Source organism: Aeromonas sobria, from assembly GCF_006243315.1.
GTDB lineage: Bacteria > Pseudomonadota > Gammaproteobacteria > Enterobacterales > Aeromonadaceae > Aeromonas > Aeromonas sobria_A.
Genome location: NZ_NKWE01000026.1, coordinates 1 through 50081 on the forward strand (window position 1 = coordinate 1; position 50081 = coordinate 50081).

Sequence of the window (50081 nt, forward strand, 5' to 3'; positions counted from 1 at the left end):
GTGAGGGTGATCTGCCGGGAGCCCCCTTCGGGGCGGGCAACCGTAGCGCGTACCGCAATGGCGGGGATCTCGAACTGGCCAGATTGCTGGGGATAGAGGCTCAACTCCCAGCGCTGGTGCGACCAGGTCTCCCCGTCCTGGCGCTGGGTGAAGTTGGTGGCCATGTCACTGCGCTGCTTGACCATCACCCCGGGCAGTTCGAACTGGCTGATGCGGGTACCGGCGGTAAACCAGCGGTTGGTGGCCAGTTCCAGATAGAGGGTGATCTGCTGGTTGACCGCATAAGGGCCATGTTCCGCTGGCTGATCTTTCAGCCAGCTTTTCAGGGTGATCTGGGTCGCAGGTTGCGGCTCTGCCCCCAGAGTAACCGGGGCCAGCAGCAGGGTGCTCAGCACTGTGGTCGTGGCGAGCAGCCAGCGGCAAATATTATTGCGCCTGTTGCACATGGGCAGGCTCCTCGGTGGTGGCTGCGGGATGAGGGCGTGATAGCGCCTGAGTCTGCCGCGTGTGTAACTGCAGGCGGAATTTGGCTTGCAGAAAATCAGCGGGGTCGGATTCGACCCGGCGCAGCCACTTTTCGGCCTGGGCCGGATTGGCCAGGATCTGGTCCGCGGTCAGGGTCTCGCGCTCCATCAGGGCGGCGGCAACTTTCTCCTCGGCCCCTTCGGCGGTGCGTGGTTCATTTTCGGGCAACTCACGGGAGTGATCAGGCCCGTCCGGTGTCCCGGTCTGGCTCTGGCTGGCGCGGTTGATCTCGTCGACGATCCCGCTCATCACCTTATAGTTTTGGGCGGCGGCGTGACGCACGGCCGGGTCTTGCGCATCGTCAGCCAGTTGCTGGAACAGCCGGCGGGCCGCCAGATACTCCCGTTGTCTGGCAAGGGCATTGCCCGCATAGAGCAGCGCCTGTTCGGTATCGGCTTGCAAAAAGGCCGACTGGGCCAGCGCAAATTCGGCGCCATAGTAGTAGGCCACCCCCTTGTAGAGGGGATCTTCATAGCGTTTGGCCGCTTCCAGATAGTCGCCGCGCTGGAAGTACCACTGCCCCTGCTGATCCGGGGTGAGCCAGAGATCGAGCCACTGCTGTTTCAGCTCCTCTACCCAGTGATTGGTCGCAGGCTCGGTGGGCTCTGCGGGGGCCAGCGAAAAGGTGGTGGCGTGCGCCGGTGCCGCTTGCAGCAGGGAGAGGCTGACTGCCGCCACCAGACCCCACTGCACCAGCCACCCTTTGCGAAACCACAGCAGCAACAGGGCAACAACCGGAAACAGCAAGTTGTAGCCGATGTCATGCCAGGGCATCAGGGAGTCGCTGTGGATCAAGAAGTGGCGAGCAATCGCCCGGTTGATGCTATCTACATCGTCATTATCCACCGTCATGGTGAGCAGGGTGGCGTTGCTGTCGCTCGCCAGTCGCCGTAGTGAGGCCAGCTCCAGCGGGCGTTTGCCACTGAGCGCCGGATCACCGGCCGCCAGGATCAACAGTTGATGGGATTGCGCTTTGAAATAGTCCGCCAGTGGGGCAATGGCCGACGGGCTGATGCCGTCACTGACCAGCAAGACGGTGCTGCCAGCTTCATCGGCCAGCTGCTCGCTGAGCAGCGGGATCACCTGCTCGGTGTGCTTGCCTGCTTTGGGCATGATCGCCGGGCTGATGGCTGCGAGAAACGGGGTGAACACCGTATTGTCGCGGGTCAACGGCATGGCGGTATGGGCTGAGCCGGCAAATACCACTAGACTGGTGCGCCCACCGCTGCGGGTAGCCAGCAGATCACCGATCTTCTGTTTGGCACGGGCCAGCCGGTTGGGGGCGATATCCTCTTCCAGCATGGAGTCGCTGTTATCGAGCAGGATCAGCAACGCGCCCTGATCTTCGCCAAAGGGGGAGGGCTCACGGCTCCAGGTCGGGCCGGCGCAGATCAGGATGGCCAACCCCATGATCAGTGCCAGCATCTTGAGGGGCAGGTTCTTTTTCCAGCCCTCTTCCCCCAGGGTCAAGGCCTTGCGCAGATGAGATGGCAGTCGCTGTTGCCAGTTTCTCGCGTCGTCCATGCGCCAGCGCAGCAGTATGATGGCGACAAGGGGGATAAAGGCAAGCAGCCAGCAGGGGCGCAGAAAGTGGGCATTTAACCAGAGCTGTTGCCAGAACAGGGTATCAATCATGGGGTGTCTCCTTGGCGAGCAGGGCGCAGGCGGTAGCGCCTGAGGGTCAACAGGGAAAAGAGACCGAGATAGAGGCCGACGCTGGCGGCAATCAGGTAGTGGTGCAGGCTTTCGCGGGTCTGAAAATGGGTGCTCTCGTAGCGTTGCGGTTCCAGGGTATCGATCACCTGATAGGCCTGCGCCAGCGCGGCCTGGTCGAGGGCTTGAAACAGCTGGCCGCCAGTCAGGGTTGCCAGTTGCTGCAGGGTATCGAGATCGAGTGCCTGTTCGCCAACGGTCGCCGGATCTCCCATGGCGATGGTGTGCAGCCGCACCCCGTTGACCGCGGCCACCCGGGCCGCATCGCGGGGGCTGACGAAACTGCCGGTGTCGTTGCCATCGGTGAGAATGATGGCGACCTTCTCCCGTTTGCTGGCCATCTGGGCATTTGGCTCATTGCGATCACTTTGGTTGAATACCTTGATAGCCAGCCCGATGGCATCCCCCAGATGGGTGCTCTGGCCCGCCATGGCCACATCGGTCTCTTGCAGCAGGGTCTGCCAGGTGTCGAGATCGGCGGTAAACGGTGCCTGAATAAAAGCGGCATCACCAAACAGGATGAGCCCCAGCCGATCACCTTGGCGCTTGGCGGCAAATTGGGTCAGTACCCCTTTGGCCGCCTCCAGCCGATTGATGGGCTTGCCGGGATCCGGTGAGAAGTCGGTTTCGGCCATGGAGCCGGAGAGATCCAGCACTATCATCACATCCCGCCCGAACCGCTCCCGTACCTGGGGCGGTCCATAGATGGTCGGTTTGGCCAGCGCCACTACCGCCATCAGCCAGACCAGCAGCAGCGCGATCCGTTGCCACCAGCTGGCGGTGAGCTGGGTTGCCCCCTCTTGCGGCGGTTCGTCCAGCAGGGAGACCAGCAGCTCGAAGAAGGGCACCTTGATGGCACTTTGCCGGGTGCGATAGGCCGGAATGAGGCGAAACACCAGCAAGGGCAGGGGTAGCAGCCAGAAGCAGTGGGGGTGGGCAAACTCGAGACCGGCATCAAGCATGACGAGCCTCCACCGTCAGCGCAGCGCTGGGGCATGGCGTTTGATGATGTTGCAGCCAGTCGCTGCACAGGGAGACCAGACAGAGCTGATCGCTGACACTCAGCACCACCTGATCACACACCAGCGACACCAGCCAGCGCTCACCCAGTTCGGTGGCGAAGCGGGTTTGGCGATCAGGCATGGCGCTGTCGAGGGTCTGCAGCAGGGGAGTGCCGAACAGCTTGGCGTAGCCGGGTGAGAGATGGGTCAACACCTCTTTGATGATGTGAAACAGCGTCAGGCTGGTGCCGGTATTGGACCAGTTGAGGGTGCGCAGGGCGGCCAGCGCCTCACGGCGGTAGCGCTGTTGCCACCACAGTTGCACCCTGTGATAGATCCAGAGCAACGCCAGTGACCCGAGGATCATGGCCAGCAGTACCCAGCCAGCGGTTTGGGGTTGCCAACTGATGGTTGGCAGGACAGTCACATCCTGCAGTTCACGCAGCATATAGGTGCCGGGCAACTTGTGGATCATCGGTGATTTCCTCCCAATGCGGTGGTGAGATGGGCGAGGTGGTGGCCACTGGTGTCGAGGGTGATCAGGGGCAATCCTTTGCTGGCCATCAGCCGCACCAACTGATCTTTTTTCAGCTGCTGCTGGCACGCCAGACCCTGATCCAGCAGGGGCAGTTGATGCGGGGCGATATTGAGCTGGTATTGACCATTGCCGACCACCCAGCTGGCGTCAGAGGCGGTGCCAGACAGGGTGGATTCGAGGGGATCGGCGATGTGCAGTGCCAGCACATCGTTATGCTGCTGCAAATAGCCGAGGCGGGTCAGATCGGCGTCGGTGACGCCCGCCCAGTCGCTCAAAAAGATCAAGGTGGCATTTTTGAGCTTGAGGCGGCCCAGCATGGCCAGCAGCGGCGCCAGTCCCGTTGCCTCGTGGTCGTGGCTGCTGACCGAGAGGGCATGGTTGGCGGCACAGAGCTGGCGCAAGCGGGCCAGCCAGTGGCCGCGAGAGCGCTGTCCGCGCATCCACTCCACGCCGTCACTGCGCATGATGGCAAGCCCGACCCGATCGTTCTCTTTAAGCACCTGCCAGCCAAGCAGGGCCGCCACTTCCGCGGCCACCACTGACTTCATCACCTCGACCGAGGAGAAGAACATGCTGCTGCGCTGATCAACGCAGAGGATCACATGGCGATCCTTCTCTTCGCTGTAGCTACGAACATGGGGTCGGCCGGTGCGCAGGGTCACCTTCCAGTCCAGGGTGCGAATATCGTCCCCTTGCTGGTAGTGACGCAGCTCCTCGAAGTTGAGACCACGGCCACGAAAACGGGATTGATGGCGACCACACAACACGCTGCCGCTGTTCAGTCGTGGCAGCAGGGAAAACTGCCCGACCAGACTCTGCAGCCGGACCAGTCGCAAGTAGTCACAGTGGATCCGTGGATCTGGCTGGGGGGGCGTTGCGCCATGGGGCAAGGTACGGTGATCCATAGGATGGCTTACCCGATGACAACGTGATCGAGCAGCGCCATCACCACCTGCTGGTGATCAACCCCGTCTGCCAGTGCGTCGTAACTGAGGGTAAAACGGTGGCCCAGCACGCTGGGCACCATGGCCCGCACATCATCCGGCAGCACATGGTTGCGGCCCTGCAGCCAGGCGTAGGCACGGGCGCATTTGTCGAGCGAGATAGAGGCGCGGGGGCTGGCACCGACCGCAATCCACTGGGGCAACCCTGTGCCTGGGTAACGGTCGGGATGGCGAGTGGCCATCACCAACCCGATGATGTAGTGCTCCACCAGCGGCGATACCGTCATGGCCGAGAGCTCTGCTCTGGCCTGCAAAATCAGCTCGGGGGAGAGGGGGGCGAAATGGTCGCCTTGCTGGCGGTTACCCCGCTCTTCGGCTCGCACCAGCCGAATGATGGCAAGCTCGGCTTCATCATCGGGATAGGCGACCGAGACCTTGAGGGCAAAACGGTCCATCTGGGCTTCTGGCAGCGGGTAGGTGCCCTCCTGCTCGACGGGGTTCTGGGTGGCCAACACCATAAAGAGCTCGGGCAGGCGATGGCTCTTGTCACCCACGGTGACCGTGCCTTCGGCCATGGCTTCCAGCAGAGCTGCTTGCACCTTGGCCGGGGCGCGGTTCACTTCATCGGCCAGTACAATGCTGTTAAAGATGGGGCCGGGCTGGAAACGCAGCTGGTGGGCACCCTCATGCTCCTGATACATCTCGGTGCCGGTCACATCGGAGGGGAGCAGATCGGGGGTGAACTGAATGCGGCCGAAGCTGGCATTGAGGGCTTGGGCCAGCGCCTTGACCGAGCGGGTTTTGGCGGTACCGGGCAAGCCTTCGAGGAGTACATGGCTATTGGTCAGCAGACCAATCACCAGGGCGCGGATCACATGGGACTGGCCGACCACGCTTTGACCAACCTGTTCGATGAGTTGAGAGATCTGTTGTTGCAAGGGGTTCATAGGGATTTCCAGTGCAGATAACGAGGCGATGAGAGATGTTTGACAGACGAGTCAACGGGTTTTCAATTTTCACAGGGTTCGGGACGAGCCATGTGGAAATTGAAAACGCCCACCAGAGAGTGATGGGCGTTGGAGTCACCGTCTTACTTGATGGTGGCGACTTTCTGCTTCAGTGCTTCCAGCTCGGCGAGCTTGCCCTGCAGCATCAGGCTCTGGGAGCTGATGTTGGCTGGGTTCATCTGGAAACTCTGCTGCATCGGGTAACCTGGCAGGGTATCGAAGAACCCTTTCAGGATGCCTTGTACCGGTACGAACAGCCACATGTTGTCAGCCATCCAACGCATGTACAGACCTGACTCGTGCGGTGCTTTCTCGAACGGGTCGGCGCGCAGGTTGATGATTTGCGGCCAGTTCGGGATCACGCGGGTGGCATCGGTGATGTTGCCCTGCATGGTCGCGAAGTTCAGCTTGAAATCATTCCAGCGCACGGCGTTCAGCTCGCCGTTGGCAGAGAAGTAGAGCATGGAGTTACGGGGTGCAGTGTCAGTTTTACCTGACAGGTACGGCATGAAGTTGTAGCCGTCCAGGTGTACACGCCACTCTTTGCCGTTAGCCTTGTAGCCTTTGGCCAGCTTCTCTTTCACATCCGGTACACCGGCGGCGGCCAGCAGAGTTGGCATCCAGTCCTGGTGCGCCATCATGGCGTTGACCTTGGTGCCCGGCTTGATCACGCCCGGCCAGCGAACCAGCTGAGGTACGCGAGTACCGCCTTCCCAAGTGGTGCCCTTCTCGCCGTAGAACGGAGTGGTACCGCCATCCGGCCAGCTGCCGGTCTCGGCGCCGTTGTCGGTGGTGTAGATAACGATGGTGTTGTTAGCGACACCCAGCTCGTCCAGCTTGTTGAGCAGGATACCTACGTGGTCATCGTGCTCCAGCATGCCATCGGCATAGATGCTGATGCCGGATTTGCCCTGATACTTCTCTTGCAGGCGAGTCCAGACGTGCATACGGGTGGCGTTGTGCCAGATGAAGAAAGGCTTCTTGGCCTTGACCGCTTTCTCCATAAAGGCCAGTGAGGATTCGAGGAACTCCTCGTCAGCATGCTCCATGCGCTTGCGGGTCATGGGGCCGGTATCTTCAATCTTGCCGTCGGCAGAAGACTTGATTACGCCGCGCGGGCCGAACTTCTTCTTGAACTCCGGATCTTTCGGGTAGTAGTAAGTTTCCGGCTCTTCTTCCGCGTTCAGGTGGTAGAGGTTACCGAAGAACTCGTCAAAGCCGTGCTTGGTCGGCAGATGCTGGTCACGGTCACCCAGGTGGTTCTTGCCGAACTGACCTGTCATGTAACCCTGCTCTTTGAGCAGATCACCAATGGTGGGAGTCCATTCTGGAATACCGTGGGTAGAGCCAGGCATGCCGATAGTCAGCAGGCCGGTACGGAAAGGCTCTTCACCGGTAATAAAGGCGGCACGACCGGCGGTACAGGATTGCTGACCGTAGTGATCGGTAAAGATCGCGCCTTCATTGGCGATACGTTCCAGGTTCGGGGTCTGGTAGCCCATCATGCCCTGGTTGTAGGCGCTGATGTTCCAGTAGCCGATGTCATCACCCATGATGGCAAGAATGTTGGGTTTGGCGGCTGCTGCGGCACTACCAGCAGTGGCCATTAATGCAAGGCTCATTGCTATTTTGTTTAAATGAATGGCCATTATTGGCTCCCACTCCTAATTTGATGTGATTTAGTACACAAAAATGCTGTATGAAAGCAGATAAATAATGTGCTGTTACCTTTATTCCGAATCAGCGCAGACACCGAAACAGACACCGAAATAGCAATTTACTGTGCATATATTGTTACGGCGGTGGGCTATCCCATCGGGGAATTACACACAATAAGCTTTCAACCGTTTTACTCTATGCAGTTCGGGGTAGGTTGTCGCCTTATAGCGAATATAACTGGTGGTTATCCGAGGGGCATTTTAGCCGCTAAAATCGTGGCTGGCAGCGCAAAATGGTGGTCTGGGCACCGTCAGTGCCCTGGTCATGGCGCAATGTTCACGGACAGTGGTTATGGCAAAGTGTTGGCTGATATTTATCCATCGCTGTGCATTATCAAACCTCAAAATAAGCGGCCTGTTTTCTTATAAATAGACCACCATTAAATATCTTGTGTTTGATAATTAAGTGAAGCTTCACGGTTGATGTGATTCGGTGCAAAAAATATCTTTCAGCCGGCCTGAAACAGGCATCCATCATATCGATGCCCGCTTTTATCTGAGAATGTTTCAGGTCGGGAAAGACCGTATCGGATAAGGACAATGGTGAGCCGCTGCGATTGCTTTTTAGCCTGTCACGAAACCCTTGCGCCGGTGGTATGAACTCAATGGTATGAGCCGCTGGAACTTGACCACGACCAGCGGCCATATGGTCAGGGTCTCGTGGCCGCCAGTGGTTGTCGATGGCCATGGTTGGCGGGTTGGGATTTGCCAACTGTTGCGGTAGTCTGAACGCTCTGTTACTCACAGGAGTTCAAGATGATCCTCTCGACCACCCCCACGCTGGAAGGCAAAACCATTCGTGAATATCGCGGCATAGTGGTAGGCGAAGCCATTCTCGGCGCCAATATCTTCAAGGATCTCTTTGCCGGGATCCGCGACATCATCGGTGGCCGCTCCGGCGCCTACGAAAAAGAGCTGGCCCGTGCCCGCGAGATCGCCTTTGACGAGTTGAAAGAGCGTGCCGCCGCCCTCGGTGCTACTGCGGTGGTTGGCATCGATATCGACTACGAGGTAGTGGGGCAAAACGGCAGCATGCTGATGGTCAGTATCAGCGGCACCGCTGTGGTGGTCTGATATCCTGCCGCCAGCGGTACGGGCCAAAGCCGATAACCGGGTTATCGGCTTTTTTGCTGCCAAGCTGCGGGCAAAGAGGTGCGGCCGGGTCGTTGAAAAAATGCCATCAGTGATGGTAACGCCATGATTTTAAGCATTTATATTTTTTCATAACTCAATGGCGCGGTTTTTATTTTTTTTAACTGGGTCACCCTGAACCGCTGGACTAGATTAGGTGCCATCAGGACGACAGCTCTCACGGATGAACCCCACTTTGTTTGAGCCACTATGTTTGAACCACTATTATCTGGCTTGAACCACCATTTTTTGAAGGCGTATCAAGATGCACAAAAAATCTGCTCTGTTGACTGTTATCACCCTGGCCATCGCCGCTTATGCCGGTAGTGCCGCCGCGGCCGTTCCCAACTTTACCGCCAGCTGCCCGATGAATATTCAGGTCAAGTCGCAAGGGGGCAGTGTCTTTATCAATGGCAAGAAGGCCACCCTGAAAACCGATGCGCCGACCGCCTATAGTGCCCAGAGCGGCAAGATCATGATCGGCATTACCTCTGCATCCGCCGACAGCGAACCCAGCGTTGATTACGCCATCAAGCATGACAAGCGGGCCAACGGCATCTGTACGGTAAGCGCTTGGTCGGCGGGCAAGGAGGTTGCGCTGCCGATGGCCAAGGGGGACTCTCCCTATCAGGGCAAGTGGACCGCCAAAAATAGCGAGACCGGTGCCACCGTGGCCAATATTCAGATCGATGGCAAGGAGCAGGTGTGGGTCAACGGCGTCAAGGTGAAAGCCAAGCGCACCGACGGCGCCCTGCAATTTCGTCAGGGCACCATCCTCTACACCTTGCAGGGGGACCCGCGTATTCGTAATGAGAGCGACTGGAACGACAGCGATGCCCAGAACACCGGCCCCATCACGTTGGAGTAACGGGCGCGCGGTTTAACGCGTATCTTGCTGATGAAAAAAGCAGACACCGCTTGCCCGGTGTCTGCTTTTTGTCTCTGGAGGGCCAAGGGATTAGCCCGCCCCTTGGCGCGACGGCCGGATCAGACCCCGATGATGGTATTGGCCTCCCCATACCAATCCAGCTTGTCGGCCAGGGTCACCACTGAGCCGATGATGATCAGGCTCGGGCTCCTGACTCGCCGGGCCAGTTCGGCAAGCTGCTGCAGCTCGCCGCGCACCACCCGCTGGCTGAGCCGGGTGCCTTGCTCCACCAGTGCCACCGGGGTGTGGTCGGGCATGCCGTGGGTTTGCAGTGCATCCTGAATGCGGTCGGCATGGGCCAACCCCATGTAGAACACCAGGGTCTGGCGTGGGGCGGCCAGCGCCGACCACTCCTGGGCGATATTGCCCTCCTTGTCATGGCCGGTGATGAACTGCACCCGCTGGGCGTGATCGCGGTGGGTGAGGGGAATGCCGCTGTAGGCGGCGCAGCCCGAGGCCGCGGTGATGCCCGGTACCACCGAGAAGGGGATGCCTGCCTCGGCCAGGGTCTCCAGCTCCTCACCGCCCCGGCCAAAGATAAAGGGATCACCCCCCTTGAGCCTGACCACTTGTTTGCCGAGGCAGGCCTGCTCCAGCAACAGCTGGTTGATCGCCTGCTGGGGCACGCAGTGGCGGCCCGCCTCCTTGCCAACGAAGATCCGCTCGGCATCGCGGCGGATCAGCGCCAGCACCTCCTCCGAGACCAGTCGGTCATAGACCACCACATCGGCCTGTTGCAACTGCTGTAGGCCACTCAAGGTGAGCAGCCCGGCATCACCGGGGCCTGCGCCGACCAGGGTGACGCTGCCGTGACTTTGCTGTGGTTCCTCCAGCAGCTTGTTGACGCTCTGCTCGGCGGCCTGCTGCTGGCCACGGGCCAGTTGGCGGGCGAGGCGATCGTGGCGGAACAGCCGCTCCCATAAGTGGCGGCGGGCCAGCTTGTCCGGAATGAGTTTGACCCGCTCGCGCAGCTTGCCCGCCAGGGTAGCGAGCTGGCCGAGGTGTTGCGGCAGCATGGCTTCGATTTTCTCCCGCAACTGGCGGCTAAGTACCGGCGCCGAGCCGGCGCTGGAGATGGCCACCATCAGCGGTGAGCGGTCGATGATGGCGGGCATGATGGCACTGCAGTGGGCCGGGGAGTCCACCACATTGCAGAAGATCTGGCGCAGGCTCGCCTCGCTGAAAACCTGATGATTGACCTCTGGCTTGTTGGTGGCGGCGATCACCAGCCACTTGCCATCGAGCAGTTCGGGGTGAAAATCGGCGGCGCAGACGGTCAGGCGACCTTGCTCGGCCCAGCTCATCAGCTGGGGTTCAAGGTGCGGGGCATTGATGGTGATCTTCGCCTTGGCATCGAGCAGCAGGCGCGCCTTGCGCACCGCCACCTCACCGCCGCCGACGATAAGCACCGGCTTGTTTTGCAGCTGACAGAAGAGAGGGAGAAAGTCCATAACAGGCTCCGGATGCTGGCCCGCTCGCAATGCCGCGCCGGGCGAGATAGCAGGGCGCGCCGTGGCGCACCCTGGATGGTTGGGGGAAAGGCCCCCCAACGGGAATAAAAAAGGGGACGCGTGATCTACGCCCGGGCCAACGACAGATCCCCACCGGTGTCGGCCACTTGATCACGCTTCCCCAAACGAGGTTTGTCTATTGCACCGCTTTGACGTGCATGTTGGCGACGTACTGATCTTCGGCCCAGAAGATGCGGTCAGCGACCATGGCTTCCGGGTTGAGGGTGACGCCGCGCAGCACCCGCTCCTTGAACTTGTGATAACCGGCCCGGTCGATAAGGTGACCCATGTGCAGGTAGATGGGTTTGCCATCCAGCATCTCGGCCTCGAACTCGAACAGGTTCTTGATCACCGCATGCAGCACCTCTTCGGTGACCCAGTTGAGGAACAGCTTGCCGGTACGGGGGGTCTTCTTGCTGGTGCGTCCCCCCAGCTTGACCATATAGAGCTGCTTGGGATCCCGCTGCCAGGCCATGGTCGGGCAAGCCAGCACGCATTCGCCACAGCCGATGCACTTGCTCTCCTCCTTGACCGCTTTGCCATGTTTGATGGCGAGGCAATCCACCGCGTGGTGGCTGCACGCCTTGACGCAGGCGCCGCAGCCGATGCAGCGTTCGGCATTGAAGTTGATCTTGGCAATGCCGAGGATGCCGAAGTCGGCCATGTTGGCCTTGGCGCAGTCGTTGGGGCAGCCAGCGATCACCATCTTGAGGTGATAGGGGTTGGGGTAGAGGTGCTTCTCCATCCGCTGGGCCAGACCGGTACAGTCGATATTGCCCTTCTGGCAGATGGTGTTGCCCTGACAGGCGACGATGTTGCGCCCGCCGATAGTCTGGTAACCGGCAGTGGTGTCCGCCACCTCGATGCCGCAGGTCTCCACCTCGATCTCCTTGATAAAGGGTTCGAGGGCGGCGTTGACCTTGTCCATGTCCTGATACTTGATGCCGGGCATCGCCAGCTTCTGGCGGGTGGTGAGGTGGATCAAGCCGTTGCCGTACTGTTCGGCGATCTGCTGGGCCACCGCTAGCAGGTGGGCGGGCATGATCCCGCCGGGAATGCGTACGCTGATCATCGCCTCACCGCGCACCTTGGAGAGGCGGTATTCGTTCTTGGCGCGGGCCTTGATGATGTCGATATCGAGACTCATGGTGTTCTCCCTCAGTCGATCAGATGCTGGGCCTGGTCAAAACGAAAGACCGGTCCATCCACGCAGATATAGGTGTCGCCCATCCGGCAGTGGCCACACTTGCCCACGGCGCAGGCCATGCGGCGTTCGTAGTCGACCCAGATACGCTCCTTGGGGATGCCCCGCTCGAGGAAGGCGAGCACCACGAAACGGATCATGATGGGGGGGCCGACCACGATCACCTGGATATCCTCTTTGTCTGCGAGATCCAGCTGGTCGATGTAGTCGGTGACCCGACCGATGCGAAACTGATCGCTCTCCTTGCCCTCGTCCAGGGTGACGATGAGGTTCTGCTGCTCGGCCCACAGCGGCATCTCGTGGCGATAGAGCACCGCCTGCTCGTTCTTGAAGCCGAGGATCATGTCGAGGGATTTCACCTGTTCCGGGTGTTTGCTGAAGCGGCGCAGCAGCCCCTTGACCGGCGCGACACCGGTACCGCCCGCCACCACGATGAGATGCTGGTCGCGGTAGGTCTCCAGCGGGTAGCCGTTGCCGTGAACGCCGCGCATCCACACCTTGTCGCCCACATCGAGGGCAAACAGCGCATCGGTCACTTTGCCGACTTTGCGGATCAGCAGATCCACATAACCATCGCCATAGTCGGAGACCGAGATGGGCGCTTCGCCGACGGTGGGCAGGGAGATCTCCACAAACTGGCCGTAGTGGACATCAAAGTCGCGGGAGACCCGAAAGTTCCACTCCAGCTCGGTGTGGCGCTCGATCGCCAGAATGGTGTAGGCCTTGGGCAGCAGGCGGTTTTCGACCGCTTCCTGCTGCTGTTCTGCTGTTGCGGTTTGTTGGCACTGGCACATATCAGTTCGCCCCCTGCGCGTTGTCGGCTGCGATGGTCTGTTCGACCACATCGGTCATCTTGTTGATGATGTTGCTAAAGGAGATGTAGTGAGGGCAGCGATCGTCGCAGCGGCCACAGCCGACGCACATGTGCTCCTCCCCCTGACGGGCCTTGTAGTCGTTGACCTTGTGCAAGGCGCGATAGCGCAGGCGCTCGCCATGCTTGGCACGAAAACCGTGGCCACCGGCCATGTCGCTGAAGCCATCCACCATGCAGCTGGCCCACTGGCGACGACGCTCACCCTGCTTGGGATTCTCCGCATAGGTGAGGTCGTGCACGCTGTAGCAGCTGCAGGTCGGGCAGGAGGTGGTGCAGCGGCCGCAGCCGATGCAGCGGCTGTCGTACTCGGCCCAGACCGGATGGGCGGTGAGGATCTGGCGGATCCGCTGGGGGTCGTCACAGACGCTGTCCGGGGTGCGCACCTTGACCGGGTTGCTCTGGACAAATTCCGGGGTGAACTCGTCTTGCTCACCGAGCTCGGCAAAGTAGCCGAGCAGCTCGGGATCCTTCACATCTATACGGGCACCCTCATCGCTCAGGCGAATGGCGGCGGCGTAGTCCTGGGTCTCATTGCTGCCCATGGAGACGCAGAAGCAGTTCTCGAAGCTCTCGCGGCACTCCAGCAGCACCAACTTGAGCTTGCTGCGCAGTCTGGCGTAGTAGACGTCGCTGTTCTGGCCGTTGTTCAGGTAGACCTGATCCAGCCTGCGCAGAGCGTGGATATCGCAGCTGCGCAAGAACAGCAGGGTGGGTTTGGCCTCCACCTTGGATTCACGCAGCTCCAGATTGTCGAAGTGGAACAGGGTCTGGGTGATGGGGAGCACCACCTCTTTCGGGGAGAAGTGGGACTTCTCCTGCCACACCAGATCGGCCGGATGACGGATGCTGTGGTAGGTGACGTTGTCGGTGTCGGAGAAGCGACCGCCCCGATATTCGGCCGCGGGCGCCATGATCCGGTAATCGGGCAACAGCCGCTCGAACAGCTGCGCCAGCGCGGGATGGGTGAGAAGAAACGACATAAATAAACACCTTGTATGAGGGTGAGATGCCCTGGCATAGGGATGAGGAGCGGGCTGGTCAGGTGTCTGGCACCGGTGCTGGCCGCGCTTGCCTCGCCACGGTCTGTTTTTATGACTCATGTTGCTCAACTGACCCGATTGTTATTGTGTTGGCGGCGCGTGCGTCGCGGCAGGTCGGGTCATGCCTGTCATCAATTGAGCAGGGCGGCCTGATAGCCTGCGCACTTGCCCATCACGTATCCCATCTCCAGCTTGTTGATATCGCGGGTGAAACGGGAAACGGGGAAGTAGTCGGCCGGGGCGATCACCTCGATCTGGCAGTCATCCGGCGGATTGGCGATAAAATCGAGCGCCTCGTTGTAGCTGCGATCCCGCTGCTCCAGTGCATGGGCCAGTGCGGGGCGGGTCTTGAGCAGGGTGCGGATCATCCAGGGGAACGGCATCGGCTTGAGCCGGTAGCCGAGCGGCTCGGAGAGGATCACCGTCAGGTGACGAGCACCGCGGCGGTAGGCTTCGATCACCGGGATGGAATCAGCGACACCGCCATCTGTCATCGGCACCCCGTGCACCTCCGGGTATTCGCGGGAGGCGAGGGGAATGGCGCAGCTGGCGGGCAGCACCTCGTTCATGTTTTCCGGCTTGACCCGGATGTACTCCGCCTTGCCGGTCAGGGTATTGGTCACCACCGCATAGAAGGGGATGGCGGTCTCGCGATAGGTATGGATATCGAGGGGGTATTTGCGGCAACTGGTATTCCACAGCCAGTGGATATCCACCAGATTGCCCCCCTTGGCAAAGCGCAGGGGGTCCATGAACTCCTGAGCGCAGGCCAGTTGGGTCAGGATGTCGTGGCTGCGACCATGCTGGCTGGCAAGGTAGGCCAGCAAGTTGGTGGCCCCCGCCGAGACGCCGATGGCAAAGTCAAAGGGGCGATAGTCATGCTCAATAAACGCATCCAGCACGCCGCTGGCAAATATGCCGCGCATGGCGCCGCCTTCTACAACCAATGCGCTGGGGGATGCGGTTTTGTTCATGACAGGCACCTCATAAGTGAGAGAGAAAAGATAAGTGGGAGAAAAAACGTCCGGGCTGCCAGGCCGACCGTTTTGATAGCCAACCGGGGTTGGCCATCGCAATGAGGTCATTCTAAGAAGGTGATGGTGTTTAGAATATCTGTTAATAATGAATAAAGCGTTTTGTATTTCTAAACGCTAATGATAAAACTCGTTGTGATAAAAGGGGTTATGTAGGAGTCTCAAAGATTCTGTGATGGCTGGATATTGGCAAGGATGAGTGTGTCATGACGTTATTGGTTCCCCCGCTGCTCAAACGTGGCGATACCATCGCTTTTTTCTCCCCCTCCAGTGCGGCGACCGGCTGGGCCCCCAACCGCTTTGCCCGTGCCAGGGCGTTTCTGGAAGGGCAGGGCTTCCGGCTCAAGGCGGGCAGCCTCACTGGCCAGCAGGATCACTGGCGCTCCGGCTCCATTGCTGCGCGGGCCGAAGAGCTCAACGCCCTCATTCGCGACCCACAAGTGCGCTGCATCATGTCGGTGATTGGCGGCAGCAACTCCAACTCCCTGCTGCCGTACCTCGATGTTGATGCGCTGAGGCGTGATCCCAAGATCATCGTCGGCTACTCCGATGTGACGGCGCTGCTGCTCGGCATCCATGCCCAAACTGGCCTGGTTACCTTCTATGGCCCGGCGCTGGTGGCTTCTTTCGGTGAGCTGCCACCGCTGGTGGACGAGACGCTGGCCAGTTTTTTACAGATTGCATTGGCTGGTGAAGTGGAGCTGCCTCATCGGCTACCCACCCCGGTGCAGTGGACTGATGAGCGGCTGGATTGGGAAAACCAGACTCGCGCCAAGCTCTGCCAGCCCAATCGGCTGATATCGGTCGGCTCTGGCCGGGTAGAGGGGCGGCTGATTGGCGGCAACCTCAACACCATGGCGGGGATCTGGGGCTCGCCCTATATGCCGCCCATCGAACGTGGCGACATTTTGCTGCTGGAGGACAGCCTGAAATCTGCCGAGACGGTGGAGCGATCCTTTGCCCATCTCAAGCTGTGCGGGGTGTTTGATCGGATCGGCGGCCTTATTCTCGGCAAGCACGAGCTGTTTAACGATCAGGGCAGTGGCAAGCGACCGCTTGATATCCTGCTGGAGGTGGTGGGGGAGCCGGATTTCCCCATTCTGGCGGAGTTTGATTGCGCCCATACCCACCCCATGCTGACGTTGCCACTGGGGATTGAGGTGGCGCTCGATCTCGACCGCCAGCAACTCATCTTGCTGGAGCCCTGGTGGCAAGGCGGGTGAGCGCGCAACTGATGTGAACAAACATGAAGGTCAAAAAATGGCTGTCAAAAAACAAGGCCGCTGATGCGGCCTTGTCTGTTTTTGTGGGGAGGGATCAGGGCAGGGCATCGGGCTGGAAGCTGGCACGGATCTGCGGCACCAGGCTTGAAGGGTCGAATCCCTTCTCTTCCCCCAGTACCGGATGGAGCAGGGGCTTCTCTTCGATGGGGGTGATATCCCCCGCCAGCAGCTGGCGGGTGGCCTGACCCATCTGGTAGAGCTGGCGCACTGGCGCAAACTGGGTCGCCAGATTGAGGGGATCATCGGCGCGGGCAAAGGCCATCATGGGGATCTGGTAGGTGGCATCCCGCGCCGGTTTGTCACCGTGAATGCCCTTGCTGGCGGACATCAAAAACGGCTGGTGATCGCCAAAAGCCACCACCAGATAGCGTTTGCCCGACTGGTCTAGGGTTTTGAGCAACCGCTCCAGCGAGGCCATGGCATCCACCACCCCGGTGTAGTAGGTGTTGAGCAGCTGGGTGTCGCTCTCGCTCTGGTTCGGGCAGGCGCCGCTGCGCTCCTGCCCCTGATAGCGAGGGCCATCGAAGGGGCCGTGCCCCTGCATGGTGACCGCGTAGGCAAACAGCGGCTTGTCATCCTGATCGCTGCGCTTGAGCAGGTGGTCGATCAGCGCGTCGTCGGAGATATAGAGCCCCTTGTGCTCAAGGGTGGTGAAGCGGGTATCGAACCAGCGCTCCTGGTAGCCGAGCGCCGGGATCGCCTTGGCGCGGCCCCAGAATTTTTCCACATAAGGGTGGGCGAACAGGGTCTGGTAGCCGCTCTGTCTGGCGCTCTGGGCCAGCCCCGGCACCTGCTCCGAGAGGTAGTAGTAGGGCACCACCCCCTGCTTGAGCAAGCCCACCGGCAGGCCGGTGTTCATCTCGAACTCCGCCAGCACCGTCATGCCGCCGGTGGTGGGGGAGTGGATGGTCTTGTGCCACTGCTGCACGCTGGTGGGCAGGGAGAGGGTGGGGGCCGGCGCGCAGATCCTCCCCTGCCAGTCCAGCCAGAGCGACTCATATTGCAGCACGATCACCAGATCCCAGCGCGGCGCAATGCCTTGGGGCGGGTGGCTCAGCTGCGGGGTCAGCTCGTTGATCTGCAAGGGGTAGCGAAACACGCTGCCGCTTTGCAGCATCTCGTCCACCAGATTGAACAGATAGAGGCCGGGGCCGGAGCGGATGATGTCCCTGTGGTAGTTGACCGCGCGATCCACGTAGCGAATGTTGGCCCCCAGCAGCTTGTTGCCGGTCTGGGTGGCAAAGACGCACAGCGCAAAGAAGGCGACGGTGGCAGCGGCGGTGCGCAATACCCAGCGTGACAGGGCAAAGCGCCAGCAGAGAAACAGTGCCAGCAAAACGGTGAAGATGGGCAGGATGGGGTGCTGTTCGAGCAGGATCCGCAGCAGCGCCAGCAGGTTGCCAAAATCATCCCCGCCGAGCGGCACGCCGTAGATGGCGATCTTCATAAAGTTGGCCAGCAACCCGATGCCGGAAAGCGCGGTAAAGACCAGCCCCATATAGAGGTTGAAGCCCGCCAGCGCGCAGAGGCTCCAGCCCAGCACCATGCTGCCCCAGGCGAGGTAGTAGTGCTCCGGCCGAAAACCTGACCAGAGCAGAAACTCCCCCAGCTTGAACACCACGAAGCCGTGCAGCAGCACGAAGGTGAGGTTGCCGAGCAGCAGGCTGCCGATGATCCGCCAGCGCAGGCTGCGGCGCAGCTTTGGCAGCACCGTTTTGAGCACGGCGGCGCTCAGGGCCAGCACCAGAGTCAGGCTCACCACCAGATAGGTGAGGTTGAAGCCCTGCTCCGGCAGGGTTTGCAGGATCTGGCTGAAATCGCCGCTCTCGGGGCGATCTTTGAGCAGCAGGCCAATACGCAGTTGATAGCGGCTATCCAGCGCATCGTCCGGGGCACGCAGGGTGCTGTTGAGATCCAGGGTGCAGCGGTTGTTACGGCACACCTGACGTTTATCCACCCCCTGACTGAGCTGATCGATCCGCTCGCCCTTGTCGTTGAGCAGCTCCACCCGCACCTTGTCCCCCGCTTGCAGCGGCCCCCGCAACTGCCACTGGCTGCGCACCACCAGATAGAGGCCACGGCTGTCGCTTTTATAGAGCAGGGCGTGGCGGCTGAGGGTGGCCAGCGGATTGTCGGCAGGCCCCAACACCAGCGGTTGGGCGCGGCCCAGCCAGCTGCCGGGATTGACCAGCGGCAACAGCAGGGTCAGCAGCAGCAATCCGCCTAGCAGAGCGAGTACCACAGAGGGCAGACTCAGGACCGGTTGGCGGCCTGAGGAGGGACGATTCATATAAGCTCATCCTTTGAGCGAGTGAGGGAGAGATCGTTCATCCGTATAGGTTTTGACCCGATGGTGCGGGCCTTGTTCCAGCTTGTCAATTTAATGACCGTTTAATGAATATTTGGTTACTGTTCAACCCTGCAAATTGTGATCCCGATCGAGGGGTTGCACGGAATATGTGATGAAAGCGTCATCATGGGGTTTTGCCGCTGGCCTGGGAGGGGAGCGCTGTTTAGTCTCTCAATAGCGACAGGAGGTACATGTATGAATCCTAAAGTGATGGCGCGTCAGGCCAGATTGCTGCGCATGCTGGAGAGCAAGGAAGAGATCCGGATCGGACGCGAGCGTGACTGCCCGCTGCCGCTGGCCCAGCTGGTCAAACTGAAGGATACCCATCCGGCGGTGGTCAAGGTCTATCGCCACGGTCTCACCGCCGAGGTGTTTCACCTCAAGGTGGAGGGGCATCACTGGTGCCTCAAGCGGCGCCGTCAGGCTTCGCTGGTGGCCAACCTCGATGGCAAGACTGCCTTCCTGACCGAGCTGGAGCGGCGGCGCGAAATCGAGGCGCTGCGTGAGCTGCATCCCACCATCCTCTCCCATGTGGTCTGCACCAGCTTTGGCTCTGCTCGTGCCGGGGTGCTGGTCTCCCCCTGGCTGCGGGGCGTGCCGGTCCATCAGCTCAACGAGCGCAATCTGGCCCAGATGCTGGAGGTGCAGGGGGAGCTGGCTCGCTGGGGCTGGTTTGACTGGGACCCGAGCCCGGGCAACCTGCTCGACGACGGCGAACAGATCAGCGTGTTCGATTTTGGCTATATGTGGACCTTCGATCCCCGCCTTGAATACAACTCCAACGGCCTGGTCGATCCGCAGTTTCATGTGCCGGAGCGGCTGGAGACCCGCACTCTGTCAGGGCTCTGGCTCGACGAGGCCGATCCCTTGCCGCAGTTTCGCTACTGGCGCGAGCTTTGTCTTCAGTGGGTCAAGCGCGAGATCCATCACCTTACCCGTGAAGGGGCCAGTGCGCCGGTGCTGGCCAGACTGCATACCTTGCAGGGCGAGTGGAGTGCCGCGCTGGCGAGCGACCAGGCGCTGGTTGCCAACTGGTGGCGGGACATGTATCGCAGTCACCGGCTCGATGTGGCGGACGATCTGAGTGGCAAGAGCTGTGGCCCGCTGACCCTGCGCCGCCTCGACTGGCTATTGCAGGCGGTGACGGATCACTATCTGCTGCTGGTGGATAATCTCTCACCTCAAGAAACTGAGCTGGGTCAGACCGGACTGCGGGCCCGCTTGCAGCAGCTGCGCCGCGAAGCCGTGGCCTGCCAGCTGCCTGCCACGTCTCTCGCTTGAGTTGCACGGTTCAATACAGGGTGCAATAACAGATCTGGCTAAAAACCGGGTCTGCCAATAAACAGGGCGCCTTTTGCTGGTTTAGTAAAAGGCGCCCTGTTTTATGCCGCTCTGCGACCCTTATCTGGTCAGCTTGCTCAAGTGGTTAGTCCAGCAGCTCCTGATGGAGGCGGTTGACGATATTGCCCGCCTCACCCTCCTTGACCAGGAAGCAGAGGTTATGGGCGCTGGCGCCGTAGCAGATCATCCGGATGTTGTGCTCGCGCAGGGCGTCAAAGACCTGACTGCCCACCCCGTTCACCTCGCTCATCCGGTTTCCAATCAGCGCCACCAGTGCCAGACCGGTCTCCACCTCCACCTTGCAGAGTTGTCCCAGCTCGGCCAGTACCTTGTCGCTCAGGATCGGCTCGCCGTTGCTCTGGCTGCCGGTGTGATCCAGCGTCAGCGACACGCTCACCTCCGAGGTGGTGATGAGATCCACCGAGATGCGGTGACGGGCCAGAATGCCGAACACTTCGGCCAAAAAGCCGTAGGCGTGGAACATGTTGAGGCTGTGCAGGGTCACCAGCACCTGCTGGCGGCGCAAGGCGACGGCGCGAAACAGCGGGCTTGAATCTGTGCTGGCGCGGATCCAGGTACCACCGGCGGCGGGGTCTTTGGCGGAGCCGACAAACACCGGAATATTCTGGCGCACTGCCGGTTGCAGGGTGGCGGGGTGCAGCACCTTGGCGCCGAAGGTGGCCATCTCGGCCGCCTCGACAAAACTGATTTCGGGGATGGGGCGGGCACGGGCCACCAGGCGAGGATCCGTGGTGTAGATGCCGGGCACGTCGGTCCAGATCTCGATACTGGCGGCATCGAGCGCTTCGGCGAGCAGCGCCGCGCTGTAGTCAGAGCCGCCGCGGCCGAGCGTGGTGGTGCGGCCATCGCTGTCGGCGCCTATAAAGCCCTGTGTAATGATGAGGCTGTCGCCAAGCTGCGGGCCCAGGGTCTGCTGGCAGAGGGTGCGGGTAGTGGCCAGATCGACGGTGGCCTTGCCAAAGCGGCTGTCGGTGCGCATCAGTTGGCGCACATCCTGCCAGTGGGCCTTGACGCCACGCTGGCGCAGCAACTCGGTAAAGAGGCGGGTAGACATCAGCTCGCCGCAGGCGATGAGGCGATCCGCCAGCTCCGCATCGGTATGCTGGTGGGCTTGTTGGGCCATCAGGCGGATCTCGTCCAGCTGGCCATGAATGAGGGCGCTCACATCGCCGGGGTTGCCGAGGTCCGCCAGAATGGCCTGCTGGATCCCGGCCAGTTGGGCCAGCTGCTCGTCGCGGCCCGCTTCGTCCAGCTCCCCTTGTGCCAGCGCCACCAGCAGGTTGGTGACACCGGCGCTGGCGCTCAGCACCACCACCCGGGTGGCGGGATTGGCCAGCACGATATCGGCGCAGTTATTCATGGCCGCGGCGTTGGCGACACTGGTTCCGCCAAACTTGGCGACATTGATCGGGCTCATTGCTTACTCCTGTCTTAATTTAAGATTCCGGTTCCATCGGGCAAAAAAGAGAGGAGGAGGCTGAAAATGGCAGGAATGAACGAAGCTATCCCGGCCAGAAGCACTCCACCTGCAGAGCCCATCCCGTACCGCCCCTGACAGGGCGCGGTGGGGGATGATCACTACCGATGACAACCCGGGGGATTCAGCCCCCGCAGCCGACGTTGAGGTCACCAGTCTCCTCACTCGTCTCGGCGCTGCTCCCCATGACCCAAGTTCACCGGACGCTGGCGTCCTCCCTCGGGCTGCCTGGGCAGCGCTCCTCTTCTGGCTCCACCATGGCGGTGGAGTGCATTTAGAAATACCTTGCGTTGGATTGCACTGTCAATCGAGTTTGTGAAAAAGTTCAAATTGTCAGCTAACTCAACACAGAATCAACGGCTTAGACAATGGTCTTTGACAAAACCTTGGAGCGACGCTGCCAGTTGTAGAGGCATTGGCGCGCCACCGGCAGATCTTCCACTTCCAGCGGATCGAAGCCCCGCTCCCGGAACCAGTGGATGGAGCGGGTAGTGAGCACAAACAAGCGGCGAATGCCGAGTCGCTTGGCCCGCTCGGCCACCTTGGCCACCAGCTGATCCCCCCGGTTGGAGTTGCGATAATCGGGGTGGATGGCGACGCAGGCCATCTCCGCCATTGCCTCTTCCATAAAGCAGTAGAGCGCCGCGCAGCCGATGATCAGGCCATCGCGATCTATGATGGTGAACTTGTCGATCTCCATCTCCAGCTGCTCGCGGGAGCGGCGCACCAGAATCCCTTCCTCCTCCAGCGGGCGAATGAGATCCAGAATGCCGCCGATATCCTCGATGGTGGCGGCGCGGGCCTGCTCGGCACTTTCTCGCACGATCTGGGTGCCGAGGCCGTCGCGGCTGAACAGCTCCTGCAGCATGGCGCCATCATCCTGATAGCTCACCAGATGGGAGCGGGGCACGCCGCCGCGGCAGGAGGCAATGGCGGCGCGCAGATAGCGGGCGGTGCCGGACATCTCTTCTCCCGCCTGCTCCAACTCCACCAGCAGCTCTTCGGCCTGCTCGGGGAAGAGCTCGGAGATGGCTTCGCCGCGTCTGTCCATCACCCCCTGGGTGCTGCTGAAGCAGATCAGTTTGTCCGCTTTGAGATCGACCGCCACCCGGCGGGCCACCTCTTCCGAGCTGAGGTTGAAGCTCTCGCCGGTGACCGAGCAGCCGATGGGGGAGATCAGCACCAGACTCTTCTGATCGAGCTGGCGGGTGATCCCCTCCACATCGATGCGGCGCACCCGGCCGCTGTGGCAAAAGTCGATGCCATCATCCACCCCCAGTGGCTGGGCGGTGACGAAGTTACCACTCACCACGCTGATCCGTGCCCCCTGCATCGGAGTGTTGGCCAGCCCCATGGAGAGCTGGGCGGTGATGTCGTATTGCAGGCCGCCACACACCTGTTTGATGATGGCGAAGCTATCACCATCGGTAACGCGAGTGCGTCTGTGGTACTGAGCCTCGATGCCTGCATGGGCCAGCGCCTCGTCATTTTGCGGCCGTGAACCAAACACCAGTACCAGACGTATGCCCAGTGTCTGCAGCAGGGCGATATCGCTGACGATATTGGCAAAATTGGGGTGGCTGATGGCTTCTCCCCCCATCATCAGCACAAACGTGGCACCCCGATGCACATTGACATAGGGGGTGGATTGCCGAAAGGCATTGACCAGACTGGGTTCGCGTTCACGCACTTGATATTTCTTCCATAAAAAAACAGCGATTGGCTCAATATATGAAAATTAATTCACAAATCAAGACTAAATATTGATTTTGGCTGTTTCTGGTCTACCAGAGGCGGCTTGGCCGTGCGGATCGGGAAAGGGGGTAGGGAGGCGCAGATGGCATGATGGGGCGAGCGGGGAGGGGGCCCGCCGGTTGATCCGCCGCGATAAACTGCTATCTTCGATGCTCCTTTTCGTCAGCTGTGTGATTTCACAGGGTTTTATACAAGGACAGGATTCATGGAACAGATTATTTCACCGGCAGATGCCCTGCCGGGACGACGCGAAGTGATGGTGATTGGTCAGCAACATGGGGTGAACGGCAACCCGACCCAGGGCCCCTGGCCGGAGGGGATGGCGGTGGCCTGGTTTGGCATGGGCTGTTTCTGGGGTGTGGAGCGCCTGTTCTGGCAGCAACCGGGGGTCTACTCCACCGCGGCCGGTTATCAGGGCGGCGTCACCCAGAATCCCAGCTACAAAGAGGTGTGCAGCGGGCTGACCGGCCATGCCGAGACGGTGCAGGTGGTGTTTGACCCGGCTGTTATCAGCTACGGCGATCTGCTGAGACTGTTCTGGGAGCAGCACGATCCGGCGCAGGGGATGCGGCAGGGGGGCGATGTGGGCACCCAGTACCGCTCGGTGATCTTCTTCGATGACGAGAGCCAGCAGATCATCGCCCAGCAGAGCATGGCGGCCTATCAACAGGCGATGATGGCGAGCGGCGACAGCCGTGCCATTACCACCCGTATTTTGCCGCTGGCGCCCTTCTATTACGCCGAGGATTACCATCAGCAATATCTGGCGAAGAACCCGGACGGATACTGCGGATTGGGTGGCATTGGCGTCTGTTTGCCGCCAAGCCTGAACCGCTGAACCACGCTGTAGGGATTTTCTTAAAAAAAGTGAAAATAAATGATGTCTGGCGGGAACTTATTGCTACTGGGCAGGACTAACTAGTTAGCGTCCAGGGATCGGATGCAAAGTCCAGACACATTTCTTGCCTTGATAACCACCCAATGAATGAACGCATGGGGGGATTGAAAGTGATAGCAAGCAGGGCTGCCCACCAAGGCGGCCCTTTTCATATCTGCGTGTTTTAAAACCTTGCGTTGGACGGGAGAACCGGGCGGCAGATCAGGCGATCGCGCTGTCAAAGAGGTTCTTGATAAGGTCGATAAACTCGATGAGGAAGGCTTTTTGTTCCGGGGTCGGGGCGCGCAGCCAGACGGCGGAGAGCACCTCTTCCAGATCGGCGACCACGGCGTCGGCCTCCTGCATGATGGCAAAACGCACCTTGGGATCGATCTGCGGGTTTTGCTCGCAAATGGCCATCAGGTTGCTGGCAACACGGCCACTGACCAGATCTTCGATGGTCTCTTCACCGTTGCTCTGCTGTTGGGATTCAAACAATCCCAGACTCTCCACCAGATACTCGATCAGCGAGATATAGCCTTCACTTTCTACCACCATGGTTGCTGCCTCAATACAGTAACAATACGAAAATTAAGCGTATTTTAGTGACTTGACCTAGCTTGGCAAGCAGCAGTGCAGGCGATGGCGCGTAAAACTGACTCCGCCCCGCTCCACGCACTCCAGCCCGGTCAACACAAAGCCATGTCGTAAAAATAGCTCATAACTGAAGGCGCTGGCCTCGGTGGTGATGCGCTGCAGGCCCCGCGCCCGGGCGCCTGCCAACGCCGTGGTGAGCAGCAGATTGCCCAACCCCTGCCGCTGATAGTCGGCGCCCACATAGAGCAAGCTGAGGTGGCCATCCGCACTCAGGGTGACGAAACCCAGCGGCACATTTCCAAGCTCCGCCACCCAGCCGTGGTGCTCGCGCAACTGGCTGACAAAGCCGGGATGGCGCGCGCCGAGGGCCCACTGCGCCACCTGTTCGGCGCTGTAGTGCTCGGGGCCGCTGCGCCGCACCGCCTGCTCGAACAGGGTAACGAGGGCGGGGATATGTGGCTCGCTGAGCGGGACAATACGCAGTGCTGGGGTCATGGGGCCTTACCGTCAGTGGGGTGGAGGGGGCGCGGCGCCTGCGGCCGTTTGGCTTTGGGCAGACCCGCGACAACCCGGTCATAGGAGTGGTGCACCCAGCCTTGCCAGAGATCGGCCGGCAGTGCATCGCTTAAGGTCACCGTATTCCAGTGCTGCTTGTTCATATGCCAGCCTGGTTTGACCTCGGGGTGGATCTCGCGCAGCAGCAGGGCCAGTTCGGGCTCACATTTGAGGTTGATGGTGAGCGGATCGGCCTGCCAATCCACCAGCGCGAACATCTTGCCCGCGATGCGGTAGACCAGGATCTCCGGGCCAAACGGGGTATCTTCCTGCGTGCCAGGCAGGGTGAGCAGAAAGGTCCTCACACTCGTCAACTCCATCTTCACGCTCCTTGCCGGTTACCATGTAAACGTATTTTTTTGCTGAAATTATCTGCTAAGATGCGCGCCTACTATACCCCAATGCCGTCGATGAGGGAGTCGCAAGATGCTGTATCACAAGACCTTTGAGCTTGGCCCCGAACGGGATTGGGTAGTGTTTGTCCACGGTGCCGGTGGCAGCTCCTCCATCTGGTTCAAACAGCTGCGCGCCTATCGTGAACACTTCAACGTACTGCTACTGGACTTGCGCGGCCATGGCCAGTCCCACCAGCTGCAACAGGTGGTCAAGGGCCACTACAGCTTTCGGGAAGTGACCGAAGATATCGTGCGGCTGCTTGATCACCTCAATATCCGCCGCGCCCACTTTGTCGGCATCTCCCTTGGCACCATCCTTATTCGCCATCTGGCCGAGCTCTGCCCGGAGCGGGTCAAGAGCATGGTATTGGGGGGCGCCATCCTGCGGCTCGATATCCGCTCGCGGGTGCTGGTACAGCTGGGCCGACTCGGCCAGCATATCCTGCCTTATATGTGGCTCTACCGGCTGTTTGCCTTCATCATCATGCCGCGCCAGCGCCATCAGGAGTCGCGCAACCTGTTTGTGCGCGAGGCCCGCAAGCTGTGCCAGAAAGAGTTCAAACGCTGGTTCCGCCTCGCCACCGAGGTCAACCCGCTGATGCGCTACTTCCGCGAACGCTCCCTGCCCATTCCCACCCTCTATGTGATGGGGGAGGAGGATCATATGTTTCTGGCGCCGGTACGCGAACAGGTGGCCCGCGATGCCAGCTCCTCGCTGGCGGTGATCGAACAGTGCGGCCATGTCTGTAATGTGGAGCAGCCGGAGCAGTTTAATCGCCGCACCTTGGCATTTATTCAATCGCTGGGAGGGGGGAGGAAATAATCCTTTGCCTCAATCCCGACTCAAACAAAGCGGGGGCATATATCTGGGCCAGCGCATATCCAGTTTGTTCAGCGATGTCACAGGAATAGCCGTACCAGCGAATGGGGCTAAACCAGCACGCTGGCGTTCCCTATCACTTAATGTTTTTATAGTGTTCAATTACTTTTGCAATAGGGTCTAGAAGCACTTTTAATCCAGTGAAATCAATGCTTTTCTTTTTCTCCTTTACAATGTGAGTAGCAAAAGCATCCTTGCTAAGGTCATTTTTTGTATCTCTTTTTTCAACAGTATTAAAGAATTTTCCATTTGAATGTTTCATCAGCCTTGTTTTGTCATCGAAGAAGTACTCTATATCCGTTTCCTCACCAGAATTTCCTAAAGGTGTAAATATTACATATAGATTATCCATAACATGTATAAATTCTGATTTTCGTATGTCATCCTTCTTATCCAAATGTGACGGGATTAATGTAATCATTTTTTGAAATTTATTCCCCTGCAATAAATTGACTATATTACTTGGTCCGGTATCATTATCTAGGAAAATAATCACAGGGTTTTTGGGCTTTAAATTTTTATACGGAGCCATATTTTTATGGAAGTTTTCAATGAATCCTTTTAGATAGTCTGTGCCACCAAAAAGCTCCAATAAAAATCTAGTTCTCTTGGTATACTCAACAAAACGTATCAATAATTCGTATTTACCATCAGTCTTTATAGCTAAAGATGGATAATGTGCCATGAGTTCACTTATAGCTGACTTTAAATAAATGTTGTCAGTTTTACCCTCACATAGAATTGTTGGTTTCTCGTTGCCGTAAAATAATCTATAGTATAGAAATTGGCTGAATGTTTTTTCTCTTCCAGAAAGTAAAATATTTGTGCTTTTACCTATAGACTTCAAACTATATTCTGGTGACAATGGTGCTTTTTGTCTTAAACGATTATAATGGTCTACGTGGTCAATGAAATTTAGCTGGCCCTCTAATTCATCTAGATTACCTATAACAGATACACCATCTTCAATGGTAGTAAAAGTGCCAGTTTTGAATAGTGCATTGCATTTAGCTCTTGCTAAACGCCAATACTCTTTTTTTGTATTAGGTTTTTTGTTAACGACAAGTCCCGTTACATCTTGTCGAGAATTCTTATACTGAATCCTAGTTTTACCGTTATTAACAGAGAACCCAGAGCGTTTTATTTCATAAAGTAACTCGTTACCTAAAGTGTAATAACCCTCATTTTGCTCTGCAATTTTCTTAGGGAATTCAGATTTTCTAGTGGAAAAAGTTATATCATCGGCATATCTTGTGTATGTGCATTTATATTTTTTTGCTAAAGATGATAAATTAATATCCAAGCTGTGACATATTAGGTTTGATATAACAGGGGAGCAGGGACTCCCTTGAGGGAGTTTATTATCATAGCAAGCTATTTGTGCTATTACTGTTGCAATATGAGGATCCAGTTTGAAATCATTATTCTTTATAAAATAGCCTCTAACTCTACCAAAATTAAAGCTATCGAAAAAGTTCTCTATATCAATGTTTAGAATGTTTTTCTTTCCTATGTGCATCATTGCATTGGTAATAATAGAGCGATTTCTTGAAAAGCCATGTGATAAAGAAGGTTGTTTAGATTTTGAAGAGGGGATTTTAATTTTCAAAACTTCTGCTGCGTAGTCAATATCACCATTCTCTCTGACTTTGGGTGCGGCTAGCTGGGATGTTGGATATTTTATTTTGTTAATTTCATCGATGCAATCTAAGAGTAAATTGGACAAGTTCCTTTGTAGGCTTTTCAATTCTTCAGATGGAGCGTTAATCACTCTTTTACCGCCAGATTTTTTATCTATGCTAAATTGATGATATTGGTTTTCAGGCCTTATAATGTATAAGGTTCTAGTTAAGAATGCAGCATCAACACCTAACAATTTAGCTAATTCTGGCTTGGAGGATATAGACTTCAATGACTGGAGTTTTGACATATATATACCCGTATATGAGGAGGCTTATGGGCACTCTTACGCACTATACGCTCAGTGTGCACATCGACACACTACAATAGGGCAATCCAAGTGGACAATTTTTTCACTGCTCGCGAAGCGCGAGCTAATAATCTGCCCATAAGCCGATGCTTAGGTTAAATTAAATAAAAAGAGAGTTCAACAACAATAATGTGACAGTCATAACAGTATCTTCAATGTTGACCTTCCAAAAAGATGGGAAAGCTCGCAGCCTCTGGTGATTTTACTGTTATATTGACGAGTGTTTATTTCCACGATAGTAAAAGTCATGGAGAGGTAAATTCACTCAATACCCCGTCATCTCCAGATAGCCAACACCGCTTGCATCCCCCGAGACGGACACAGCACCCTCCCAGTAATCAAAGCGGCCTGTCATGGCCTGATTGGGTTGACGCGCCTTGATAACGAGGTTCAGATCCCCGGCCTTAAGCTGCCACTCGACAGGGTAGAGCTGCCCCTTGGGGCCGCGCCAGGTATTGCCCGGGGTAAGACGAATCGCGTCGGGGGCGAGCACCCGGCTGCTGCCATCTTGTTCAATCAGAATGCCGTAGCGGTTTTCTGGCTGGTTTTCGGGATTAGCGCGGCCCGCCTTGGTGCGCAGGCGAAACAGCATCAGCTCGCGGCCATCGGCCAGTTGCAGCGAAAACCAGTCCCAGCCTGATTGCCACTCGGCTAATACCGAGCTGCTCCACTCGTGATCAAACCAGCCTTGTCCGGTCACGGTGCGGATCTCGCCATCGCGGATCAGGGTGCCACTCAGCTGCAGGCGCGGGTAGGAGTAGTAAAAGGAGGCGTTGCCGGGGCTCTTCTCGCTGTAACCGGCCTTGCCTTGCAGCACCAGCGGCTTGGCGGCAGTGACGGTGAGGTTCAGCTCGCCAATCTTGCTCTGCACCTTGAGGGTGGCGGGGAACAGCGCTGCCCCTTGCGAGGCTAGTCGCCACTCCCTGAGCCAATATTCGCCGCCGCTGGCCCCCGCTAGCCCCGGCCCCTGCCGACTGGCCCGTTCATCTTGCTGGTGGGTGCCACGGTCGAGATCCGTGATGGCAAACTGCGCCAGCCAGAGCTGGGGAGTGAGCCAGGGGTTGGTGGTGCGGAGTTCTTGCTCGATAGCTTGGCGAAACAGGGTCCACTGCATGCCGTATTCGCGCCCCTGTTCATCCTTGAGGTTGCCGGTGAGATACCACCACTCGGAGCGGTAATCGGGGTGGGCGGCGTGATCCTCCGGCAGCTGGATGGTTTGCCCCAGCTGCACTTTTTTAAAGCTGTCGTTGCCGCCGCCGAGCAGGGCGCCCAGATCGCTGGCCTGCGCGCTGCCGCTCATGGCGATAAGCGGGAGCAAGAGGGCGGCGAGCCAGCGGGCGCGCAATGAGTTCAGCATTCCCCTCACCCTGATCCTCTCCCGAAGGGAGAGGGGATGGTTCGCGGCCGCGCTGCGATCTTCTCTGCGCTGGAGAACGGCCGGGGATACAGGACCGGTCAATGGGGTCGTCAAGGCATGGCTGAGCCAGCGCGGTAAACGAGGTTTCATACCACTCTCCTTGCGGCATACCAGGATGCCAATGCGCCACACACCGGCGCCAGTAGCAGGGCGGTGACGGCATGGAGGGGGGCGGCCTCGAAGGCGAGGCGCCAACCAAAGGCTCGGGGGTTAACCACTTCGATCAGCACCCAGGCGAGGCCATACCCCACCGGCAGCGCCAGCAGGGCGGTGAGCAGCCCCAATCCCGCCCCTTGCCACACCAGCAGACGGCGGCAGTGGCGGGGGCTCAAGCCCAGACTCTGCAAGGTCTGCAGTTCGCCACGGCGTGCCAGCCCCAGCACCATAAAAGCCGAGCCGATCCCGACAAAGGCGATCCCCAAGATCAGCAGTTTCAGCAGTTCGGTCACCACAAAGGTCTGATCAAACACCTTGAGGGCGGCGGCGTGGATGGCGGGGGCTGACAGCAGATTGAGCTGCTCGCCAAAGCGCTCGCGCAGACGGTCGGCCAGTTGCTCTGGATCATTGCTGAAGAGGGCAAGGGATTGCACCGCCCCCTCGCTAAAGGCATGGAGGATCTGCCCCTTGTCGCTGCCGTAATCCTGATAGACGCCGGTGACGGTGAACTGCCTTGGCCCCTGCTCGCCGCTGATCGCCAGCGTCTGGCCCACCTTGACCCCGAGGCGCACCGTCAGCGGTTCGCTCGCCAGTACTTCGTCGGGGCGGGTCGGCCAGCGTCCGGCCAGCAGCGGATAGGCCGCTTTAAGCTGCGGGATAAAGTCCATCTGCGCCCACTCGATGGGTTGCCCCTGCCAGCGGGCGGGGTGAACCGAGCGGCGCGAGGTGGCGCTCACCAGCGGATTGGCGAGCAGGGTCTCGAGGGTAGCTTCGCTCAAGGTGCCTTTGCTGCCCGCCACCCCCTTGGGGGCGGTGACATAGAGATCGGCGGCCAGACGCTGGCCGAGCCAGATCTCCACGCTTGAGCGAAAGCTCGACACCATGACCCCGATGCCGATGGCCGCCGCGATGGCCAGCTGCAACGCCATCACCGCGATGGCGGTGCGATCGAGATGATAGAGGGTCTCGGCCACCCCGAGCCGGGCGGTGAGGGGGCCGCCCGCGCGCCGTCGCAGCCAGCCAAGCAGGCCGCGCAGGGCATCGGGCAGCCAGAGCGCCATGGCCAGCAGCCAGCCGCCAGCGATAAAGAGAGCACCGGTCAAACCGGTTTGCGGCAACCACAGGCACAGAGCGCACAGCAGCAGGATGGCGATGGCCAGCAAGCGCCGTCGCCACGGGTGAGCGGGGGGGCGGCTGTTTCCTGCTCGCAGTTCGAGGGGGGATTGGCGCAGCAGTTGCCACCAGCCGGGCAGGTTGGCGGCCAGCGTACCGAGCAGCCCGATCAACAGCGCCTTGAACAGGCTCACAGGGGAGAGGCGCAACAGATCGATGGGGTTGGGCCCATAGAGATCGGCCAGCGCCTGGGTCAGTTGCCCCATCAGCGCCAGCGCCAACAGGCTCCCCAGCAGCACCCCGAGCAGGGTGCCGAGGGTGGCGAGAATAACCAGCTCCAGAATGAGCCAACGCAGTACCCGGCTCGGCCCCATCCCCAGAATGATCAACTGGGCCAGCTGGGGGCGGCGCCCGCTCTGCACAAATCGCTGGGCGTTGAACACCAGAAACAGTCCCACCGCCATGGCGAGCAATGAGAGCGCCGTCAGGTTCAGCGCCAACGCATCGCCAAGCTGGCTGGCATCGAGCGCCGGGCTGATGGGCTCAAGCCACAAGGGCTGGTTCGGGTAATCGGTTTGCAGGGTTGCCTGCAGGATACGAGCCTCGACGTCGCTTAGCTTGAAGACGATGCGATCGAGCCGACCCGCTTTATCCAGCAGCGGTTGGGCGAGGCCGATGTCGGTTATCAGCAGTCGCTCCATGGGCACGGCGCCCGGTTCAAACGTGCCCGCCAGCGTCAGGGTCAGGGGTTTGGCGCTGGCGCCATCGTTGCCGCCCAATACAAAGCGTCGGCTCTGGCCCGCTTGCCAGCCAAGGCGTTCTGCCTCGGGGGCCGCCAGCCAGATGCTGTCGGCACGGTTGAGGGAAAAGTCGGGCTCGCTTGCGGGTTGGGCGCCAAACAGCTGGCGCAGAGGGCCGGGGTTGAAGAGATCCATTCCCAGTAGTTGAAAGCTGCGCCCCTGCTCATCTTTGAGCCAGCCATGGAGCTGGGGCATGGCATCGAGGGCGGGCTGGCTGGTCACCAGTTGCACGTAAAGCTGCTCATCCAGCCCGCCAGCGGGGGCCAGCCGGTAGTTGGCTTCCCCTGCCAGCTGGCTGCGGGCGGCGACAAAGTTGGTGCGGGCACTGTGATTGAGCAGCTCGATGGCCACCACCAGCGACACTCCCAATACCAGCCCGGCCAGACTCATCAGCAGCAACCAGGGGTGACTGCGATAGAGGCGCAGCAGCGCTTTGAGTGGCAGCATCAGCGTGCTCCCGGCAGTTGCAGTCGCCGTTTAGCCATGACGGGAGCCCTTGAGTTCAATAAGTTGCCCCCCTTCGAGGCGCAGCACCCTGTCGGCCAGGGCGGCATAGGCGGGGTTGTGGCTCACCAGCAGCAAGCCTGCGCCGGTGCCCCGCACCGCCGTCACCATCAGCGCCATCACCTGTTCGGCATTGTGCTCATCGAGGCTGCCGGTGGGTTCGTCGGCGAGCAGCCAACTGGGTTGATGGATAAGGGCGCGGGCCAGCGCCACCCGCTGACGCTGACCGCCGGAGAGCTGCTCCGGCCAGGCTTGGCGCTTGTGGCTCATATCGAGCCGGTGCAGCAACTGGTCAATCTTTGTCTCATCCGGTGGCAGCCCGTTGATGGCCAGCGGCAGGGCCAGATTCTCGGCCACGTTCAGGGTCGGCAGCAGGTTGAAATCCTGATAGACGATGCCGAAATGGCGACCCCGCAGGCGCGCCCGCTCGTCGGGGGTGCGGGTGTCGATCCGGGTCTCCCCCAGCCAGATCTCCCCTTCGTCCGGTGCAATCAACCCGGCGATCAGATTGAGCAGGGTGGACTTGCCGCAGCCGCTTTGGCCCAGCAGCAGGGTGATCTCGCCAGCGGGGAGGGCGAGATCGAGATGGTGGAACAGCGGCAGTCGTTCACTGCCGTTATCGAAGCTCTTGCAGAGGTTGCGCAGGGTCAGCATGGGATAACCGTTTGATGGTCAATGGCTTTCATCATGCTTGGTACGCTAGCACGGCCAGCAATGATCAACACCCCTTACGGTTGATCAAGAGTGTCAGTTAGTGATCAAGGCGGCAAAAGAGCAGTGGATCCTCGCTGGATCCCGCTTGCCCGAGGTGGTTAGAATAGGGGCTTCCATGGGTCACAGGATGAGCAAGGATGTTACACAAGCAAGTCAGTTTTATCATCGATAGCAAGGGCAACAAGCAGGCTGCCGTCGTCCCCATCGAGATCTACAACGAGCTGATGACCCTGCAAAAGGCACTCTCCGACAACCGGCCGGGGGAGCGCGAGCTCTACCACTTCAACGGCAAAGGGGCCGAGGCCCACGGTTATCCGGTGGGCAAGCGGCAAAATCCGGGCTTTATGGTGCTAGCCGGTTCCACCGCCAATGGCGAGGATGCCGCCTCTTTGCGTGAAGCGGTGATCGAGCTGCGTCATGAACTGCTGGAGAAGGGGGTCATAGTGCCCCGCAGTCAGGGCGGCTTTGTCTTTACCGCCGATCAGCTGTTCAACAGCCCGAGTCTTGCGGCCAGTCTGGTGGCGGGCAATAACCGCAGTGGTCTGGATGCCTGGCAAAACAACGCCAGCTATACCCTCAAGCAGTCGGGTTTTGGCAAGAAGTAACCCGACGCTATCGATGTCACATCATTTGACCATCTCTTGACCCGGGTGAACTGGTGGGCGCCGCCCCCTGACGGCTGCCACCAGCCTGGCCAACCTAGTGCGAGGCATAGTGTGATGCATGGTGCGACGGATGGTGCGACGGATGTCGGGCGCCCTGTTGAGGGCAACCAGAGGCAAGCTGCCAGCGGCAAAATCACCAAAACAGAAGGGAGGCGGATGCCTCCCTTCTGTTTGAGCGGATTATCACCTGATCGAGGGATCAGGGGAGTGAGTGCGCATGTCTGGCCTTAACCGCCTGTTGGCGCTCAGTAACCCAGGGTAAAGCGCTGGCGCAGGTGAGCCGGTTTTTCCACCTCGTTCAGCACGCCATCGGCCAGATCACCGGCGGTGATCCCGGCAGGCTGCTCGCCACTGAACAGCACCTGATCGCCACCCAGTCGATAGCCGCCGCGCTTCTCGCCCGGTTCGAGGAACACTGGAGGAGAGACAAAGCGCCAGTCGAGGGCAGTTTCACCGCGCAGGGCAGTGAGACCGTCGCGGGCCGCCAGTGCGCCTTGTTTCCACTCGGCCGGAAATTCCGGGGTATCCACCAGTTGCACGCCGGGGGCAATCTCCAGACTGCCGGCACCACCCACTACCAGCAACCAGCTGTTGGCATGCACGGCGGCAGCCACGATGGCGTTGGCACCTTTGAGGTACTGCTCGTAGATATCCGGTGTGGTCCAGCCCGGGTTGTAGGCGCTGATCACCCGATCGTGCCCCTTGAGCACTTCGGCCAATGCCTGTGGGTTTTGGGCATCGACCGCCACGGCGGTGATCTGCGGATGGGCGGCCACCTTGCTGACATCGCGAACGATGGCGGTGACGTGATGGCCGCGGCTGACGGCCTCGTTCAAAATGGCTGAACCGACAAAACCGCTGGCACCGATCAGGGCAATCTTCATGGGGAACTCTCCTTCACTGTTGGAATGAGGCTATCCTACGCCGCCGGATGTGATTTAATAATCACCGCAAAAATGCATTCACTTATAAGCTGGATTTAATAATGGAACAGCTCAGACGTTACGCTATCTTCGCCGCCGTGGTGGAGGCGGGCAGCATGACAGGTGCGGCCAAATCCCTTGGCATGACCCCCTCTGCTGTCAGTCAGCATATCAGCCAGCTGGAGAGCCTGCTCGGGCTGACCCTGCTCCATCGCTCCACCCGCCGACTCAGCCTGACCGAGGCGGGGGAGGTGGTGTGGCAAGGGTGCCGGGCGTTGCAGCAGACCCTGAGCGAGACCGAGCTGCGCCTCTCCGAAGTGCGAGACTCCTTGCTTGGTGAAGTGCGGATCACCGCCCCGGTGGGGATGGCGGGCCAGCCGCTGGCACTGGCCCTCTCGCCGCTGTTGCAGGCCCACCCCGGCCTCACCATCCAGATCATCGCCGATGACGAGAAGCGGGATCTGATTGCCGAGCGGATCGACGTGGCGCTGCGGGTCGGCAGCCTGCCCGACTCGACTTTGGTGGCCCGCAAACTGGGGCAAACCCGGATGCTGCTCTGCGCCGCCCCCGCCTATCTGGCGCGCAAGGGGACACCGCGCACGCCCGCCGATCTGACGACTCACGATTGGCTCTGTGGCGACATGCTGGGCAACGGTTTGCTGCTACTCGATGAGAAGGGGGGAGAACACAGGGTCAGGTTCAAGCCCAAGGTGCTCTGCAACAACGTGTTGCCGCTGCGCCAGTTTGCGCTGGCAGGGCAGGGGATCTCGTTGCAACCGGAGGGGGAGATTGGTGAGGATCTGGCGTTGGGGCGGCTGCTCGAACTGCTGCCCGGTTTTCGGGTGGCGCCGATGGAGATCCACGCTATCACGCCGCAGCGGGAGATCCCGGAGAAGGTGCGGCGGGTGGTGGAGGCGCTGCGCAGCTATTTCGGTACCACGATGTCGGCATGAGCTGCGCCCCAATGGCTGGCAGAGCGCGCCCGATTATCCTGAGGACGATCGTCCATAAGAGCGCTTTTCCAGAAGATCGATAGCCCAGCTGAGTAGATGGGTGGGCTGGATTGTGAAGCAGGCTTAAAACGAGCAAACATTGCGCACTTGCTGTTTGAGCCAGTTCAGCCCCGCATCCTGATTGGAGCTTTTGTGCCAACTCATGTAAACCGGGCAATCTTCCGAGACCCAGGGGAGGGGGTAGCTGGCCAGCGCCAGGGTATCGCCCAGCATATCCATGTGCCATTGGCTGGCAACGCAGAGCCAGTCGGTACGGCTCACCAGATGGAGGGCGGTGAGCAGGGAGTCGCTCTCGTAGGCGATCTGGCGGGGCGGCAGCGGTGCCTTGGTCAGGGTGTTGAGTAACAGGTTGTCGAGCCGTCTGGCCTGCAGCACCACATGCTTTTCGTTGAAGAAGGTGGTCATGTCGGGGGCCTGGCGGATCCGCGGGTGATCCTTGCGGCAGGCGATGCGCAGGGGCTGGGACATGATCTGCTCGTTTTCAATACTCTGCTCGACCATGGGTTTGGTCGCCAGCACCAGGTCAACGCTGTGCAGATAGAGACTGTTCTGGCGCAAGGCTTCATCCTGCACCTGGGTGTTCCACTCCAGCTGGCAGTTGGGGGCTTGGGTCTGCAGCAGGTTGTTGAGTTCCGGCAGGAAGAAGACATCGATATCAGGGACGCCCGCGATGCGAAAGGTGCGCCGACTGGTATGGTGATCAAACAGGTCGGTGCGTTGCAGACTGCGCTCCATGTCATGCAGCGGTACCATGATTTCATGGTGCAGGCTCAGCGCCCGCGCCGTGGGGGTAATTCCCCGTCCCTGACGGACAAACAGCTGCTCGCCCACCAGCGCGGTCAGGCGGCTGATGGCCTGGCTGATGGCCGAGGGGGTCATCTCCATCATCTCGGCGGCGGTGGTGACGCCCCCATAGCGGATCACCGCATCCAGGACGCGAAAGAGATTCAGATCAACGTGGGACATGATGGCTACCGTTAAGCAACGTTAAAGCATCAGGATACTGTTCTGCCCCTTGTCAGGCCAGCATTGCCTGCGATAACTGTGATTTTCCCCTCTCTTCAACCATTCCCCATCTTGTTGCGAATGCGCTCGAACAGGCTCTGCAGGCAGGCCTGATCCTTGTCGGCGCCCCGCACCGCGCCATACATATGGCGACGGATACCGCTGCCGAGGGGGCGGGCGCAGAGCATCCCCTGTCTGACAAACTCCTCGCTGGCCCAGCGCGGCAGGGCGGCGACCCCGAGCCCGGCAGCGGCCATTTGCAACATCACCGAGGTGTTGTCTACCGGCTTGCAGCGGGCGGGCTCCACCCCGGCGGGCTGCAAAAAGCGGCTGAAGATATCCATGCGGCTGCGCTCCACCGGGTAGACCAGCAGCACCTCCGCCCCCAGATCGCCCGGCTCGATGCGGCTCTGGTGGCAGAGGGGGTGATCCGGCGCCATCACCAGTGTGAGATCGAAGGCAAACAGCGGCTCGAAGTGGAGATCGCCACGGGCCTGCACGTCAGAGGTGAGCAGCAGGTCGAGCTGGCCGCCGAGCAGGGCATTGATGGCATCAAAGCCCGGCACCGATTCCACCTCCAGATCCACCCCCGGCCACTGGCGGCGAAATTCTGGCAGCAGCGGCAGCAGCCACTGAATGCAACTGTGGCAATCGAGCGCCAGATGCAGCCTGCCCGCATCGCCGCTCTGCAGGGCCTGCAGTTGCTTCTCGGTCTGGGATAGCGCTGGCAACACCTGACGGGCGAGGGCGAGCAGCTGGCTGCCAGCCGCGGTCAGCACCAGCGGGCGGCTTTTGCGCAGGTAGAGCTCCAGATTGAGGCGGGTCTCCAGCTCTTTGAGCTGATGGGAGAGGGCTGACTGGGTGAGGTTGAGAGTCAGCGCGGCACCGGCCAGCGACCCCTGCTCGGCCAGCGCGGTCAGGGTTCTCAAGTGCTTGATTTCCAGACCTGCATTGCTTGGCACTGCCATAACATGGCTCCTTGTTGCATCAATCGCGGATTTTTTGAGAGGCTGTTGAAAAGGATTCAATAGCCAACGCCACCTTATCTTGTCATTTTGGATGTGTAAACATCTGGATGGCCAAATCATCCAGTTTCCCATCAGATGAATGAGCATAAGGAAATGAACCTATGACACGAGCACACACCCTGGGCTTCCCCCGTATCGGCGCCAAGCGCGAGCTGAAATTTGCCCTCGAATCCTACTGGCGTGGCGAGACCACTCAGGCCGAACTCGTTGCCGTGGGCAAGACGCTGCGTGAGCGTCACTGGCAGGCCCAGCACGCCGCCGGGGTCAATCTGCTGCCGGTGGGGGATTTCGCTTGGTACGACCAGGTGCTTGGCACCAGCCTGCTGGTGGATGCGGTGCCTGCCCGTCACCGCCATGGTGAAACCGACCTCGACACCCTGTTCCGGGTGGCCCGTGGTCGTGCGCCGACTGGCCCGGCCGCCGCCGCTGCCGAGATGACCAAATGGTTCAACACCAACTATCACTATCTGGTGCCGGAATTTAGCCGCGATCAGCGCTTCAAGCTGGGCTGGAGCCAGCTGTTTGACGAGGTGGACGAGGCCAAGGCGCTGGGGCTGCCGGTCAAGGCGGTGCTGCTGGGGCCGGTCTCCTACCTGTGGCTCGGCAAGGAGAAAGAGAGCGGCTTCTCTCGCCTTGAACTGCTCGATCGCCTGCTGATTGTCTATCAGGAGATCCTGGCCAAGCTGGCTGCCCAAGGGGTGGAGTGGGTACAGATCGACGAACCGGCGCTGACGCTGGACTTGCCGGATGAGTGGCGTCTGGCCTACCTCAACGCTTACGAGCGTCTGGCTGGCCCCTGCAAGCTGCTGCTCACCACCTATTTCGGTTCGGTGACTCATCAGCGCGACATCATTACCAGCTTGAAGGTAGATGGCCTGCATCTGGATCTGGTGGCCGCCCCCGAGCAGCTGGAGACGCTCATCCCTCATTTGCCAGCCCAGTGGGTCATCTCCGCCGGGGTGATCAACGGCCGCAACGTCTGGCGCGCCAACCTGGCCAAGCTGGCGCCGACCCTGAAAGCGCTGAAAGCCAAGCTCGGCGAGCGGCTCTGGGTGGCCTCCTCCTGCTCCCTGCTGCACAGCCCGGTGGATTTGACCCTGGAGCTGGAGCTGGATCCCCAGACCCGCAGCTGGTTCGCCTTCGCCTTGCAAAAATGCTACGAACTGGGGCTGCTCAAAGACTATCTGGATGGTGGCGAGCTCGACAAGATCACCGCCTACAGCCAGCCCATCGTCGATCGGGAGTCCGACAGCCGGGTTCACAAGCGTGCGGTGCAGTCCCGTCTGGCCAGCCTCACCAACAGCGATTTTGATCGCCACAGCCCCTATCCGGTCAGGGCCGAGCTGCAGCGGGCCGATCTCAAGTTGCCGCTGCTGCCCACTACCACCATCGGCTCCTTCCCGCAGACCTCGCAGATCCGGGTATTGCGTCAGGATTGGCGTGCCGGTCGCATCGATGACCGCGCCTACGAGGCGGGCATTCAGGGGGAGATCCGTGATGCCATTGAACGTCAGGAGGCCATCGGGCTGGACGTATTGGTGCACGGCGAGGCCGAACGCAACGACATGGTTGAGTACTTTGGTGAACTGCTGGACGGCTTTGCCATCACCCGTTTCGGTTGGGTGCAGAGCTATGGCTCCCGCTGCGTCAAGCCGCCGGTGATCACCCGTGACATCGACCGCCCGACCCCGATGACCCTCGAATGGACCAAGTTTGCCCAGAGCCTGACCGACAAGCCGGTCAAGGGGATGCTGACGGGCCCGGTGACCATCCTCTGCTGGTCCTTCCCGCGAGAAGATGTGAGCCGTGAGCAGTCCGCCCTGCAGATTGGGCTGGCCATTCGCGACGAGGTGGCGGATCTGGAAAGCGCCGGCATCAAGATCATCCAGATCGATGAACCGGCGATCCGCGAAGGCTTGCCGCTGCGCAAGCAGGATCATCAGGCCTATCTCGACTGGGCGGTACGCGCCTTCCGGCTGAGCGCGAGCCCGGTGGTGGACAGCACCCAGATCCACACCCACATGTGCTATAGCGACTTCAACCTCATCATCGAGGCGGTGGCGGCGCTGGATGCGGATGTGATCACCATCGAGACCAGCCGTAGCCAGATGCAGCTGCTCGAAGCGTTCGAGCGCTTCAACTACCCCAACGAGATTGGCCCAGGTGTTTATGACATCCACTCGCCGAACGTGCCGAGCCAGAGCTGGATTGAGGGCTTGCTGCGCAAGGCGGCCAAGCAGATCCCGGCCGAGCGGCTGTGGGTCAACCCGGATTGCGGCCTCAAGACCCGCGGTTGGGAAGAGACTGAGGCCGCACTTAAAGTGATGGTCAATGCCACCAAGGCACTGCGGGCCGAGCTGGCGTAACCAGCGCAACCCATGACTGCTATCGATTACGTGGCGTGCTAACAAGCTGACACGCTAACGAGAGAGGGGAAGCCAGTGCTTCCCCTCTCTTTTTTCGCTGGCCACTGTTTCGCTAGTCACTTTTCGCTGGCTCCTGATCCTTGCCGCAGCACGCTTTGCACTAGGCTCAGAGTTGGCAGAGGTGGATGGAGTTGCGGCCATGAGAGTCAGGCTGGGGAGCGCAATCCTGTGGGGATTGCTGATGTGGCAGAGTGCCTTGGCAGCGCCCGCTCCCGAGTTGAAAATGGCTTATTTTGACGACTTTGCCCCATATTCGTGGCGTGACGAGCAGGGCAAGATGCGCGGGCTGATGATCGATGTGATGGATCGGGTGGCAGGGCAGATGGGGCTGCGGGTCACTCATCAGGGGTATCCGTGGCAACGGGCGCAAAAAATGGTGCGGATGGCGCAGGCAGATGGCTTTGTGACCATCGCCACCCGGGAGCGGCGCAGCTATACCCAGATTGTGGATGAGCCCGTCACCATGACGGTGATGACCATATTTACTCAGCTTGGCCACCCCCGGATGGCTGCGTTTCAGCGAGCCAGCCGCCTGAGCGACCTCAAGACCTTCACCTTTCTTGACTATCTGGGCAACGGCTGGGGCAAGGAGAATCTGGCTGGCTTCACCGTTCATCACACCATCAACGTCGATAACGTCTTCAAAATGCTGGCGGCGGGTCGGGGTGACCTGATGGTGACCGATCCACTAGTGGCGCGCTTCAAACTCAACACGCTGGGGTTGTCCGGGCAGGTGGTCGAGGTGCCGCTGCAGCTGGCATCGACCCCGTTCAACCTCTGCATTGGCAACCATTCCCGTTTTAATATCCGCATAGCCGAGTTCAACCGGGCATTGCAACAGCTGCGTCAAAGCGGTGAGTTGGCGCGCATTGTCGCGCGCTATCGTTGAGGCGCTGCCGCCATCCGCTTTTGTCAGCGGCGTATCTAGCTCGGTGTCATATCGGCGATGGTCGCCCAGAAGGCGTCTATCAATGGCCCCTTGCTGTGGGGCGGACGAATCAGCCCTATGGTCCAGCAGGCTTCCCCATCTCTCAGAGGCAGGGTGAGTACATCCGGGTGCTCTATGGTGGTGGAGGAGGGGACCAGGGTCCAGGCGATCTCCGCCGCCGCGGTGGCAACCCCGGCAGCGAAGTCGTTGACGTACTGGATACCCTGAAATCGCAGCCCGCTTTGGGCCAGATAGTTCATCAGGTGATCGTAAAATGACGGCGCCTTGTCCCGGCGCAGGATCGCCAGCGGTTTATCCACCAGATCGGCCAATTCCCTCACATCTCGGTAGCTGGCGGGCAGCACGGCGACAAAGTGGGCCTCGACCACCGGCAGGGCGTGCCACCCCTTGGGGGCGGGCAGGCGGCAAAAACCGAGATCCAGCTTGCCTTCACTGAGGGCCAGCAGCTGGTGGTGGGTGGAGAGATCGTTGAGCTCTATGGTCACCTGTGGCCGCTCGGCGCGAAAACGGGCGATGGCGGCGGGCACCAGGATCTTGGTAGCGACGCCAAAGCCGATACGCAGGGTGCCGACGTTGCCCGCCAGCACGTCGCGGGCAGTGCGCGAGAGCTGCTCGCTCTGGATGACCACTGCGCGGGCATCCTCATAAAGCGCCCGGCCCAGTCCGGTCAGGCGGGTGCTGCTGGCGTTGCGCTCGAACAGTTCGCCCCCCAGCTCCTCTTCCAGCCGCCTGATCTGTTTGCTCAGGGCCGACTGGGTAACGTGCTGGCGCACGGCTGCCTGGCCAAAGTGCAATACCTCCCCCAGGGTGACGAAGGCTTTCAGATCCCGTAGCTCCATCAGGGCTCCTTTCATTCCTGTCGGGAATGTTGAGTGGTCATATTTGTCATTGGACGGAATTTTAGAAGTGTTGGATGCTGATGCCAATTCATTTCGGGCGCCCCAACGCGGGGGCGCTGAGTTATCAGCGATGGCTGACACCATCAGCGCAGCAGGAGCAATATCAGATGCATCACCACAAGTTCAATGACTTCCCGAGCGATTTTCTGTGGGGCGCCGCCTCCGCCGCCTATCAGGTGGAGGGGGGCTGGAATGCCGATGGCAAGGGGCCCTCGGTGTGGGATCTTTTCACCAAGCTGCCGGGCAAGACCTTTGAGGGGAGCAACGGCGATGTGGCGGTGGATCACTACCACCGCATGGAAGAGGACGTGGCGCTGATGGCCGAGATGGGGCTCAAGGCCTACCGTTTTTCGGTGAGCTGGCCGCGTATTTACCCCACCGGTCGGGGGGAGGTGAACGAGGCGGGTTTGGCCTTCTACGAGAAGTTGATCGACACCCTCTTGGCGCACCAGATCGAGCCGGTACTCACCCTCTACCACTGGGACTTGCCGCAAGCGCTGCAAGATGAGTACGGCGGCTGGGAAGACCGACGGATCATCGCCGATTTCGAGCGCTACTGCGTGACCCTCTATCAGCGCTTTGCCAGCAAGGTGAAGTACTGGGTGTCGCTGAACGAGCAGAACTACAACCTGACCAACGCCTATCAGCTCGGCACCCATCCGCCTGCGGTGCAGGACCGCAAGCGCTTCTTTGCCGCCAACCACATTGCGTTTCTGGCCAATGCCCAGGTGATCAAGGCGTTTCGCCAGCATGTGCCGAATGGCTTGATTGGCCCGAGCTTTGCCTATTCCCCTGCTTATCCGGCGTCGTGCGACCCGAAAGATATGCTGGCCTACGAGAATGCCGAGGAGTTCAACAACCTCTGGTGGCTGGATGCCTACTGCTTTGGCCGCTATCCGCAGGCGGCGCTCGCCTATCTGCGGGAAAACGGCGAGGCGCCCGAGATTCTGCCGGGGGATTTGGCGCTGCTGCGCGAAGGGACGCCGGATTATATTGGCGTCAACTACTACTACACCCTGACCTACACCGATAACCCCTTGGGCGGTCAGACCCTGCAGCGGATCAACACCACCGGCAAGAAGGGGACTACCCCATCGAGCGGCGTTCCCGGCCTCTTCAAGACGGCCCCGAACCCGCACCTTGAGACCAGCAACTGGGACTGGGCCATCGACCCGACCGGGATGCGCATCGCCCTGCGTCGTCTCTCTTCCCGCTACGGTCTGCCGCTGATGATCACCGAAAACGGCCTTGGCGAGTTCGACCAGCTGGAGGCGGGCGACAAGGTGAACGATGAGTACCGCATCGATTATCTGCGCAGTCACGTCCAGGCGTGCCAGGAGGCAATGCAGGACGGGGTGGCGCTGCTGGGCTATTGTGCCTGGTCGTTTACCGACATCCTGAGCTGGCTCAACGGCTATCAGAAGCGCTACGGCTTCGTCTATGTGGAGCGTGACGAGAAAGGGGGCTCGCTGCGCCGGATCAAGAAAGCGAGCTTCCATTGGTACAGCCAGGTGATCGCCAGTCAGGGCAAGCAGCTCTGACGGTTTATCGCGTCGCGTAACCAGCGGGCCCGGGCAATCCCCGGGCCCGCGCTGTTTGTGGTGTAGGGGCGGGGAGCAGCCTCATTGATGACCTTGCAATCCCCCTTGTTTGCTGATTTTTGTCCTGCCAAAGCGGCCGACCCCTGCTATTATCTGCGGCCAAGCATGAGCCAATAAAAATCAGGATACAGTGATGACAGACCACACTTTTATTCCCGGCAAGGACGCGGCACTGGAAGATTCCATCGACCGTTTCCAGACCAAGCTGCAAGCCTTAGGGTTTGATATCGAAGAGGCCTCCTGGCTTAACCCCGTACCCAACGTCTGGTCAGTGCATATTCGGGACAAGGAGTGCGCCCTCTGCTTCACCAACGGCAAGGGTGCCAGCAAGAAGGCGGCACTCGCCTCCGCCCTTGGCGAATATTTCGAGCGTCTCTCCACCAACTACTTCTTCGCCGACTTCTATCTGGGCGAGCAGGTTGCCAACGGCGATTTCGTGCATTACCCGAACGAGAAGTGGTTCCCCATCGAGGGTGACCAGTTCCCGGCCGGTCTGCTCGACAGCTTCACCCGCAAGTTCTACAACCCGGATGGTGAAGTGACCGCCGATATGCTGGTGGATCTGCAGTCAAACAACGAGGAGCGCGGTATCGTCGCGCTGCCGTTCGAACGCCAGTCTGATCACCAGACCGTCTATATCCCGATGAACATCATCGGCAACCTCTATGTTTCCAACGGCATGAGCGCCGGCAACACCCGCACCGAAGCGCGCACCCAGGCGCTCTCCGAGGTGTTCGAGCGCCACGTGAAGAACAAGATCATCGCCGAGGCCCTGAGCCTGCCGCTGATCCCGGACGAAGTGATTGCCCGTTATCCGGGGATTGCCGCGCCTATCGCAGCCCTGGAAGCAGAAGGGTTCCCCATTTACAGCTTCGATGCCTCCCTGGGTGGGCGCTATCCGGTCATCTGCGTGGTGCTGCTCAACCCGAGCAACGGCACCTGCTTTGCCTCTTTCGGTGCCCATCCGCGCTTCGAAGTGGCCTTCGAGCGCACCGTTACCGAGCTGCTGCAGGGCCGTGGTCTCAAAGATCTCGATGTGTTTGTGCCGCCGTCATTCGATAACGAACAGGTGGCGGATCACCACAACCTCGAGACCCACTTTATCGACTCCTCCGGCCTTATCAGCTGGGATCTGTTCAAGCAGGAATCAGACTTCGAGTTCGCCGACTGGGACTTCCGTGGCACCTCGCAGGAGGAGTTTGATCATCTGATCGGCATCTTCCACGAGCTGGAGCAGCCGGTCTATATCGCCGACTACGAGCACTTGGGTGTTTACGCCTGCCGCATTCTGGTGCCGGGCATGTCTGACATCTATCCGGTTGAAGATCTGCTGCTGGCCAACAACAACATGGGGGCCAACTTGCGGGAGGTGATCCTGGCGTTGCCATCGCTGGAGTGGGATGCCGAGCAATATATGGCGTTGTTTGATCAACTGGATGAAGAGGGACACGACGAGCGCACCCGTGTGCGCGAGCTGCTGGGTATCGCCGCCGCCAAGGGCACCGCGCTGCATACCCTGCGGGTCGGTGAGCTGAAAGCCATGTTGGCACTGGCCGCTGGCGAGCTGGAAACGGCGATGGATCTTATCGACTGGACCATGGAGTTTAACTTGTCGGTGTTCCCGAGCGATCGTGCCAACTACTACCGCGCCCTGCGTGCCTGTGTCGAGTTGTTCCTCGACGAGGAGCGGGATCCGGAGCAGTATCGCGCCGTCTTCACCCGCATGTATGGCGAAGAGACGCTGGCGCTGGCGTGGGCAAACGCCAGTGGTGAAGCGCGTTTCCACGGGCTCGACGCCGCTGATCTGTCGCTGTCGCAGTTCCCGTTGCATCAGAAGCTGCTGGCGGCTTATGAGAAGCTGCAAAACGCCAAGCGTGCTCATAGCTGGACGTAACCCTTGTGTTAGAGGGAGGGGCCGTGTGGCCCCTTCTGTTTATCGTGCGGTAAGATTGGTGATTTTTATTCCAAGATGAAATAAAAAACAAAAAATACCTCTAATGGGGTTGATGAAGGGGCAGGGGATGTGCTGCCGAGCTGCAAAGATATCTTGCCAATATCAGCTTTACGTGCATGGTAATAAATTGTTTGAAATCATTAAATTAAACACACAGTATTTCTGTTTCAGCTGAAACCTGGTGTAAACTGGCGCAGCCGTTGCACTAAAATATTTGTAGTAAAATTACATTCACAGTCTGATAAACTTGATCGATGTCAATTTTGGCCATTTGGCCCTTTGTTATGATTTCAACAGGCAAAACATTCAGGTAGATAAGAATTGAAAGCTGAATCCCCATTCGATTGTCTCAAGCCAGAAGCCATCGCTGCATTGGCTGAAGACATCACCTATGCCAAGGCCACCAAGCCGGCACATAAAGTCATACCCCTGGCCATTACCGCAGGCGCTTTCATCGCCATCGCGTTTATTTTTTACATCACAGTGACCACAGGTTCAGGCACCATGTCTTGGGGCATGGCCAAGCTGGTCGGTGGTCTCTGTTTCTCTCTGGGTTTGATCCTCTGCGTGTTGCTCGGTGCCGAGCTGTTCACCTCCACCACCCTGACGCTGGTGGCCAAGGCCGCCAATCGCATCAGTTGGGCCCAGCTGCTCAAGAACTGGGGGCTGGTCTACTTCGGTAACCTGATCGGCGGTTTGCTGATGGTTGGCCTCATCATCATGTCAGCGCAATATACCGCGGCAGATGGTCAGTGGGGGCTTAATGCCCTGAAAGTGGCCCAACACAAAATTCACCACACCTTCTTTGAAGCGGTGGTGCTGGGTATCCTTTGTAACCTGATGGTGTGTCTTGCGGTGTGGATGGCCTTTGGCGCCCGCACTGCCACCGACAAGGTGATGGTGATGTTGCTGCCCGTGGCCATGTTTGTGGCATCCGGTTTTGAGCACAGCATCGCAAACATGTTTATGATTCCGGTGGGCATCGCTATCCACAGCGTGGCCAGTCCGGAGTTTTGGCAGGCCATCGGCCAGGATCCGGCGACCTTTGCCGATCTGACCGTATCCAACTTTGTCCTACACAATCTCATCCCGGTCACCATCGGTAATATCATTGGTGGTGGCGTGATGGTTGGTTTGACTTACTGGTTTATCTTCCGTCGTCATCATTAAGGATGATTGCGGGATACTACATCAATACCGTGTGAGGTAATGAAAAATGGCAGAACTTAACGAACAGTTCCAAAAAGCATGGGAAGGCTTCGCGGCCGGTGAATGGCAGACTTCTGTCAACGCCCGTGACTTCATCCAGAAGAACTACACCCCGTATGAAGGTGATGAGTCCTTCCTGGCTGGAGCGACCGACGCAACCGCCAAGCTGTGGGACAAGGTCATGGAAGGCATCAAAATCGAGAACCGCACTCATGCGCCGGTCGATTTTGATACTGATATGCCCTCCACCATTACCGCACACGATGCCGGTTATATCGATCAGAGCCTGGAGCAGATCGTTGGTCTGCAGACTGACAAGCCGCTGAAGCGCGCCATCATCGCCAACGGCGGTATCAAGATGGTTAAAACTTCTTGCGAAGTGTACGGTCGTCAACTTGACCCAATGGTCGAGAAGATCTTCACCGAGTACCGCAAGACTCACAACCAGGGCGTGTTTGACGTTTACACCAAAGACATCCTGAACTGCCGTAAGTCTGGTGTTATCACCGGTCTGCCGGATGCCTACGGCCGTGGCCGTATCATCGGTGACTACCGTCGTGTTGCCCTGTACGGTATCGACTTCCTGATGGCCGACAAACTGGCCCAGTTCAAGTCCCTGCAAGCTGACCTGGAAAACGGCGTCAACCTGGAAGCCACCATCCGTCTGCGCGAAGAGATCTCCGAGCAGCATCGTGCCCTGGCACAGATGAAGGTCATGGCTGCCAAGTACGGTTGTGATATCTCCGTTCCGGCCAAGAATGCCAAAGAAGCTGTACAGTGGACCTACTTCGCCTACCTGGCGGCAGTCAAGTCCCAGAACGGCGCAGCCATGTCCTTCGGTCGTACCTCCAGCTTCCTGGACGTGTACATCGAGCGTGACCTGCAAAAAGGCGTGATCACCGAGCAAGAAGCCCAGGAGCTGATGGACCACATGGTCATGAAGCTGCGTATGGTTCGCTTCCTGCGTACCCCGGAATACGATTCACTGTTCTCTGGCGACCCGATGTGGGCTACCGAGACTCTGGCTGGTATGGGCGTTGATGGCCGTACTCTGGTCACCAAGAACAGCTTCCGTATGCTGAACACCCTGTACACCATGGGCCCGTCCCCTGAGCCGAACCTGACCATCCTGTGGTCCGAGAAGCTGCCGGTCGGTTTCAAGAAGTACTGCGCCAAGGTATCTATCGAGACCTCTTCCGTTCAGTACGAGAACGACGACCTGATGCGTCCGGATTTCAACAACGATGACTATGCCATCGCTTGCTGTGTATCCCCGATGATCGTTGGTAAGCAGATGCAGTTCTTCGGTGCTCGTGCCAACCTGGCCAAGACCATGCTGTATGCAATCAACGGTGGTATGGACGAGAAACTCAAGATCCAGATCGGTCCCAAGACTGACATGGTGACCTCCGAGTTCCTCGACTACAACGACGTGATGAGCCGTCTTGATCACTTCATGGACTGGCTGGCCAAGCAGTACGTTGCTGCGCTGAACATCATCCACTACATGCACGACAAGTACAGCTACGAAGCTTCACTGATGGCGCTGCACGATCGTGACGTATATCGCACCATGGCGTGTGGTATTGCTGGTCTGTCTGTTGCTGCTGACTCCCTGTCTGCCATCAAGTACGCCAAGGTCAAGCCGATCCGTGACGAAGATGGCGTAGCCATCGACTTCGAAATCGATGGTGAGTACCCGCAGTTCGGTAACAACGACGAGCGCGTTGATGATATCGCCTGTGAGCTGGTTGAGACCTTCATGAAGAAAATTCAGAAGCTCAACACCTACCGTGGCGCTGTTGCTACCCAGTCTGTTCTGACCATCACCTCTAACGTGGTATATGGCAAGAAGACCGGTAACACCCCGGATGGCCGTCGCGCTGGTGCTCCGTTCGGCCCGGGTGCAAACCCGATGCACGGTCGTGACCAGAAGGGTGCTGTTGCTTCCCTGACTTCTGTTGCCAAGCTGCCGTTTGCTTACGCGAAAGATGGTATCTCCTATACCTTCTCCATCGTACCGAACGCACTGGGTAAAGATATGGAATCTCAGAAAGCCAACCTAGCTGGCCTGATGGATGGTTACTTCCATCACGAAGCCAACCTGGAAGGTGGTCAGCATCTGAACGTTAACGTGATGAACCGTGAAATGCTGCTGGACGCCATGGAAGACCCGGAGAAATATCCGCAGTTGACCATCCGCGTATCCGGTTATGCCGTTCGCTTCAACTCTTTGACTAAAGAGCAACAGCAAGACGTCATCACCCGTACCTTCACCGCTTCTCTGTAATCGAGACGTAGTGAGTAAAAACCGGCGCCAAGGCGCCGGTTTTTTTATGTGTGCGATTCAGGGTGAATTGAATCGCCCCTACTTTCCTAGACACCTCAAGAGCCTCAAACTGAGGTCATTCAGGAGGTGTTATGAGCAAGCAGCAACGTTACACGGAAGAATTCAAACTGGCCGCCGTCAAGCAGGTGACTGAGCGTCATTACCCAGTGGCAGAGGTCGCCGAGCGACTTGGTGTTTCCAGCCACAGTCTCTACGCCTGGCTCAAACGCTACAGCCAGCCCGAAGTGCAGCAACAGCATGACTCCAGCCAGCAAGCCGAGATTCGGCGCCTCAAGGCTGAACTGCGCCGCGTCACTGATGAGCGAGATATCTTAAAAAAGGCCGCTGTAGATTCAACTTGTCAACGCAACACTCTTTTCAATAACTTCTTTTGGCGTTTTAAATTTCAGAATTTTCCTCGGTCTGCTGTTTAGTTGCGCTGCAACCGTATCCAACTCTTGCTGGGAATATTGGGCAAGACATGTCTTTTTGGGGAAGTATTGTCGGATCAGCCCATTGGTGTTTTCATTCGTCCCCCGTTGCCAGGGACTCTGGGGATCACAGAAGTAAACCTTCACTCCTGTATTTGCAGTAAACTCCAGATGCTTGGCCAGTTCCATGCCGCGATCCCATGTCAGTGACTGTCTGAGCTTACGCGGCAGAGTTTTAAATTTTTCTGTAATTGCT

At 59.1% G+C, this 50081-nt stretch carries 42 protein-coding genes, 1 pseudogene and 1 riboswitch; of the genes and pseudogenes, 15 read left to right on the forward strand and 28 right to left on the reverse strand.

All coding sequences use genetic code 11. The annotated features are described in order from the left end of the window. The 8 genes from CF137_RS08600 to CF137_RS08635 form a co-directional block, all read right to left on the reverse strand. Positions 1–446: BatD family protein (locus tag CF137_RS08600; RefSeq protein ID WP_139718729.1), on the reverse strand; the 446-nt coding region annotated here is incomplete at its 3' end. Next, positions 427–2160, reverse strand: a complete 1734-nt coding sequence (locus CF137_RS08605; protein WP_139718730.1) for a VWA domain-containing protein — start codon at positions 2158–2160, stop codon at positions 427–429. The genes CF137_RS08605 and CF137_RS08600, both read right to left, overlap by 20 nt. Further along, positions 2157–3200: a vWA domain-containing protein gene (locus CF137_RS08610; RefSeq protein WP_139718732.1), complete on the reverse strand. Its 1044-nt coding sequence runs from the start codon at positions 3198–3200 to the stop codon at positions 2157–2159. Before CF137_RS08610 ends, CF137_RS08605 begins: the two co-directional genes overlap by 4 nt. After that, positions 3193–3714: a DUF4381 domain-containing protein gene (locus tag CF137_RS08615; RefSeq protein WP_101324454.1), complete on the reverse strand. Its 522-nt coding sequence runs from the start codon at positions 3712–3714 to the stop codon at positions 3193–3195. The genes CF137_RS08610 and CF137_RS08615 overlap by 8 nt, the downstream gene beginning before the upstream one ends. Beyond that, complete coding sequence (locus tag CF137_RS08620; RefSeq protein ID WP_139718734.1) at positions 3711–4682, reverse strand: DUF58 domain-containing protein; 972 nt, start codon at positions 4680–4682, stop codon at positions 3711–3713. The genes CF137_RS08615 and CF137_RS08620 overlap by 4 nt, the downstream gene beginning before the upstream one ends. 8 nt (positions 4683–4690) lie before the next feature. Continuing rightward, on the reverse strand, positions 4691–5668 hold the full coding sequence (locus tag CF137_RS08625; protein ID WP_101347429.1) for an AAA family ATPase: 978 nt from the start codon (positions 5666–5668) through the stop codon (positions 4691–4693). Positions 5669–5811: 143 nt separating this feature from the next. Next, on the reverse strand, positions 5812–7350 hold the full coding sequence (locus CF137_RS08630) for an arylsulfatase (RefSeq protein ID WP_232790185.1): 1539 nt from the start codon (positions 7348–7350) through the stop codon (positions 5812–5814). Positions 7351–7780: 430 nt separating this feature from the next. Then, a complete protein-coding gene (locus tag CF137_RS08635) occupies positions 7781–8134 on the reverse strand; it encodes a hypothetical protein (RefSeq protein WP_139718736.1) in 354 nt (117 codons plus the stop codon). 68 nt (positions 8135–8202) lie between these two features. On the opposite strand from CF137_RS08635, the gene CF137_RS08640 reads away from it, so the two are divergent. Together CF137_RS08640 and CF137_RS08645 are read left to right on the forward strand one after the other, a co-directional pair. Then, positions 8203–8520 (forward strand): heavy metal-binding domain-containing protein, encoded by a 318-nt coding sequence (locus CF137_RS08640; protein ID WP_042019164.1) that lies wholly within the window; start codon positions 8203–8205, stop codon positions 8518–8520. A 322-nt stretch (positions 8521–8842) separates the two neighbouring features. Further along, positions 8843–9445, forward strand: coding sequence for a hypothetical protein (locus CF137_RS08645; RefSeq protein ID WP_139718738.1), 603 nt, complete (start codon positions 8843–8845; stop codon positions 9443–9445). Positions 9446–9564: 119 nt separating this feature from the next. On the opposite strand, the gene cysG is transcribed toward CF137_RS08645, so the two are convergent. From cysG to CF137_RS08670, 5 genes are all read right to left on the reverse strand, one after another. After that, complete coding sequence (cysG, locus tag CF137_RS08650) at positions 9565–10956, reverse strand: siroheme synthase CysG (RefSeq protein WP_139718740.1); 1392 nt, start codon at positions 10954–10956, stop codon at positions 9565–9567. Between the two features lie 196 nt (positions 10957–11152). Further along, positions 11153–12163, reverse strand: coding sequence for a sulfite reductase subunit C (gene asrC / locus CF137_RS08655; RefSeq protein WP_101347425.1), 1011 nt, complete (start codon positions 12161–12163; stop codon positions 11153–11155). Positions 12164–12174: 11 nt separating this feature from the next. Further along, positions 12175–13014 carry an anaerobic sulfite reductase subunit AsrB gene (gene asrB / locus CF137_RS08660; protein ID WP_139718741.1) on the reverse strand — a complete coding sequence of 280 codons (840 nt, stop codon included), beginning with the start codon at positions 13012–13014 and terminating at the stop codon, positions 12175–12177. A 1-nt stretch (position 13015) separates the two neighbouring features. Beyond that, on the reverse strand, positions 13016–14074 hold the full coding sequence (gene asrA, locus CF137_RS08665; protein ID WP_139718743.1) for an anaerobic sulfite reductase subunit AsrA: 1059 nt from the start codon (positions 14072–14074) through the stop codon (positions 13016–13018). Positions 14075–14265: 191 nt separating this feature from the next. Next, a complete protein-coding gene (locus CF137_RS08670) occupies positions 14266–15108 on the reverse strand; it encodes a patatin-like phospholipase family protein (RefSeq protein ID WP_101324459.1) in 843 nt (280 codons plus the stop codon). 266 nt (positions 15109–15374) lie between these two features. Between CF137_RS08670 and CF137_RS08675 the strand changes: the two genes are divergently transcribed. Continuing rightward, a complete protein-coding gene (locus CF137_RS08675; RefSeq protein WP_139718744.1) occupies positions 15375–16391 on the forward strand; it encodes a S66 family peptidase in 1017 nt (338 codons plus the stop codon). A gap of 94 nt (positions 16392–16485) precedes the next feature. Here CF137_RS08675 and CF137_RS08680 read toward each other — a convergent pair whose 3' ends face one another. Then, entirely contained in the window at positions 16486–18741 is a 2256-nt protein-coding gene (locus CF137_RS08680; protein WP_139718746.1) for an LTA synthase family protein, read from the reverse strand. A 255-nt stretch (positions 18742–18996) separates the two neighbouring features. Between CF137_RS08680 and CF137_RS08685 the strand changes: the two genes are divergently transcribed. Beyond that, positions 18997–20082 (forward strand): protein kinase family protein, encoded by a 1086-nt coding sequence (locus CF137_RS08685; RefSeq protein WP_139718747.1) that lies wholly within the window; start codon positions 18997–18999, stop codon positions 20080–20082. A 145-nt stretch (positions 20083–20227) separates the two neighbouring features. On the opposite strand, the gene lysC is transcribed toward CF137_RS08685, so the two are convergent. Together lysC and argA are read right to left on the reverse strand one after the other, a co-directional pair. After that, on the reverse strand, positions 20228–21580 hold the full coding sequence (gene lysC / locus CF137_RS08690; RefSeq protein WP_139718749.1) for a lysine-sensitive aspartokinase 3: 1353 nt from the start codon (positions 21578–21580) through the stop codon (positions 20228–20230). Positions 21581–21670: 90 nt separating this feature from the next. Continuing rightward, a riboswitch (Lysine riboswitch) is annotated at positions 21671–21894 on the reverse strand. Between the two features lie 107 nt (positions 21895–22001). Then, the gene (gene argA / locus CF137_RS08695; RefSeq protein ID WP_139718750.1) at positions 22002–23330 is read right to left on the reverse strand and encodes an amino-acid N-acetyltransferase; all 1329 of its coding nucleotides are present in this window, start codon (positions 23328–23330) and stop codon (positions 22002–22004) included. 270 nt (positions 23331–23600) lie between these two features. On the opposite strand from argA, the gene msrA reads away from it, so the two are divergent. Continuing rightward, positions 23601–24233, forward strand: coding sequence for a peptide-methionine (S)-S-oxide reductase MsrA (gene msrA, locus CF137_RS08700; protein WP_101318783.1), 633 nt, complete (start codon positions 23601–23603; stop codon positions 24231–24233). Between the two features lie 261 nt (positions 24234–24494). Here msrA and CF137_RS08705 read toward each other — a convergent pair whose 3' ends face one another. From CF137_RS08705 to CF137_RS08715, 3 genes are read right to left on the reverse strand one after another with little or no spacing between them, the layout of a single operon-like run. Continuing rightward, a complete protein-coding gene (locus tag CF137_RS08705; RefSeq protein WP_042019186.1) occupies positions 24495–24830 on the reverse strand; it encodes a DUF3802 family protein in 336 nt (111 codons plus the stop codon). Between the two features lie 57 nt (positions 24831–24887). After that, positions 24888–25364, reverse strand: coding sequence for a GNAT family N-acetyltransferase (locus CF137_RS08710; RefSeq protein ID WP_139718752.1), 477 nt, complete (start codon positions 25362–25364; stop codon positions 24888–24890). Then, on the reverse strand, positions 25361–25744 hold the full coding sequence (locus CF137_RS08715) for an MmcQ/YjbR family DNA-binding protein (RefSeq protein WP_139718753.1): 384 nt from the start codon (positions 25742–25744) through the stop codon (positions 25361–25363). Before CF137_RS08715 ends, CF137_RS08710 begins: the two co-directional genes overlap by 4 nt. 106 nt (positions 25745–25850) lie before the next feature. Between CF137_RS08715 and CF137_RS08720 the strand changes: the two genes are divergently transcribed. Then, complete coding sequence (locus CF137_RS08720) at positions 25851–26642, forward strand: alpha/beta fold hydrolase (RefSeq protein WP_139718755.1); 792 nt, start codon at positions 25851–25853, stop codon at positions 26640–26642. A 133-nt stretch (positions 26643–26775) separates the two neighbouring features. Here the strand turns inward: CF137_RS08720 and CF137_RS08725 are convergent, their stop codons facing one another. The 4 genes from CF137_RS08725 to CF137_RS08740 form a co-directional block, all read right to left on the reverse strand. Next, a complete protein-coding gene (locus CF137_RS08725) occupies positions 26776–28629 on the reverse strand; it encodes a retron Ec67 family RNA-directed DNA polymerase/endonuclease (protein WP_139718757.1) in 1854 nt (617 codons plus the stop codon). Positions 28630–28954: 325 nt separating this feature from the next. Continuing rightward, complete coding sequence (locus CF137_RS08730) at positions 28955–30007, reverse strand: lipocalin-like domain-containing protein (protein ID WP_193556565.1); 1053 nt, start codon at positions 30005–30007, stop codon at positions 28955–28957. A 185-nt stretch (positions 30008–30192) separates the two neighbouring features. After that, positions 30193–32622 (reverse strand): FtsX-like permease family protein, encoded by a 2430-nt coding sequence (locus CF137_RS08735; RefSeq protein ID WP_139718759.1) that lies wholly within the window; start codon positions 32620–32622, stop codon positions 30193–30195. Between the two features lie 30 nt (positions 32623–32652). Continuing rightward, the gene (locus tag CF137_RS08740; protein WP_139718761.1) at positions 32653–33333 is read right to left on the reverse strand and encodes an ABC transporter ATP-binding protein; all 681 of its coding nucleotides are present in this window, start codon (positions 33331–33333) and stop codon (positions 32653–32655) included. A 197-nt stretch (positions 33334–33530) separates the two neighbouring features. Between CF137_RS08740 and CF137_RS08745 the strand changes: the two genes are divergently transcribed. Then, positions 33531–33998: a DUF4357 domain-containing protein gene (locus CF137_RS08745; protein WP_139718763.1), complete on the forward strand. Its 468-nt coding sequence runs from the start codon at positions 33531–33533 to the stop codon at positions 33996–33998. A gap of 305 nt (positions 33999–34303) precedes the next feature. Here CF137_RS08745 and CF137_RS08750 read toward each other — a convergent pair whose 3' ends face one another. Further along, a complete protein-coding gene (locus tag CF137_RS08750) occupies positions 34304–34942 on the reverse strand; it encodes an NAD(P)-dependent oxidoreductase (RefSeq protein ID WP_139718765.1) in 639 nt (212 codons plus the stop codon). Between the two features lie 101 nt (positions 34943–35043). On the opposite strand from CF137_RS08750, the gene CF137_RS08755 reads away from it, so the two are divergent. Beyond that, a complete protein-coding gene (locus tag CF137_RS08755; RefSeq protein WP_139718766.1) occupies positions 35044–35934 on the forward strand; it encodes a LysR family transcriptional regulator in 891 nt (296 codons plus the stop codon). A 123-nt stretch (positions 35935–36057) separates the two neighbouring features. Here the strand turns inward: CF137_RS08755 and CF137_RS08760 are convergent, their stop codons facing one another. Beyond that, positions 36058–36960 carry a LysR family transcriptional regulator gene (locus tag CF137_RS08760; protein WP_101324473.1) on the reverse strand — a complete coding sequence of 301 codons (903 nt, stop codon included), beginning with the start codon at positions 36958–36960 and terminating at the stop codon, positions 36058–36060. Between the two features lie 95 nt (positions 36961–37055). Continuing rightward, positions 37056–37967, reverse strand: a complete 912-nt coding sequence (locus tag CF137_RS08765) for a LysR substrate-binding domain-containing protein (RefSeq protein ID WP_139718768.1) — start codon at positions 37965–37967, stop codon at positions 37056–37058. 161 nt (positions 37968–38128) lie between these two features. Between CF137_RS08765 and metE the strand changes: the two genes are divergently transcribed. Both metE and CF137_RS08775 read left to right on the forward strand, forming a co-directional pair. Then, a complete protein-coding gene (gene metE / locus CF137_RS08770) occupies positions 38129–40393 on the forward strand; it encodes a 5-methyltetrahydropteroyltriglutamate--homocysteine S-methyltransferase (RefSeq protein WP_139718769.1) in 2265 nt (754 codons plus the stop codon). 199 nt (positions 40394–40592) lie between these two features. Next, entirely contained in the window at positions 40593–41342 is a 750-nt protein-coding gene (locus CF137_RS08775; protein ID WP_139718770.1) for a substrate-binding periplasmic protein, read from the forward strand. Positions 41343–41377: 35 nt separating this feature from the next. On the opposite strand, the gene CF137_RS08780 is transcribed toward CF137_RS08775, so the two are convergent. Further along, the gene (locus tag CF137_RS08780; RefSeq protein ID WP_139718771.1) at positions 41378–42241 is read right to left on the reverse strand and encodes a LysR family transcriptional regulator; all 864 of its coding nucleotides are present in this window, start codon (positions 42239–42241) and stop codon (positions 41378–41380) included. A 167-nt stretch (positions 42242–42408) separates the two neighbouring features. Here CF137_RS08780 and CF137_RS08785 point away from each other — a divergent pair, with 167 nt between their 5' ends. The 5 genes and pseudogenes from CF137_RS08785 to CF137_RS08805 all read left to right on the forward strand — a co-directional run. Beyond that, entirely contained in the window at positions 42409–43842 is a 1434-nt protein-coding gene (locus CF137_RS08785) for a glycoside hydrolase family 1 protein (RefSeq protein WP_139718772.1), read from the forward strand. Between the two features lie 193 nt (positions 43843–44035). Next, positions 44036–45796: a 30S ribosomal protein S12 methylthiotransferase accessory factor YcaO gene (ycaO, locus tag CF137_RS08790; protein ID WP_139718773.1), complete on the forward strand. Its 1761-nt coding sequence runs from the start codon at positions 44036–44038 to the stop codon at positions 45794–45796. A 381-nt stretch (positions 45797–46177) separates the two neighbouring features. After that, positions 46178–47026, forward strand: a complete 849-nt coding sequence (gene focA / locus CF137_RS08795) for a formate transporter FocA (protein ID WP_139718774.1) — start codon at positions 46178–46180, stop codon at positions 47024–47026. A gap of 46 nt (positions 47027–47072) precedes the next feature. Next, the gene (pflB, locus tag CF137_RS08800) at positions 47073–49355 is read left to right on the forward strand and encodes a formate C-acetyltransferase (RefSeq protein WP_042019222.1); all 2283 of its coding nucleotides are present in this window, start codon (positions 47073–47075) and stop codon (positions 49353–49355) included. A gap of 131 nt (positions 49356–49486) precedes the next feature. Continuing rightward, positions 49487–49735, forward strand: a pseudogene (locus CF137_RS08805) (transposase); the annotation flags it as partial. Between the two features lie 12 nt (positions 49736–49747). On the opposite strand, the gene CF137_RS08810 reads toward CF137_RS08805, so the two are convergent. Then, on the reverse strand, positions 49748–50081 hold a 334-nt coding region (locus tag CF137_RS08810), incomplete at its 5' end, for an IS30 family transposase (RefSeq protein WP_139718775.1).

Bases quoted from the DNA above. Each gene is read 5' to 3' on its own strand.
- CF137_RS08785 (WP_139718772.1), top strand. From the start codon at position 42,409: ATGCATCACCACAAGTTCAATGACTTCCCGAGCGATTTTCTGTGGGGC.
- CF137_RS08620 (WP_139718734.1), bottom strand. From the start codon at position 4,682: ATGGATCACCGTACCTTGCCCCATGGCGCAACGCCCCCCCAGCCAGAT.
- CF137_RS08610 (WP_139718732.1), bottom strand. From the start codon at position 3,200: ATGCTTGATGCCGGTCTCGAGTTTGCCCACCCCCACTGCTTCTGGCTG.
- CF137_RS08720 (WP_139718755.1), top strand. From the start codon at position 25,851: ATGCTGTATCACAAGACCTTTGAGCTTGGCCCCGAACGGGATTGGGTA.
- CF137_RS08635 (WP_139718736.1), bottom strand. From the start codon at position 8,134: ATGGCCATCGACAACCACTGGCGGCCACGAGACCCTGACCATATGGCC.
- lysC (WP_139718749.1), bottom strand. From the start codon at position 21,580: ATGAGCCCGATCAATGTCGCCAAGTTTGGCGGAACCAGTGTCGCCAAC.
- CF137_RS08755 (WP_139718766.1), top strand. From the start codon at position 35,044: ATGGAACAGCTCAGACGTTACGCTATCTTCGCCGCCGTGGTGGAGGCG.
- CF137_RS08735 (WP_139718759.1), bottom strand. From the start codon at position 32,622: ATGCTGCCACTCAAAGCGCTGCTGCGCCTCTATCGCAGTCACCCCTGG.
- CF137_RS08745 (WP_139718763.1), top strand. From the start codon at position 33,531: ATGTTACACAAGCAAGTCAGTTTTATCATCGATAGCAAGGGCAACAAG.
- CF137_RS08680 (WP_139718746.1), bottom strand. From the start codon at position 18,741: ATGAATCGTCCCTCCTCAGGCCGCCAACCGGTCCTGAGTCTGCCCTCT.
- cysG (WP_139718740.1), bottom strand. From the start codon at position 10,956: ATGGACTTTCTCCCTCTCTTCTGTCAGCTGCAAAACAAGCCGGTGCTT.
- CF137_RS08630 (WP_232790185.1), bottom strand. From the start codon at position 7,350: ATGAGCCTTGCATTAATGGCCACTGCTGGTAGTGCCGCAGCAGCCGCC.
- CF137_RS08750 (WP_139718765.1), bottom strand. From the start codon at position 34,942: ATGAAGATTGCCCTGATCGGTGCCAGCGGTTTTGTCGGTTCAGCCATT.
- CF137_RS08675 (WP_139718744.1), top strand. From the start codon at position 15,375: ATGACGTTATTGGTTCCCCCGCTGCTCAAACGTGGCGATACCATCGCT.
- CF137_RS08625 (WP_101347429.1), bottom strand. From the start codon at position 5,668: ATGAACCCCTTGCAACAACAGATCTCTCAACTCATCGAACAGGTTGGT.
- asrC (WP_101347425.1), bottom strand. From the start codon at position 12,163: ATGAGTCTCGATATCGACATCATCAAGGCCCGCGCCAAGAACGAATAC.
- CF137_RS08715 (WP_139718753.1), bottom strand. From the start codon at position 25,744: ATGGAGTTGACGAGTGTGAGGACCTTTCTGCTCACCCTGCCTGGCACG.
- CF137_RS08780 (WP_139718771.1), bottom strand. From the start codon at position 42,241: ATGGAGCTACGGGATCTGAAAGCCTTCGTCACCCTGGGGGAGGTATTG.
- CF137_RS08670 (WP_101324459.1), bottom strand. From the start codon at position 15,108: ATGAACAAAACCGCATCCCCCAGCGCATTGGTTGTAGAAGGCGGCGCC.
- CF137_RS08605 (WP_139718730.1), bottom strand. From the start codon at position 2,160: ATGATTGATACCCTGTTCTGGCAACAGCTCTGGTTAAATGCCCACTTT.
- pflB (WP_042019222.1), top strand. From the start codon at position 47,073: ATGGCAGAACTTAACGAACAGTTCCAAAAAGCATGGGAAGGCTTCGCG.
- CF137_RS08765 (WP_139718768.1), bottom strand. From the start codon at position 37,967: ATGGCAGTGCCAAGCAATGCAGGTCTGGAAATCAAGCACTTGAGAACC.
- asrB (WP_139718741.1), bottom strand. From the start codon at position 13,014: ATGTGCCAGTGCCAACAAACCGCAACAGCAGAACAGCAGCAGGAAGCG.
- CF137_RS08685 (WP_139718747.1), top strand. From the start codon at position 18,997: ATGAATCCTAAAGTGATGGCGCGTCAGGCCAGATTGCTGCGCATGCTG.
- CF137_RS08725 (WP_139718757.1), bottom strand. From the start codon at position 28,629: ATGTCAAAACTCCAGTCATTGAAGTCTATATCCTCCAAGCCAGAATTA.
- CF137_RS08775 (WP_139718770.1), top strand. From the start codon at position 40,593: ATGAGAGTCAGGCTGGGGAGCGCAATCCTGTGGGGATTGCTGATGTGG.
- CF137_RS08645 (WP_139718738.1), top strand. From the start codon at position 8,843: ATGCACAAAAAATCTGCTCTGTTGACTGTTATCACCCTGGCCATCGCC.
- CF137_RS08640 (WP_042019164.1), top strand. From the start codon at position 8,203: ATGATCCTCTCGACCACCCCCACGCTGGAAGGCAAAACCATTCGTGAA.
- CF137_RS08615 (WP_101324454.1), bottom strand. From the start codon at position 3,714: ATGATCCACAAGTTGCCCGGCACCTATATGCTGCGTGAACTGCAGGAT.
- CF137_RS08705 (WP_042019186.1), bottom strand. From the start codon at position 24,830: ATGGTGGTAGAAAGTGAAGGCTATATCTCGCTGATCGAGTATCTGGTG.
- metE (WP_139718769.1), top strand. From the start codon at position 38,129: ATGACACGAGCACACACCCTGGGCTTCCCCCGTATCGGCGCCAAGCGC.
- msrA (WP_101318783.1), top strand. From the start codon at position 23,601: ATGGAACAGATTATTTCACCGGCAGATGCCCTGCCGGGACGACGCGAA.
- CF137_RS08760 (WP_101324473.1), bottom strand. From the start codon at position 36,960: ATGTCCCACGTTGATCTGAATCTCTTTCGCGTCCTGGATGCGGTGATC.
- ycaO (WP_139718773.1), top strand. From the start codon at position 44,036: ATGACAGACCACACTTTTATTCCCGGCAAGGACGCGGCACTGGAAGAT.
- CF137_RS08710 (WP_139718752.1), bottom strand. From the start codon at position 25,364: ATGACCCCAGCACTGCGTATTGTCCCGCTCAGCGAGCCACATATCCCC.
- asrA (WP_139718743.1), bottom strand. From the start codon at position 14,074: ATGTCGTTTCTTCTCACCCATCCCGCGCTGGCGCAGCTGTTCGAGCGG.
- CF137_RS08740 (WP_139718761.1), bottom strand. From the start codon at position 33,333: ATGCTGACCCTGCGCAACCTCTGCAAGAGCTTCGATAACGGCAGTGAA.